At 47.6% G+C, this 45652-nt stretch carries 28 protein-coding genes and 1 tRNA gene (1 of these 29 only partly in view); 21 read left to right on the top strand and 8 right to left on the bottom strand.

Going from position 1 to position 45652, the window contains the following annotated elements:
• The first annotated feature begins 351 nt into the window (after positions 1-351).
• Both F1593_RS04900 and F1593_RS04895 read left to right on the top strand, forming a co-directional pair.
• Complete coding sequence (locus F1593_RS04900) at positions 352-2430, top strand: arginine--tRNA ligase (protein ID WP_149400428.1); 2079 nt, start codon at positions 352-354, stop codon at positions 2428-2430.
• A gap of 150 nt (positions 2431-2580) precedes the next feature.
• A complete protein-coding gene (locus F1593_RS04895) occupies positions 2581-3441 on the top strand; it encodes an LLM class F420-dependent oxidoreductase (protein ID WP_149400427.1) in 861 nt (286 codons plus the stop codon).
• Between the two features lie 207 nt (positions 3442-3648).
• Here F1593_RS04895 and pyrF read toward each other — a convergent pair whose 3' ends face one another.
• The 7 genes from pyrF to F1593_RS04860 form a co-directional block, all read right to left on the bottom strand.
• A complete protein-coding gene (gene pyrF, locus F1593_RS04890; RefSeq protein WP_149400426.1) occupies positions 3649-4512 on the bottom strand; it encodes an orotidine-5'-phosphate decarboxylase in 864 nt (287 codons plus the stop codon).
• Between the two features lie 95 nt (positions 4513-4607).
• A complete protein-coding gene (locus tag F1593_RS04885; protein ID WP_149400425.1) occupies positions 4608-5282 on the bottom strand; it encodes a phosphoribosyltransferase family protein in 675 nt (224 codons plus the stop codon).
• A gap of 81 nt (positions 5283-5363) precedes the next feature.
• On the bottom strand, positions 5364-8570 hold the full coding sequence (gene carB, locus F1593_RS04880; protein WP_149400424.1) for a carbamoyl-phosphate synthase (glutamine-hydrolyzing) large subunit: 3207 nt from the start codon (positions 8568-8570) through the stop codon (positions 5364-5366).
• Positions 8563-9720 carry a glutamine-hydrolyzing carbamoyl-phosphate synthase small subunit gene (carA, locus tag F1593_RS04875; RefSeq protein WP_235932488.1) on the bottom strand — a complete coding sequence of 386 codons (1158 nt, stop codon included), beginning with the start codon at positions 9718-9720 and terminating at the stop codon, positions 8563-8565. Before carA ends, carB begins: the two co-directional genes overlap by 8 nt.
• 164 nt (positions 9721-9884) lie before the next feature.
• Complete coding sequence (gene pyrB / locus F1593_RS04870; protein ID WP_268907014.1) at positions 9885-10838, bottom strand: aspartate carbamoyltransferase; 954 nt, start codon at positions 10836-10838, stop codon at positions 9885-9887.
• Between the two features lie 505 nt (positions 10839-11343).
• Positions 11344-12753: a solute carrier family 23 protein gene (locus F1593_RS04865; RefSeq protein ID WP_149400422.1), complete on the bottom strand. Its 1410-nt coding sequence runs from the start codon at positions 12751-12753 to the stop codon at positions 11344-11346.
• Positions 12754-13451: 698 nt separating this feature from the next.
• Positions 13452-14231: an FKBP-type peptidyl-prolyl cis-trans isomerase gene (locus F1593_RS04860; RefSeq protein WP_216368781.1), complete on the bottom strand. Its 780-nt coding sequence runs from the start codon at positions 14229-14231 to the stop codon at positions 13452-13454.
• Between the two features lie 183 nt (positions 14232-14414).
• On the opposite strand from F1593_RS04860, the gene F1593_RS04855 reads away from it, so the two are divergent.
• From F1593_RS04855 to F1593_RS04805, 11 genes are all read left to right on the top strand, one after another.
• Positions 14415-17018 carry an Eco57I restriction-modification methylase domain-containing protein gene (locus tag F1593_RS04855; protein WP_149400420.1) on the top strand — a complete coding sequence of 868 codons (2604 nt, stop codon included), beginning with the start codon at positions 14415-14417 and terminating at the stop codon, positions 17016-17018.
• Positions 17019-17092: 74 nt separating this feature from the next.
• On the top strand, positions 17093-19528 hold the full coding sequence (locus F1593_RS04850; RefSeq protein ID WP_149400419.1) for an Eco57I restriction-modification methylase domain-containing protein: 2436 nt from the start codon (positions 17093-17095) through the stop codon (positions 19526-19528).
• A 487-nt stretch (positions 19529-20015) separates the two neighbouring features.
• The gene (locus tag F1593_RS04845; RefSeq protein WP_149400418.1) at positions 20016-22739 is read left to right on the top strand and encodes a DUF8815 domain-containing protein; all 2724 of its coding nucleotides are present in this window, start codon (positions 20016-20018) and stop codon (positions 22737-22739) included.
• A gap of 198 nt (positions 22740-22937) precedes the next feature.
• The gene (locus tag F1593_RS04840) at positions 22938-23996 is read left to right on the top strand and encodes a glycosyltransferase family 2 protein (RefSeq protein WP_149400433.1); all 1059 of its coding nucleotides are present in this window, start codon (positions 22938-22940) and stop codon (positions 23994-23996) included.
• 332 nt (positions 23997-24328) lie between these two features.
• Positions 24329-25519, top strand: coding sequence for a glycosyltransferase family 4 protein (locus tag F1593_RS04835; RefSeq protein WP_149400417.1), 1191 nt, complete (start codon positions 24329-24331; stop codon positions 25517-25519).
• A gap of 92 nt (positions 25520-25611) precedes the next feature.
• Positions 25612-26574 (top strand): NAD-dependent epimerase/dehydratase family protein, encoded by a 963-nt coding sequence (locus F1593_RS04830; RefSeq protein WP_216368779.1) that lies wholly within the window; start codon positions 25612-25614, stop codon positions 26572-26574.
• Between the two features lie 97 nt (positions 26575-26671).
• Positions 26672-27763 (top strand): lysylphosphatidylglycerol synthase transmembrane domain-containing protein, encoded by a 1092-nt coding sequence (locus tag F1593_RS04825; RefSeq protein WP_172631864.1) that lies wholly within the window; start codon positions 26672-26674, stop codon positions 27761-27763.
• A 74-nt stretch (positions 27764-27837) separates the two neighbouring features.
• Positions 27838-29079, top strand: a complete 1242-nt coding sequence (locus tag F1593_RS04820) for an efflux RND transporter periplasmic adaptor subunit (protein WP_172631863.1) — start codon at positions 27838-27840, stop codon at positions 29077-29079.
• Between the two features lie 32 nt (positions 29080-29111).
• Entirely contained in the window at positions 29112-30521 is a 1410-nt protein-coding gene (locus F1593_RS04815; protein ID WP_149400413.1) for a tetratricopeptide repeat protein, read from the top strand.
• A gap of 38 nt (positions 30522-30559) precedes the next feature.
• Complete coding sequence (locus F1593_RS04810; protein WP_149400412.1) at positions 30560-33919, top strand: glycosyltransferase family 39 protein; 3360 nt, start codon at positions 30560-30562, stop codon at positions 33917-33919.
• Positions 33920-34184: 265 nt separating this feature from the next.
• Positions 34185-35507 carry a hypothetical protein gene (locus F1593_RS04805; RefSeq protein ID WP_149400411.1) on the top strand — a complete coding sequence of 441 codons (1323 nt, stop codon included), beginning with the start codon at positions 34185-34187 and terminating at the stop codon, positions 35505-35507.
• Between the two features lie 87 nt (positions 35508-35594).
• Here F1593_RS04805 and F1593_RS04800 read toward each other — a convergent pair whose 3' ends face one another.
• Positions 35595-36314, bottom strand: a complete 720-nt coding sequence (locus F1593_RS04800; protein ID WP_149400410.1) for a hypothetical protein — start codon at positions 36312-36314, stop codon at positions 35595-35597.
• A gap of 539 nt (positions 36315-36853) precedes the next feature.
• Here F1593_RS04800 and pgmB point away from each other — a divergent pair.
• From pgmB to F1593_RS04760, 8 genes are all read left to right on the top strand, one after another.
• The gene (gene pgmB, locus F1593_RS04795) at positions 36854-37501 is read left to right on the top strand and encodes a beta-phosphoglucomutase (protein ID WP_149400409.1); all 648 of its coding nucleotides are present in this window, start codon (positions 36854-36856) and stop codon (positions 37499-37501) included.
• Positions 37502-37558: 57 nt separating this feature from the next.
• Complete coding sequence (locus F1593_RS04790) at positions 37559-39775, top strand: glycoside hydrolase family 65 protein (RefSeq protein WP_172631861.1); 2217 nt, start codon at positions 37559-37561, stop codon at positions 39773-39775.
• A 168-nt stretch (positions 39776-39943) separates the two neighbouring features.
• Positions 39944-40017: transfer RNA gene (locus F1593_RS04785), tRNA-Glu, on the top strand.
• A 453-nt stretch (positions 40018-40470) separates the two neighbouring features.
• A complete protein-coding gene (locus tag F1593_RS04780) occupies positions 40471-40854 on the top strand; it encodes a cupredoxin domain-containing protein (RefSeq protein WP_149400407.1) in 384 nt (127 codons plus the stop codon).
• A 237-nt stretch (positions 40855-41091) separates the two neighbouring features.
• Entirely contained in the window at positions 41092-41745 is a 654-nt protein-coding gene (locus tag F1593_RS04775; protein WP_149400406.1) for a hypothetical protein, read from the top strand.
• A 346-nt stretch (positions 41746-42091) separates the two neighbouring features.
• Complete coding sequence (locus F1593_RS04770; RefSeq protein ID WP_149400405.1) at positions 42092-42598, top strand: (2Fe-2S)-binding protein; 507 nt, start codon at positions 42092-42094, stop codon at positions 42596-42598.
• 90 nt (positions 42599-42688) lie between these two features.
• A complete protein-coding gene (locus F1593_RS04765) occupies positions 42689-45025 on the top strand; it encodes a xanthine dehydrogenase family protein molybdopterin-binding subunit (RefSeq protein WP_149400404.1) in 2337 nt (778 codons plus the stop codon).
• Positions 45026-45068: 43 nt separating this feature from the next.
• Positions 45069-45652, top strand: the 5' portion of a protein-coding gene (locus F1593_RS04760) for an FAD binding domain-containing protein (RefSeq protein WP_149400403.1). 283 nt of this gene lie beyond the right edge of the window; only the first 584 of its 867 coding nucleotides appear in the window; its start codon is at positions 45069-45071; the stop codon falls past the right edge of the window.

Below are 45652 nucleotides of genomic sequence, written 5' to 3'. Positions count from 1 at the left end.
CGGGCGGTGTGTCGTGTATCAGCCAGCAATGCTGTCCCATAGTTCAGGACGGCCCACTGTTCAGCGGTTTGTATGCGCTCTTGCTCCATTTTTTCTTCTCTCTCTCTCTTTTCTTCATTTTTCCTTTCTTCTATTCTATCATTTCTTCACTCCAAAAATGTGGGTAACAGACAGCAGAAACTGTTAGCCCGCTTTCATATTGGAGAGTAGAGAGGCATCAGTATCCCATAGATTGATTAAAGGAGAGGATATTCCTGCGGTATACAATGGATGCAGTACCCATCAGCGCTTGACCACAGAGACAACCTACGCTATAGTAATGGGCAACATCCAGGTTGAAGAGAGGGATTGATGACAGTATCTAGTGAGGCACAATTTATGACCGATTCAACGCCGCAAGATATACATACCTATATTACCGGCATCATGCAACAAGCGGTCGCTACCTATCTCGAACAGGAACAGAGCAGTATAGACGCGACACAATTACCAATTGATCTACGACTCTCAGCACAAGCCAGCTTCGGAGATTATTCTATCCCTGTAATGGCCTGGTCTGGCAAACTCAAACGACCACCTTTAAAAATTGCCGAGGCCATGCAAACCATCCTCCAGGCAAACTCACAGGCAGTCATTCAGGAAATCACCGCCACCAAGCCTGGCTATCTCAATTTCCGTTTAAATCGCCCTGTAGTTGGTCAACAGATTATCGATCGTGTGCTTGAGGCGGGCGCTGATTTTGGTCAGCAGACACTCGGCATTGGCACGAAAGTAATTGTTGAGCACACAAATATTAATAGCAACAAAGCAGCTCACGTTGGTCATTTGCGTAACTCATGTATCGGGGATACTGTTGTACGTATGCTGCGCTCTCAGGGCTACCAGGTTGAAGCTGACAATTATATTGATGATTCCGGCGTGCAGGTGGCAGATGTTGTTGTAGGCTTTGAGATGCTGAAAAAAGGTCTGGTAAATATTCCAGGCGGCAATGAGCAGCAAGCCGATGAGTCATTTGACTACTACTGCTCACGTGTCTATACGACCGTCAGCAAAATCTATGACGAAAAAGAAACCGAACAGGGACAGATGACTGCCCACCTGCGCAAAGAAGTGCTCCATGCCATTGAGCATGGAGAAAAGTCAGCCTCGGGCACAAATTATCCAGTGATGGCCGCTGAACTTTCACATAAAATTGTACAGGCACATTTAAAGACCATGTCACGTCTCAATATCTCCTATGATATATTGCCATGGGAATCTGCCATTTTGCATGCAGGTCTCTGGCAACATACTTTCGAGATGCTGAAGTCACGCGGGCTACTTGAAAAGCCCGAAACAGGCCATGCCGCTGGTTGCTGGATTCTGCCGTTTGGCGATGGAGATACCCAGACCAACGAAGGTGACCGCAGTAGCGATAAAATCCTGGTCCGTAGTGATGGCACGGCTACCTATACCGCGAAAGATATTGCGTACCAATTATGGAAATTTGGTCTGGCCGATCAACTTGGTGTAGATTTCCACTTCGTCCCCTGGGGCATCCAATACGATGGACGTAAGCTGTGGACGATGCGCACGCCGCATGATCCTCAGTTACAAATTGTGACCGATGAAGCTCCCACTACGAAATTTGGACATGCCAAACGTGTCATCAATGTGATCGACGTACGCCAGTCCTACCTGCAACAGGTTGTCTATGAAAGCCTGCGCCGACTGGGCTACGAAGAACAGGCCGACAATTCGAAACATCTGGCCTATGAAGTCGTGACGCTTTCAGCTGCTACAGCGGCACAATTGGGCATTGATACTTCCGATGGACGCGAATATTATGCCATGTCGGGGCGCAAAGGTATCGAGATTAAGGCCGATGATCTCATCAATGCAGCTATTGCTCGTATGCAAGAGGTACGTAAACAGGATAATAAAGCTGACCTTCCGCCCGAGACAGCTACCTTGCTGGCTGCTTCTGCGATTCGTTACTTTATGATCCGCTTTAATCTACAACAGATCATTACATTGGATATGGATGACGTACTGCGTCCTAACGGTGATACAGGCGTCTACTTACAGTATGCTTACGCCCGTGCGAATAGCATTCTGCGCCGTCTCCAGGACGCTGGCTATGAGATTCCAGCCAGATTGGAGCAGCTACCAGCACAGTTAGAGCAGAGCGAATGGGATCTGCTACGTCACATCGACGTCTATCCCCGCCGCCTGGCCGAGTATACTGAACAACTCGCTCCATCCCTGCTCGCTTCATATGCCTATGATCTGGCGGCACACTTTAGCGACTTCTATGAGCATACACCACCCATGCTCAAAGAAACTGATGAACAGGTAAAAGCATTTCGCGCCTTCCTGGTGCAGGCTACTACCCAGACTATGGGTAACGTCTTACGCGTACTTGGATTCAAACCATTAGAACGTATCTAAGTTCGCATTTTAAACAAACTCAGGCGAGACTACGATAGTCTCGCCTTTTCTTTTCTCCAATAGATGTATCCTTGCATGTGGTAGATATGTGAGGTAGACTAAAAACAGAATCCGTATAGTACCTACTACATGAAAGAGAGTATTTTTGCGATGTCGCATCTCAGCTTTGGCATTAAAACTGCTCCCCAGTGGACAACCTATGAGGATATGCTGTCTATCTGGCAAGACGCTGACGCGGAACCTACCCTGGAACACGCCTGGCTATTCGATCACTTCTTTCCGCTCTCAGGCGACTTGAATGGTCCCTGCCTGGAGGGTTGGACGGTTCTCTCCGCGCTGGCCGCTGTAACCAAACGGATTCGTCTGGGTTTAATGGTTACCGGCAATACCTATCGCCATCCTGCCGTACTCGCCAACATTGCGGCTACTGTCGATATTATCTCAAAAGGCCGACTTGACTTCGGAATCGGAGCCGGATGGAATGAGGCGGAACATGAAGCTTATGGTATTCCGCTCTACAAGCCTGGCGAGCGCCTGCGACGCCTGGAAGAGGCATGCGAAATTATTAAACGCATGTGGACTGAGGCAGCGCCGACCTTCGAGGGCCGCTATTATCAAATTAAAGACGCGTATTGCGAACCGAAACCAGTACAGAAGCCCTATCCACCTTTTGTCATAGGAGGCGGGGGCGAAAAACTCACCTTACGCATTGTCGCTAAATACGCCAATATCTGGAATATCCCAGGTGGCACGCCTGAAGACTTCAAACATAAAAGCGCCATTCTGGATGAGCATTGTGCCGCCATTGGTCGCAATCCCGCCGAAATTGCCCGTTCGATCCAGATTGTCATCAATCCCAACAATCTTCAGGAGACACGCGAAGCAATACAAAAGCTCATTAACGTCGGGGCAAATCACATCGTGCTTAACCTGCGTCCTCCCTATCCAGCCGGGATCGTACACCGCCTCGTTACAGAAATCGTGGAGCCGCTGACAAACACTAACGCGTAATCTAAAAGGCTACACCAAATACGATAGAAGAGCGAGAAGCAACCTACCCACTTGTTGCCCTCGCTCTTCTGGCGTAGAAGTATACAATATTATTGCTATTTCTTCATTTTCTCTTAAATGACGAATAAAGAGCGAGGACGACATTCTGTAAATAACAAAAGAATGTCGTCCTCGCTCTTTTGCTACCAATATAGAGACGTGCTGGTTTTACGCACGGTGGCTGTTGATTTCGAGATGCAGTGCCTCGGTCGCTTTTCTGGCTGCCTGCGCAAAATCAGCACCCGATGAAGCATAAATAATACCACGCGAGGAGTTGATTATCATTCCCCAGCCACGGCTATCTTTACCAGCCTGGACGGTTGCTGCGACATCACCACCCTGCGCGCCAATACCAGGGATAAGCAGTGGCACGTCACCAACTACTTCACGGACCCTGCGCAGTTCTTCAGGATAGGTGGCTCCTACTACCAGCGCGCAATTGCCATGCTCATTCCAATGCTGCGCAACGTTGCGCGCAACCAGCAGATAGAGTGGCTCCTGAGCCTCTCCAACCAGTAAATTCTGCAACTCGCCAGAGCCAGGATTGGAGGTTTTAGCCAGCACGATCACGCCTTTATCCTTGCGGTTCAGAAATGGTGTCAATGCTTCCTTTCCCAGATAAGGATGTACAGTAATAGCATCCACGTGCATCAGATCAAAAGCGGCAGTGATATACCCATGATTGGTATTGCCAATATCAGCACGTTTAGCATCCAAAATCACCGGGATTTCAGGATAGTGCTCTTTACAATAAGCCACGATCCGCTCTAAAGCACGCATGCCAGCAACACCCAGGGCCTCATAAAAAGCACTGTTTGGCTTATAGGCACAGGCCAGATCATGTGTAGCATCAATGATTTCACGTGCAAAGAAGTACAGCGCCTCTTCTGGCGTACGCCCTTCTTTAACGCTGACTGGTAAGCGCTCATATTCAGGATCTAAACCGACACAGACGAAATTACCACGTTGCCAGCGCTGCTCAAGTTGAGCGCGAAAAGAGGTTGCTAGCTGTAATGGTTGCGCTTTGATCATCAGAATCTTATCTCCTGGCTACTCATAGCGGCAAGGCGTTATTTGTCAGCATCATCGGATCGACAAAGCCACACCTTGCAGCTATGCAACACTATTTAGGATTGCGCCTGAGCTTTCTGACGCGCCAGAAAAGCCCGTCCCTTCCCAAGTACTGTATTCACCGGAACGTCCTGCTGACAGAAAGGACATTCGGTCTCACTATACGTCTGCAGAGACAACTCAATCAGTGAATGAATAGGGACATCACCCACATCTTTAGGCTGTACATTGCCACGATTGCAAAGTGCACTGATCCCAATCATGTTGCCACCATGGCGTCGCACCAGATCCACAACTTGATGAACGGAACCACCGGTGGTAAGAACATCCTCGACAACCAGGATGTTCTTGTCTGCTATATAACGATCATAGCCACGGTTAAAAGCAAACTGCTTATCCAGGCTATCGCTGCCCTTTTCCGCAAAAACGGCCAGCGTCTCTCCAGAAGTACGACGTTGATTGAGATGGGAAGCCACCCACTGTGAAAGGATGACTCCTCCAATCACCGGGCCGACCACAACATCAATTTGATCAGCCTGATAAGGCTGAGCCATCAGTTGTGCCAATCTGGCAATCACTCCCGTATGCAGATAGAGAGCATCTTTGTTCACATAAACTGAACTATGTCGTCCAGAACTGTACACAAAATGGCTATCTTCAACGATCGCGTTCACATTCGCGAATAATTGCATAATCATTGGATCGTTTTTACGCGTTGTACCTTGTTCCATGGGTTACTCCTGGAGATGCGCTACTCTCGCGGACCTCCAACATTCTTTCCATATTGATCTGATCGATGATCACCCGTACCATTACAATGATGTATCTAGATACTCATCCCACGACTTGATGGGAATAGTCGCCAGATCTTTCTCCACCACTGCTTTGATGAAGAGACGTGCTTGCTTTAGTTTTGTGAATAAGTGGATGTTATGATCAACAGCATAGCGGCGCATCGCATAATCATCATCCACGGCTTTCTGCACATGACCCTCAACAATATTAATCGCCAGATCAATCTTGTTATCCGCAAAGTAAGTCAGGACGTTCGGTGATTTTTCTTCATGTATTTTATACAGCATCGTGGTTTCTACACCATGCTCACGCAAAAACTGGCTGGTCTTTTCAGTTGCATAGAGTGGAACATTCAATGAGGCTAATAAGCGAACGCTCGCCAGGAATTTCGCCTTTTTCTCATCTCCACCCAGACTGATGAAGATACCCTTTTTCGGAATGGAACCGCCAGTTGCCAGAATAGCTTTGAGATAGGCCTCTTCGACATCTTCCCCAAAGCAGGCAACCTCTCCAGTCGATGCCATTTCCACACGTAAGACCGGATCAGCACCAGTCAGGCGTGAGAAGGAAAACTGTGGTGCCTTGATGGCGGTAAAGTTCAGCTTTGGTATCTTAACTGCGGGAATATTCTCCTGGAACAGGGCATCGACAAACAGTTCGATGAAATTGACGCCGGTGATCTTCGAGATAAAAGGGAAGGTGCGCGAGGCACGCAGATTGACTTCAATCACATAGACCTGATTATCTTTGGCCAGGAACTGCATGTTGAAGGGACCAGTGATCCGCAAGGCCTGCGCGACCGCACGTCCAACCTTTTCAATTCGGGCCATCGTTTCTTGATTCAAGGTCTGCGGGGGCAAGACAATTGTGGCATCGCCAGAGTGGACACCCGCATTCTCGATATGCTCAGAGATAACGAAGGCTTTGACCTCACCACGTTGCGCGACCGCGTCTAACTCAATCTCCTTTACCTGACGCATAAATTTGGAGACCGTGACGGGATGCTCCGGCGAGACTGCAGCAGCCTCCTGAACATATTGTTCGAGTTGCTGCTGGTCATAACAAACCTTCATAGCGCTACCCGACAGTACATAAGAAGGGCGTACCAGCACCGGGAAGCCAACCCGCTCAGAAAACAATTCTAGATCAGCCAGATCGGTAAAGCTATTCCATTCAGGCTGGCGGATATCCAACGAGTCAAGCAGTGCCGAGAACTTATTGCGATCTTCAGCACGATCAATATCATTGGCATCGGTACCCAATAAGTGGAACCCATACTGCTGCAAGGCACGAGCGCGATTGTTTGGAGTCTGCCCACCGACAGAAACAATCACCCCTGAGGGAGATTCAAACTCGCAGATGTCCGCGATGCGCTCAAATGTCAATTCCTCAAAATAGAGGCGATTTGAGATATCATAATCGGTCGAGACAGTCTCTGGATTACAGTTGATAATGATTGAACGTTTCTGATATTTATGAAGGGCCTTTACAGTACTCACCGAGGTCCAGTCAAATTCGACGGAAGAGCCAATCCGATAGGAGCCAGAGCCGATCACAATTACCCCAACCTCACCCAGGGGCGTGACATCATCATGCTGCCCATTGTAGGTGGTATAGAGATAATTCGTCTCAGACGGAAATTCCGCACCCAGAGTATCAATCTGGAACACGCTGGGCACAACACCCGCCTGCTTACGAATGGCCCGTATCTCTAATTCATCCAGATCCAGAAGCTCACCAATACGCCTGTCTGAAATGCCAGCCTGCTTTAATGTCCTCAAGAAAGGTTCAGTTAAGGTTGAACTGGCCTGCAATTGGGCTTCAAGATCCACCACATGCTTGATACGCTGCAAGAACCAGAGGTCGATGCCGGTGATCTCATGGATCTGCTCAAGGCTATAACCATTGCGCATTGAGAGAGGCAAGGCAAACATACGCTTCGGAGTTGGCGTATATAGATATCGTCCAATCACCTCTTCGACTGATTCGTTGCTTTGAGCAAAGATCTTTTCTGAGGTCGCCCCTTCAAAATCCAGATCCAGCATGCGAATGGCTTTTTGATAGGCCTCTTCAAAGGTACGGCCAATTCCCATCACCTCGCCAACGGACTTCATGCCGGTGCCAATCGTCTCATCAACGCCTTTAAATTTATCCAGATCCCAACGTGGAATTTTTACGACCACATAATCCAGACTGGGCTCGAAGCATGCTCTCGTGACACCTGTAATACGATTCGTAATATCTGTCAAAGCATAACCCAGCGCCAGTTTCGCCGCCACGTAGGCCAGAGGATAGCCGGTGGCCTTACTTGCCAGAGCAGAGCTACGCGACAGACGCGCATTCACTTCGATCACAGAATACTGTGAAGTCTCTGGATTTAAAGCGTACTGTACGTTACACTCGCCCACAATGCCCAGGCTGCGCACGATCTTTACAGCGGCTGAACGCAACATATGATATTCAGCATTGGTCAGAGTCTGGCTGGGCGCAATCACGATAGACTCACCCGTATGGATGCCCAGGGGGTCCATATTTTCCATATTACAGACGGTGATACAGTTGTCGTAGGCATCACGTACCACCTCGTATTCCACCTCTTTATAGTGGTGCAGATATTGCTCGATCAAGACCTGCGGCGCAAAGGCCAGAGCACCATTGACAATATGCTCCAGGTGCGCGCGATCTTTCGCAATGCCAGATCCCTGACCTCCCAGAGCAAAACCTGCGCGCACCATGACAGGAAAGCCAATCTCTTCCCCAATCACCAGTGCATCGGCCAATGTCTCGGCGGTGCGGCTCTGCGGCGTGGGGATCGAAATCTTGCCCAGATGTTCGGCGAACGCCTGTCGATCTTCGGTCAGAATAATCGCTGAAACAGGTGTGCCGAGAATTTGCACGTCATATTTTTCCAGCACACCATTGCGATGCAGAGCAATACCGCAGTTCAGAGCCGTTTGACCACCGAAGGCAAGCAGAATACCATCCGGGCGCTCTTTCGCAATGATCTTTTCGACAAAGAAGGGTGTGACCGGAAGGAAGTAGACCTTATCCGCCATCTCCTTCGATGTCTGAATGGTTGCAATATTGGGATTGACCAGAACGGTCGCAATTCCCTCTTCTTTTAAGGCCTTTAGCGCTTGTGATCCAGAATAGTCAAATTCGCCGGATTGTCCAATTTTCAGTGCACCAGCACCAAGCACCAGAACCTTGCCTGGTTTAGTCATTTTCGCCTCTCACTTTCTCCAGAAAGTAGTCAAAAAGCCAATCGGTATCCTCAGGACCAGGAGCGGCCTCGGGATGAAACTGTACAGAAAAGAAGGGACGCTCATGATGCTTGATCCCTTCATTGCTTCCATCGTTTGCATTGACAAACCAGGGTTCAAAATCTGGTGGTACAGTCCCAACCGCGAAACCGTGATTCTGCGTCGTGATATAGCATCGTTTGGTACCACACATGATTGCTGGCTGATTCTGACTGCGATGGCCGAACTTCAATTTGTAAGTATCCCCTCCCGCTGCCAGCGAGAGAATCTGATGTCCCAGGCAAATACCCATGGTCGGAATATTGCGCTCCATCGCCATACGTACAGTCTCAACAGCTTGAGCCGCCATCTTTGGATTACCCGGCCCGTTTGATATCAGAATACCATCAAAATCAAAAGGTCGCTCCTCTGAAAAAAGATCATAATCCCAGGGTATCGTCACGACATGCACATTTCTGGCGACCAGGCTCCGCACAATATTCTGTTTCGCGCCACAGTCGATCAGGACAATCGTCGTATCGCCCTCGCCATTGTGCCGTACCTCTGTCCCGGAGACACGCGCCACCAGATTCTCAATATTCGGATCGTGGAAAGGAATGTCCTCATCAAACACGATCTTCCCCAGCATCGCACCATGATTGCGAATATGCTGCGTTAATAGACGGGTATCCTTGATCTCCAGGGCTGGTACCCCTTCGCGCTGTAACCATTCTCCCAGGCTCATTTTGCTCTGAGGATGGGAAGGAGTATCCACATAATTGGACACAATCAATCCGGCAATATGAATATGATCATCTTCCCAGAGTGCTTTATCAGGCACACCATAGTTCCCGATAATCGGAAAGGTCATGGTCAAGATCTGCCCGGAAAATGAAGCATCGGTGAGCGCCTCGGGATATCCAACCATACCAGTACAGAACACAACTTCACCGGATATCGCCCCATGATATCCAAATGAAATGCCCTCAAAACGTGTTCCATCTTCTAAGACAAGTGCACCATAAGTAGGCTGATTCGCAATCAACATCGCACGGTGAGCCGCATCTTGTTCAACGGCTATGGGCGACGAGGTTGCCTCAAGCAGGTTGCCAGAGACATTTTTATTGTGCATGTGATCCTCTCAGATTCCAATATTTTTCCAGAAAAATCCGCTCGCTAATTCGACAATCGCGCGCCGATAGGAGCGGCATACATGTGTACTGACTACGTAACTATTACTCTTTATCAATTAAGAAAGATAAAAAAACAGCGCTTCCTTCTTCTCTATACGTTCCACTAGATACGTCCCAATACCAGCGCCAGCAGCGCCATACGTGTATAAAGACCATTTCTAATTTGAGACCGTAAATAAACCGCCCGCTCATCTGCATCAACCGCCGGGTCAACCGATTCTACGCGTGGCAAAGGGTCCATCAGGATCATATCTTTCTTCGCGTAGGTCTTGAGCAATTCAGGGGTCGCAATTACAATTTCGTGTTGTGCCTGCTGATATTCCTCGGCAGAAGAGAAACGTTCTTTTTGAATGCGCGTCCAGTACCAGAAATCACAATCATGCGGGATTTCGCGCTCATTATGTATCTCAATCAACCGTAAACCGCGATCCTGCAAGCTCACAACTTCGTCGCGTGACAGGCTCAACTGATTTGGTGAAAGAATATACATGGTATTGTTGCCGAAGAGCGATAGCCCTCGCAACAATGAATGAATGGTACGGCTATTCAATGCATCACCAGCCATCATGCCGGTTATATTATCCAGGCGACCAAAGCGCTCATAGAGCGTGTACAGGTCCAGCAGCGTTTGTGTAGGATGTTCGTTGTTCCCATCACCTGCATTGATCACGGGCACATCTTCAGCAGCCCTGGCAGCCTGTTTGGCGGCACCAGAAATGCGATGCCGTAGAATAATAGCGTTTGAGTACGCCTCGATAACTCGAATAGTATCCTCAAAGGTTTCGCCTTTTGTGACCGAAGACACCGCTTCAGGATTCTGCATTTCTAATGTCTGTCCCCCCAGACGCTTGACGGCAGCGGCAAAGGAACTGAAGGTGCGACTTGAGGGCTCAAAAAAGAGCAGGGCAACTAGCAACCCTTCTAAGATGCGAGAAGGCTCATTATTCACCGCGATCTGCTTCATTTTTCCTGTAACATTGAACAGAATACTGAGATCATCTACGGAAAATTGATCCAAAGAAACGATATCCTTGCCCTGAAAACAACCATGAATCATCGGGACCTCAGGCTGCGGACGAGACGTAACTTGGTACATAAAACCTCCCACGATCAGTTACAACAACAGGTTGACAGGTCATCCTTTTCTTCCTGCTCATTCAACAATGCCTTGTGAATGCTTAACAGAAGAAAAAACGATCCTTCTACTATCGAATCATGCACGCGCAAAAAAATTCCTCACCCCCTGAAATAAAAGGAATGAGGAAAAATAGTTCTTCTAAAGAAACATTACCGGGACCTTCATGGAAATGGAATAGACGAAATATCTTTTGCTGTGCAATGTTGATATCTCGTAGCCTTTTACCCATGATGATGCCGTGTCCTTTGTATGAAATTTATTGGGAACCAATTCAAATTGTTACGAGTATACTCTACACAAATTATCTCTGTCAAGTTATTTTCACTATGTTTATTCTTTTCCCTATGGAGATAACCACCATATGCACTATGCTAAAGAGCAAGGTATTGATCTCCATAGGGGCAAAGAAGTCTATAAACGCACGCTAGAGTCGTGCATCGGACTCAGCAGTAGGATCGACCCCAACAGCAGCATCGGCCGCTGTAGCCTCTTCAGGTAAGGCTGTGCGCTCTCGTAATATCTGATAGAGTACAATCGCTGAAAAGGTCGCTACGCCAATGCCATCAAAGGTGATATTCCCAAATTTGACAACAATGCCCCCCACCATACCAGATCCAATGATCACTGACACGCCAGCGGTCAACAGATTGCGGCTCTTCGAAAAATCAACTTTATTTTCAACCCAGATACGGGCACCAGAGATCGCAATCAAACCAAAGAGGACAATCGACAGTCCCCCAAAGACACCAGTGGGAATTGTACTGATAATCGCACCAAATTTGGGACAAAAACCCAGCAAAATCGCAACCGCGCTGGCAACCACAAAGATAAGCGTCGAATAGATCCGCGTTACCGCCATCACACCAATATTTTCAGCATAGGTCGTCACACCAGTACCACCACCTGAGCCTGCAACCACGGTGGCAACCGCATCACCCAGAAAGGCTCGTCCTAGATATTTATCTAAATTACGGTCAGTCATCGAAGAAACCGCCCGCACATGCCCAATATTCTCAGCGATCAGGATGATGACCACCGGAGCGATTAGGGTCATGGCGCTCCCTGTGAATTTTGGCGTCTCGAAATGCGGCAAACCAATCCAGGCTGCAGCGCTCACTTTAGAGAAATCGAAATGCGGCCCGATGCCAACCAGCGAAAGAATAAGATTGACGACATAGCCAATAATACCGCCAATCAAAATGGATAAGCGACGTAGAGAGCCTGGAGCATAGACAGCGACCATTGCTACCGCGATCACAGTCACAGCCGCCATCCAGCCCGCAAAGGCACTGCCAGTCGCCTGCCCAATCGCAGCACCAGCCAGATTTAAACCTATAGAAGCGACCACCGCACCTGTGACAACCGGTGGCATGAGTACTTCAACCCATTTTGAACCTACCAGTATGACAATAATTGCCACAATCGCATAAATAATACCGACGGTAACAATACCTCCCAGAGCTACTGGAATATTAGGATTCAATCCGCCTGCTGTTGCGTGATATCCTGTCGCAGCTACCACTACGCCAATAAAGGCAAAACTTGATCCAAGGTAGCTTGGCACACGCCCACCCACGATCAAAAAGAAAATCAAGGTGCCGATACCAGAGAAAAAAATGGCAGTATTAGGATCAAAACCCATTGCCAGGGGCGCAAAGACGGTCGAGCCAAACATTGCCAGTACGTGTTGTAATCCCACCAGGATAGTTGGACCCCAGGGCAGACGCTCATCAGGACCAACAATACCACTGGTCTTCACCTTCCACTGCGGAAAATATGACTTCGACCTCTGCTCCTCAGCTACAACCCTATGATTGTTCTTTAATACACCCATCAAACGTTCCTCTCATCACTGTCTCAAAATAATTGCAGGGCTATGGGACAAAAAAAAACTCATCCAGCAGAGGGATGAGAGATAAAACCACGTCGTGCCACCAACTGCAATGCCTCCACTCCGCCTTTTGTGGGACGGGCGGCATAAGCGATGTGCTGCAGCTGTATGCATACTCATTCTGTCCAATACACAGAAACATAAATACAGGAAACCTTTCGTTAACACGACGTAGGGCTAGAATATGGCGGAAACTTGTGAAAGTATACGTGCTCCCTATCTAAAAGTCAAGCTTTACAAAAGCCACTATGGATATATTAGCTATATATACACTACAATCAATTCCATATATGCTAAAACAAGCTCAACCATGTAGTGCTTCTATCTCATCGCCTAATGAGATTCTATATTGAGCAACCGCACAGGCAACACCAGCAATCGTAACCTCGATGGCCGATGCAGCACGCTCAACAGAAACAAATACACGCCCATCACGCTGAATTTCAAATCCTTAGCTGGATTCCCTTTATGGGGCTCAAGTGAAAAGGCTTTCGTCGTGATAAACAGTAAATGACCAATATCCGCTTTCTCTTGTTTATCCAAAATAGCATAAGAGGACAGCACTGACAGCTTCCGTTGTAGTAGATACCACCAAACGGTCACTATTCGTACTGTCCTTATCTACAAAGAACCGTGTTAAATTAATTTTGTGCTCCAGAAGCAGCACTGGCGGCAGCGGTCGCTGTTGCGGCAGCAGCATCGCCAAAGCCCACCGCGGTTACATCAAAAATAAGAGTAGAGTTTTTGGGGATGACAATTTTCCCGCTTTGGTCCTTCTCATCATTGGCGCCATAACCCAGAGTAGGTGGAATAATTAAACGGCGCGTCTCACCAATTTTCATCCCAACCAGTCCTTCATCCCAACCTTTAATGACTTGAGAGAGGCCAAGCGAGACAGGAAAGGTTGAACCACCATGATCATAACTACTATCAAATTTCTTGCCGGTGCTCTGAACCCAACCGGTATATTCAACCGAGACGATACTGGTCGATGATACGGTCGCGCCATTACCCGGCTTGACTACAATGTACTGTAGGCCATCCGCCAGTTTGGTTGGCGTGATTGAAACAGCGGGAGGCGTAGCGGGTCCAGTGGGATTTTCCTTGATAAGTTGTTGGACGGTAGCCGTTGCCTGAGCAGCGGCAGCTACGCTTGTTTGTGTAGCCTGGATGACAACCTCATTTGCAGTAGCGGTCGCATTCACGTTGTCTTGCAGCGCATGATCCTCACTTTGACGTGCTGCTATCAAAACATAAGTCAAAGCAGCAATCAGAATGATAGCTGCAACCACCCCACTGAGGATCAGTCGGAAGCGGCGTTGACGACGTGTCTGTCGTTCCAGGCGCTCTTGCTTGCGTTGACCAGGACGGCCTCCACGTTCAGGTGGAGGATTCTTTTGATTTTTGATCGTCTGCGTCACGAAACTTTTTTCTCCTATGGATAGCTGTGGATAGCTGGCTTTATTATAGCAAGTCGAGGTTATCATTATTTTGAGCTTCTGGCAAGAGGAGATAAAAAGGAGAAAAGCTCAATGATTGCTTTACCTTGACATTCTTGCTACAATAGACTCAGCTACAGTACTACTCGAATCAGGAGTATACAGGTGACCAGGTCGTCTCATACTCACTATTTTCCATTCAGCGCGGAACAGCAGAGTAAAAGATTCTACCATCACTATAAGTCTGAACATTCGCTACTGCTCAGTCAATTTCATGGTGCCACAGAAGGTGCTGATTACTATGCCTATACGACATTGTTGCTCTCCCGCCTCATCTTCCTGTTTTTCCTCCAGGCGCGTGGATGGCTAGATAATGATAAGCACTATCTCTCCCATCACCTGCAATCTATGCAACAAAGTCTCGATCCGAACTGCTTTTATCGTGAATGTTTACTGCCACTCTTTTGTGCCTTGTATGAAGGCAACAAGCTTATAGAAGACCAGAGTTCACCACTCGGTTCTCTCCCAATGCTAGCACTTCCACTATTTCAACCTGTCGCGCTAGAACTGCGCCATCCACAATTGGTACTCTCGAATACCACATTTCGGCACCTGTTTGTACTCCTTGATTCACAGCAATGGCAACTCGATACACAGACGCTCCCTGGACAAGATACGCTCCAACCATCTGTTCTCGCTTACATCTTTGAGCATCAGAGCGATCAGAAGCAAACAGGGACGTATTATACACAAGAGGACATCGCTACCTATATTGCCAATGCGACAATCCTGCCACGTCTCTTTGCGATGGTAGCTGAAGAGCTGCTGGACGCGCCAGATATGCATGCTTCATACTGGCACTTATTAAGCGATAATCCTGACCGCTATATTCACGCCGCGTTACGACAGGAAACCTATCTCCCAGAAGAGACAGCGCGTGAATATACTCTGCGCCAGCGGCGTTATCATACACTCCTGGCCCAATTGCAATCTGGTTCTGTCCATTGTATAGCTGATTTTATCACCTATAACCTCGATCTGCAACGTTTTACGTTAGATATCCTCATGACCAGCCAACAACTTGATTTTCTACTGATATTTTTTAAGATGCTTGAAAGGATAACTGTGCTTGATCCTACATGTGGATCAGGAGCCTTTTTAGTGGCGGCAATGGAGATCCTACGCTCTCTCTACATGCTCTGTATTGAACGTATCGAGATCTTTCTGGCAGAGGCTTCTTTGCCAGCTATGACAACGATGAGCGAGCATGAAATTTCATCCCAACAACGACAGGCAAACCATCAGCAAAACGTTGCGAATGAGACACAGCTAGCCTGTCAGGCAATGATCGCGCGGATAAATCGGTATGTTACTCGCCAATACTTTATTCTCCATACCATTATTACCCACAATCTCTATGGGGTTGATCTGTCAGCAGAGGCTATTATCCATTGTCAGCTACGCCTCTATATGGCTCTGCTTGCTTCTGTAGAATACAGCAAGGATATTCTCCCCTTTTCACACCTACATTTTAATATTTATGAAGGGAATGCGCTGGTCAGAACGGCAGAGCAAGCACAAGCGACAAGTGAGGAACAGGCTCTTTTCCAATGGCAGCACACATTTACAGCGGTCTTTCAAAAGGGGGGCTTTGATGTCATTATTGGTAATCCTCCCTATCTTGAATACAGCAAGATCAAACAGATCTATCTGATTCAAGGCTACGAGGAGAAGAGTTGTGGCAATATTTACGCGGCTATCGTTGAACGTTCACTTACACTTTGTCAGGACAACACAGGCTACCTGGGGCTTATTGTGCCAATAAGCCTGTGTAGTAGCCAGCGTTTTGAACCGTTACGCCAGCAACTCCTGAATGCCACCTCACAGCTCTGGCTGGCAAACTTTGAGATCTTCCCCAGCCGCCTCTTTGAAGGGGCTTTCCAACGCATTTCAATCATTCTGGCTCAACATCGAGCTCCCAACCCACAAAAACAACCATCCAAACATGCACTCTATGTTACCAGAACACATCGCTGGTATAGTGCGGAACGTATCCATCTTCTGCCATTGCTCTATTACACACAGATCCAGGCGGTAATGCACGCCCCATTTGTTTTTCCTAAGGTAGCAGCTCCCTGTCAAGAGACTTTACTGCTCAAGCTAGTTCACAATCCCGAACAAACAAATATAGGAAATGTCATCGCTCGACAGCCAACCGCACACTTTATCTATTATCAGGAAGCTACTAATTATTGGACGAAAGCAATTTGCCATGTTCCCTTTTATAAAAAAAATGGAGTGATCATGCCTCCTCCTCATGGACGGTTTCTCTTCTTGCATGATCAACAAACAGCACAAACACTGATGGCACTCTTAAACAGTTCTCTCTTCTACGTCTGGTTCACAACCTATTCAGATGGGTTTCATCTTTCACATGCACTGGTCAAAAACTTTCCACTGCCGATAGATCTTCTCCATTCAGTAGAGTTATCTCAACTTGCAATCCAATTAGAAAGCGATATGCTTCGTCATGCACGCATTAGTACCCGCAATAGAAAGGAGAAGGCACAGACAGGCATAGAACCAGGACACCAGATCGAAATCACTGAGTATCACATACACTATTCCAAAGCGATTCTCGATCAAATCGATGAGATATTGGCACGTTATTATACTTTCACGCAAGAGGAACTAGATTTCATTATTCATTATGATAGTAAACACCGCATAGAACGACAACAGCGAAGAGAACAATCATGCAACAAATAAACTTGACTACTTTACAAATAAAAGGATAAACAGTATTATAAGCGAAAAATAGTTACGTCAAATGAGGCATAGACATGCTTACTACTGGATATTATTCATCTTTTCAGAATATTGAGCAGATCATTAAGCATTTCTATGATCGTTTTAAAGTGGAACGGACAACCTTTCAGAATCATTTTCAACTCCAGGACAGTTCACTCTCACGACAAGAACAGGAGCAACTGGCCTCTCTGCTGCTGAACCGTCTGATGTTTATCTACTTCCTCCAGACACGCGGCTTTTTGGATGGTGATCGTCACTATCTTAACCATCACCTCCAACGCACATGTCATGAAATTGGGCGGGATATGTTTTATTGCTCATTTCTGCCATTGCTCTTCCAAAAAGGATTAGGCATGCCCACCCATCCACCCCATATCGTGGCGCGACTTGGCAAGGTTCCCTATCTGGGCAGTAACCTCTTTACGCTGCGCGAGTTTGAATATCGTGAGCCTGCACTGCTCATTCCAGATGCAGCCTTTAAACGTCTTTTTACTTTCTTCGACCACTATCACTGGCATCTCGATGAACCACTCAGCAGGGAAAAAGGCAGCATTACACCCGATATTCTGGGCTACATTTTTGAACAATATGTCAATCAGCAACAGATGGGAGCTTACTACACGCGTGAAGATACCACCGCTTATATCGCCAACAATACCATCATTCCTTATTTCTTTGATGTGCTGGCCCAGAAAATCCCAACGACGTTTGCAGATGAAAGTCCCATCTGGCAATTACTCCAGAACACGCCAGAACGCTATATTCCTGAGGTCATAGCCAGCCCGCACTATCTACCTGATGAAACCCCACGTGAATATCTACAACGCCGCAACAGATATACCACAATACGAGAATGCCTCAGCACAGGACAGGTAAAACAAATTGACGATTTTATTTCGTATAATCTACATATTACGTGCTTTGCTCGCGATGTCATCTATTCGTTCTCCGACCCCGCATTATTACTGGCCTGTTATCAACAACTAACCAGCATAACCATTCTCGATCCCACCTGTGGATCAGGTGCCTTCTTGCTTGCCGCGCTTCGTACCCTGTTCCCTTTGTATGAAGCCTGCCTCGAACAACTGCAAAAACATGACGCCATGAACACTCTGCTCCCCCGACTATCTCAATGGCCTTATAGCATTTTAAAAACAATTATTACCAACAACCTTTATGGTATTGATATTATGGAAGAGGCAACTGAAATCTGTAAGCTCCACCTCTTCCTCAAACTACTGGCACAAGTCGAAACGATTGAAGACATTGAGCCATTACCTGATATTGATCATAATATTCACACAGGCAACACACTCATCGAATATATCCAGCAACCACAGGATATCTATCCAACTTCTTCCCATTTAGAGGCACCATCCCTACAGGAACACTGGCAGCAAGCATTCACAGATATATTAGCCGGTGGAGGTTTTGCTGTAATTATTGGGAACCCTCCATATGTCGAATATACCGAACAAACCTTCCCCTATTCGCTCAATCATTTTCATACCCGTGTCTGTGCTAATCTCTATACCTGTATTGTCGAGAGAAGTCAACAATTGCTCTCACCACAAGGACGCCATGGTATGATCCTGCCACTCGCGGCCTTTGCGACAAAAAACATGCAACCATTTCTGGAAATATTTCGCAACTGGTTCCCGGTCAGCTGGATCTCCTTTTATCACTTTCGCCCCTCTATGCTTTTCTCCGGCGGGAAGGTTGCCAGTATTCCAACTGCCATCTATCTTACGAAATCCCACGGACAGGAACAACGCTTTAGCACCCACTTGATCAAATGGGCGCAGGAACAACGTCCATTGCTCTTTGCACGCTTAAGTTATCATCAGATTAGCGCTCCGCGAGATCCTCTTAATCGTCATTACTACCCCAAAATTAGTCAACAGTGTGAGAATTTGATTTTAAGTAAAGTCCTGCAACATCAACCAATCAGCGCCTATCTCTCACGCATCCCCAATCACAATACAATGTATTATCGTACTGCGGGCGGACTTTACTGGAAAGTTTTTGTCAATTTCCCCTGGCCGTACCATACAACCTCAAATAAACAGTGTTTCTTTCGCGAAGGATATGAACGCGATGTCTTTGTCGCACTCTACAATAGTTCCCTCTTCTGGTGGTACTACACCATCACCTTTGATAGCTTTAACCTTAAAGATTACATGCTCTTTGGCTTCAGGTTCACCTATCCAGATAATCCATCCATCGTTCAACAACTCCAACACTATAGCCAACAACTGATGGAAGATTATTGCCGCTATGCCAAACATTTGAAACGAGGGCAAACAGGCAGCTACACCATCTATGCCAGGAAATCTAAAACGATTATTGATGCCATCGATACCATCCTGGCGCAACACTACGGCTTCACACCAGAAGAGTTAGACTTTATCCTCAACTATGACATCAAGTATCGCATGGGTCTCCTGCCAAATACCGATCTGCTCTGAGCAGCAAAATACTCTCTAGAGAACGGCTATCTTTTGGCAAGACAATGGGATCGATTTCGTTCCGCTTAAAGCGCTGCGCTTTCCGAGACGCTCCATGTATCCCGAAGCATCAACAGTTCCCCAGATGAGAGTCTGCGCTATGGCAGACCTGCGCCCACAAGCATGCTCAACAATCCCCAATCAGATAAAACAGCCAGACGACGCCGCTGATAACCATAAAATTTTTCAAACAGCAAGCTACCTCTTCCATTGCATGGTACTAGACAAAAGCGCGCCAAAAATTTACTATTATACTATGCATTGGAATGTCTATCATTTTGCCTCATGCATATTCAAAGTGTAACAGGAAATATCAAATATACTTATTGTGGTGATATTTACAGGCAAAGGATGTCACGAACGTTGGCTTTCTTTGATCGTATCAAAACAAAACGTTATTGCATCCCTTTAGAAACAACTTGAAGCAGTGGGAAAGGGCCATAGAAACATGCGAATCAGCCAGCGCGATTGGCTCCTGACACCAATCACACGCCAGAAGGCAGCTCTCTTTAGCGTTGTGGGCATTAGCATGGTAGCCCTCCTGCTTTTGACACTGCATTATTGTATGGCCCCTGCTCTGCTGCCCAGAAGCTCAAATAATGCCAATAACCTGACCATCGCCGTTGATGCAGGCTTTGACAATACCTATCGTTCAGGTTACTGGACGCCAGTGCATGTGACCATAAATAATAGTGGCCCGGCATTTCAAGGCACTCTCGCTGTCCAGACATTCTCCGGAGGCAGCATGGCACAACATATAGATGCTCTCTCTCCCTGGAGTTTCAATCAATCTATTGCTCTGGCACAAGGTACACAAAAGCAATATACTCTCTATGCACCTCGGTATAGTGGCAATCTGCTCACACGCGGCTTTCTCGCGACAATCAGCGACGAGAATGGGAAAACAATCAACCAGCAGGTCAGTCGTCAGGGTTACGAAGTTCAGGCTGGTGATACCCTCGTAGGTATCCTTTCAGACGACACAGCTCTTTCAGCGCAACTCACCAAAATCACGCTGATTAATCAATCCACATCAGTCAATGTAACCCATCTTGATGCTCGCACAATGCCTACGCTAGAAGCAGTCCTCGAAAATTTTGATGTGATAGTGCTCGACAACTTTGCAACGAATACATTAAATATACAGCAGTTAGAAACTTTGCAAACATGGGTCAACCGTGGAGGTATTTTGCTCGAAGTAGGTGGTTTAAGCTGGCAACGGACATTTACAGGATTACCCTCAACACTTCTCCCTGTCACCATGCAAGGACTGAGCCTTTTGCCAGCGCAAACACATTTACTCTCTTTTAACGGCGACTTCTCTGCCACCAGTACCAGTGATATTCCACCACTGCAACCAACTATCAGTACAGCAACCATCCATCAGCAAAGTGCGTTCTCAAACAGCAAAACGATTGTCAGCGAAAATAACATTCCCCTCATCGTACAAGGTCATCAGGGCGCGGGAAGTATCGTCTATCTCGCATTTGATCCTGCCGCGCTTCCCCTGGATACCTGGTCTGTATCTCCTTCCTTATGGCAAGCGCTACTCCAGCGTACGCTAAGCGATAGATTATTGATTGCCAGTGGCGCACAAAACTATGACGGTGGTCCCGGCCAGATTTTGACCCGTGGTGGGATCGTTAATTTTCTTCTTCCCGACATGTCTTCAGGAACTTTCCAATTATTTCTCCTCTTGATCGGCTACCTGCTCTGCCTGGGACCGATTCGTCTCTGGATGGTGCGTAAACACCATCAGGCTCGTTTCTGGCACTGGCGCGTGATCCTCAGCAGCATATTGATTTTTTCATTACTTTCCTATGGCGTTGCCTACTATCAAAAAAACAGAGCCGTGAATAGTAATAGTGTTTCCTTGATTCAAATTAATCAGAATGGCAATGCAGCACATATCACCACTTATCTGGGCATCCTGTCTCCTAACCAGGGCAATGTTCAACTACAAATCCCTGGCACCAATCTCACAGAACCTATTGATGGACAGTATCTTACCTCAAATACAACCCTACCAGCACAATCCATGAATAGCATAGCAGCCAGGATTACATATACGAACAAGACAACCGATGTTGTTATGAACAATAGCCATCTCTGGTCAATGGACCCGATGTTCTCTGAACAGGATCTGCAATTGCAGGGTAATCTGACTGGCCATCTTACCTTACGTGACAATCACGTTCTTGGCGTGATTCATAACAACCTGCACACAACATTGAGTGATACCTATGTACTCTTTCCACATACAGCCATTCCGCTCGGCCACTTTGCTATCAACCAAACCCGCAGTTTTGATATTCAACTGAAAAGTACCATCCCGGCGCTGGAACAAACGCTGGCGGAACAGATTGCCAGGCAAACTGGTTTACCAGGACAATACTTTCCCTATCAACAAAAAAAACAGCCTGCCACACCACTTCAGCAACATGTTGCGCTACTATCGGCGTTGAGTGGTGTCGGCTACAACTATGCTGCCTGTGAAGGTTCTTGTTTGACGCATGCCATTGCCAATAAGGGCAATATTTACGTCACAGGAGGACAAATTCCTGATCCCAACATGAAAAATGATTATGATCCACTTCTCATTCCTGGAGCGCAGGCTACTTTGATCGGATGGGCCGATAGCCCCTTAAATGGACAACAAGAGCCAACCATTAACAATCTCACGCCACATGGGCAACACATCAATTTTCTACAGATGCCTCTCTCCATGGATTTCACAGGCTTGATGACGATCCCACAGGATGTGGTTGTGGGAAATATTATTGGCATTAACAGTTATGATGCAGGTGCTATTTTGCCCGGAGCATATACTCTTTCGACAGGAAATGTACGCTTTGAGCTACCATTGCCAGCCACCTCGCACATCTCTATACGAAGTATCACCATCACCATCCCCAATCTGATCACCCATCCAGCAGGCCCGGGGTCCAGTACGACCGCTCGTGGGGGCAATATACGGGCCAAAATTTATAACTGGCAAAGCCAGAAGTGGGAAGGAATGCCACTGGCGAGTGATGATACCTTTACTACCCAGCAGCCAGAGACCTATACCGGGCTATATGGACGTATCTTAATGCAGATTAGCAGCAAAACGTCAACCGCCATTTACTTTGGGAAACCACTCCTCAGTATTAGTGGCAACGCATTGCCCTGATACTGACAAACCGATACCTCACCAACCCAACGGCTGACAGTTGCAGCATTCACACTATCTGTGCCGCCACCTCAACGACTAACGACTAAAGTATCCCTGCTGAGATGACGATTGATTCGTATACAGAGATTTATCAATGTGGCACCATGTCCTACCTTGCTTGTGGAAATATGTGTGAAGGAGACAAGTGTGAAAAAAATGAACGAGAGACGCTCAAAGTACCTCTCCATCATCGTCCCCGTTTACAATGAAGAAGAGAGTATTCCATACCTGCATGAACGCCTGGAACATATCTTAAGCCAGCAATCCTTTACCTACGAAATCATCTATATTGATGACGGCAGTAGTGACAGTACATTCAAACAACTCAATCAACTGGTTGAACACGATGAACATGTACGCATCGTGCGTTTTCGTCGTAATTTCGGACAAACAGCTGCCATGGCGGCAGGGGTAGCCTACAGTCAGGGAGAAATCCTTGTCTTTATGGATGGCGATCTCCAAAATGATCCAATTGATATCCCACGCCTGATTGAGAAGATTGAAGAAGGATATGATGTGGTCAGCGGTTGGCGTAAAGATCGCCAGGATGCGCAATGGAGCCGCAAATTCCCATCCCAGCTCGCCAATCAATTGATCTCGCAAGTCACCGGGGTTCATCTGCACGATTATGGCTGTACCCTCAAAGCCTATCGGCATGAGGTGTTCCGTCATATTCATCTCTATGGAGAGATGCACCGCTTCATTCCAGCCTACGCAGCCCTGGCGGGTGCCAGGATTACTGAACTTGCAGTTACACATCATGCACGTCAATTCGGTAAATCCAAATATGGCATTTCTCGCGTTGTACGCGTGCTCCTCGATCTCACAACCTTAAAATTCCTGGGAAGCTTTGGAAAGAAACCACTCTATGCGTTTGGTATCCCTGGCCTGACCTCTTTGGGATTAGGAATCAGCACAGGGCTGTATGCTTTGGGACGAACAGTGCTCCCGTCACAGCAACATCGTCAACGTTCACCGTTGTTTCCTACAGCCCTGCTCTTTACAAGCTTTGGTCTGCTCAGCATCTTCTCTGGTCTGATCGCCGAACTGCTCACACGTACCTACCATGAAACGCAGGATAAGCCCATCTATGTTGTGAAACAGATACACCCTGATCAAGGTAAAACAATGCCACTTATTGAACAACAAACGCACAACCAGGAACAAACCAAAACGCAGAAGAATGGTCAGAAGGAAATTGCTTCTAGCCATTAAACTACTACATTCCATAGGTCAGCGCAGTACAACAAACACACAAACCTGATCACTGATAGAAAGAGACGCCCTTACAAAGTGTTTAATTCCCATGCTCACCACGATCTCTGTGCATGAGTTTTCGTACCTACGGTGCTCAAAAGGGTTTCGTCAGCGCCCACCTGTGGGTGAGCCACAAAAACCCGATGGGAGTGGGAATCAAACACTTTGTTAGCTCGACTTTGTACATTTTTAGGCTTTTGAGCCTGAGAAAAAGGGTGAGTGCGACGCATTTTCGAGCTCACGTTTTCAAGTTGTACAAAGTCGAGGTTAGACAATGAGAGGATTAAGCAGTGAAAATCTTAATGATTGCCCCTCAACCATTTTTAGAAGAACGCGGAGCACCATTTGCTATCTACCATCATATTAAAGCGCTTTTATACATGGGTCACACGGTTGATCTCGTCACCTATCACATTGGGAAACCAGTTGATCTACCAGGGCTCCGTATTCTGCGTATCCCAGCTATTCCTGGTCTCCATCAAGTAAAAGTTGGACCTTCGATGGCGAAATTCCCATTAGATCTTCTTGTCTTTCTGTTCGCCCTCTGGCGTCTCTGTATCAGTCGCTATGACTGCCTGCACACGCATGAAGAGGCTGGAGCAATGGGAATTCTCTTAAGCGCGCTGTTTGGACGCAAGCATCTCTACTATATGCACTCTGACCTCTCACAGCAGATTGTAAGCTCTGAATTTACGCATAATCCCTGGCTGATTCGTATTGTCGAGATTGTACAGAAGTGGATTGTACAAAAAGCACATGCGGTCATCGCCATCTGTCCCGATATTGAAGGAACCGCACGCAGTATGACTTCAAAAACGCCCATTTATATGATCGAAAACTCTGCCGTTGATGAGAGCTTACCCGCTCCATCCCAGGCAGAAATCGCGTTGACACGCCAGGAACTCGGTCTGGGAACAGGACCAGTTCTGGTTTATACCGGCACCTTAGAAACATACCAGGGAATCGAGCGCCTGATCCGTAGTATTCCCGCCGTACACAAAATGTTTCCAGATGCGACCTATGTGCTGGTCGGAGGTCAAAATGCTCAGATTGAGCGCCTGTATGCACAGGCGAAGGAGCTTGGTGTTCACCATGTTATCCGCTTTGTTGGACAACATCCCCTGGCGGAAATGCCAAAGTATATGGCCCTGGCAGATATATTGCTCAGTCCACGTAGTAAAGGGACCAACACACCTTTAAAACTATATACCTATCTCCACTCAGGAAAACCAATTCTGGCAACAGAGATTTATTCACAAACACAGGTTCTCTCACCGGATATCGCGCTGCTAGTTCCCCCAACTGCTGAAGGGCTATCACAGGGGGCAATCGAGTTGCTCAGTGATCCCCAGCAGGCTAAAGTATTGGGAGAAAAAGGACGACTATTCGCAGAAGAGCACTATAGCTGGCGGGTGTTTCTCAAGAAAAGCATGGCTGTCCAGGAAGAATTTGCTGCCAACTTGCAACTTACAGCCGCCTAGCTCATGACATTCAACCGGATATACTGAAAAGAGACAAGCATCTGATGTACGAGCTACATCTAGTCATCGCTTAAAAACGGAGGAAGAATATCATGCGCTGTTTAGTTACGGGTGCCGCAGGTTTCGTTGGCTCTCATCTGACCGAGCGTTTACTGGCAGATGGACATGAAGTTTGTGGAATTGACGCCTTCATCGACTATTATGATCGCGCAATCAAAGAAAAGAATCTGCAAGGTCCACGTTCATGGGATACATTTACATTCATTGAAGGTAATCTCATCCATCTTCCTCTAGCAAAACTGCTTGAAGGGGTAGATTGGATTTTCCATCAGGCAGCACAGGCCGGGGTGCGCGCCAGTTGGGGTGAGGAGTTTGCTCGCTATACAGAATGCAATGTTCTGGCGACCCAGCGCCTGCTGGAAACCGCACTTCAGGTAGGCAATATCAAACGTATTGTCTACGCGTCTTCATCTTCTGTCTATGGCGATGCCATGACCTTTCCAATTGTGGAAGATAGTCAACTGCGGCCATTTTCTCCTTATGGGGTAACCAAGCTAGCTGCAGAAAATCTCTGCAGCCTCTATTATCATAATTTTCAGGTTCCTACAGTCTCACTACGTTACTTTACCGTCTATGGTCCACGTCAACGGCCAGATATGGCCTTTCATAAATTTTGTAAAGCCATCCTGGAACATGAGCCCATTCGAATTTTTGATGATGGTTTTCAAACACGAGATTTTACCTTCATTTCAGATGTGGTAGAAGCGAACATTCGTGCGGCGACCTCGGAGGAGGCAATTGGCAAGGTCATGAATATCGCAGGGGGATCGCGGGTCACGTTGAGAAGTGTCATCGATATGTTGGCAGAGGTGAGTAGTAGCAAGCTACAGGTTGCGTTTGAAGCCAAACAACATGGAGATGTGCGCCATACCTACGCTGACACCAGACGAGCACAACAATACCTGAATTACCATCCCTTAATTACACTCCAGCAAGGGCTCGCTGAAGAATTCGAATACACACAATCAATCTATCAGCTCATGCAACCTGCTTAGCACCAACACATACAACGATAAAAAAATGCCTGGTGGAGCATATAAAGCGGTTTCTGAGCCATTTATATGCTCCATCACATACAAATGCGGAGGTGTGATGAGCATTCCACTATCAGAAAAACCCATTTCTGAAAGCGATCTACAGCAACCGGAGACACCAAAGTCAATGGATGAGCGGCAGCCTCCTCCCATTGAGAAACCACGCACACGTTGGCCCAAATTTGCCTTACGCCTGCTCTGCACAATACTGCTGCTGGCCTTTCTCTTTCACTCTTTCTCCTGGTCAAACGTGCTACAGAAATTGCAACACATTGACGATGGAGAAGTAATAGTCGCGGTGATTGTTGGGATAATTGGGGTCGTCCTGAGTGCCTATCAATGGCAAAGCTTATTGGATGGAGAACGTATCCGTATGGATCTCAGACGCCTCATCAATCTTTACTTTATTGGCATCTCATTTAACCATTTTTTACCAACCGGGATGGGAGGTGATGTCGTCAAGGCCTACTATGTAGGACGCGAGGCACACAATACAGTCGGCTCCGCCAGCGCGGTGATCATGAGTCGCGTGACCGGCTTTGCAGGCATGTTGCTCCTCACTATTCCCACGCTGATCATCTGGCATACGCTGTTTTCGACCTGGATCATGATCACCTTTGGCATTGCCTGCCTGATCATGTGTAGCGCACTGGTCTGTGTTTACTTTATGGCAGCGCTATTGCCAGGATTTATCAAAGGAAAATGGGCCACCTATCGCAGTGTGAAATCAGTCCTGGCAATCGGCCTGACATTACGTGAAAGTCTCAAACATCCAAAAGCACTGTGTATAGCGATAGCATTCGGTTTCCTTTTTCATGTCAGTGCTGCACTTAACTATTATGGATTTGCGACCCTTTTGCATATGCACATTCCACTGCCATTTTACCTGATAGCGGTTCCATTGGTTTCACTTATTGCCTTTCTACCCACAACCATTAATGGATATGGCTTGCGCGAAAATGCATTTATCGGCATCTTCGCAAGCATGCATGTTGATATAGCAACCGCAACAGCGCTCATCCTGCTTATGGATGCCCAGGGCATTTTCTTCGGCGTTGTAGGAGGCATCCTGTACTTACTCAGACATGAGAAGAAAACGACGGAGATACCAGACAATCACACAGTATCCATGCAGAAACAAGTGGCTTGAGCAATGTATACGGCAGATCATTGACTTCATAGCCCCGACAGGGAATGAACTTATTGAGCAATGGAGAAAATACTATGGATGAAAGACGATCGTCAGTATTGCCTGACTATCCAGAATCTCCCTCTGAGCACAAGCCACAGCCAAAAAAGGAGCCAGGTTCGGAAAAGGAGATAACCACAGACAATAAACATGCTGAGTGTGAATATCAAGCAACAAATGAAGCATTGTTGTTACCCCCACGTGCTCATAAGTCAACCAGAAACAAACAGAACCAGACCTGGCGCTCCCGCTCATCTACTATTGCCCTGGCCCTGACCCTGACCGTCTTACTGGGGGTTGTCATCTATACACTCTGGTATTCTATGCTAGCGACACAACAGATCACCGCATTTCGTGTGGGCATGCAACACACCGTCGTAGATACAGTGGGAGGCGGCGGCCTTGTGGCGGCTAAACAAACGTTTAACGTTCAATTTCCGCTCCCTGAGCATGTCCTGACCATCATGGCTCAGCCAGGGGATCATGTGAAGATCAATCAGCCATTGATTCGGCTTGACGCAACACAACTTAATGCCCAGGTACAACAAGCGTTCAATGATGCGGCTGCGGCACAGGCTTACCTGAACTCGGTATCCAGTGGAGCGATTAATCCAGTAACGGTAGCTGCGGCACAGAACGCCTATCAGGTCGCCAATAACCATTATCACGCACTCGTTGCCCAGACCAACAGCCCTACACTACGGAATGGGAATCTGATCTCACCAGTCAATGGTGTCGTTGTGAACGTACTCATCAATCCTGGCGAGGTATTCGGAGCCAACGAAATACTGATGACATTGATGGATCAATCCTCGGTCATCGTGCACACACAATTACCACTTGCCAATTTACAACAAATCCATCTTGGAGCACCGGCGCAGATTACCCCATCAGCCTTACCAAACATCAACCTCAAAGGTACCGTTACAGGCATTATTCCACAAGTGAATCCGCAAACCGATACATTCCAGGTAGATGTGACAGTGGCACAGCCACAACAAATACTCCTCTCAGGCATGAGTGCGTTCGTCCGTGTCCAGAGTCAACAAGATGCTTTCGTGATACCACGGATCGCAGTCCTTAATCCCGATACCGAATCGACCGTCTTCGTGATACACAATGGGCGAGCCTATATGCAGCAGGTACATATCGCTGGCTCAGCACCAGATATCATCTATGTCGATAGTGGATTGTCGCTTAACGATCAAATCGTTGTCCTACCTTTGAATCGCCTGCACAATGGACAACAGGTCACGATTAATACCGTTGAGCGATAAAGCGGGAGAAGGTGGAGAAGGTGGAGAAAAACATGCTTACATTACGCCAGCCCTGGTCCGCTCACAGGAGTTGGGCACCATATCGAGTAATTCTCCCAGCTATCACAGGATGTATGATGCTCATCGCCAGCATACTTCCCTGGTTCAATGATCCAGGTGGTACAAAGCTGACGGCATGGCAGTTGCCAGTCGATCTCGGCTGGCAACTACGCTTCGGATTCCTCAACTATGGGCTACTTTGCACATGTTGTACGCTTACCATCTTTACGATCAGCTGGCAAGCATGGCAAATATTCCATGCACAACAGAGTGCTGATCCTACGCAGCTTCTGGCTACAGCACATATTGACATGAAACAGCGTTATCGACAGGCCTATCTCCTCTGTCTGCTGCCATCTGCGCTGTTTCTGTTTCAATTTCTTGTGGCCGATATGGGAATGATGGCTGAGGTCGCACGCAATCAAATTCAACTTGAACTGGCGCGCTCCCACTTTGGCTATGCCACAATGCCTGAATTTATGCCCATACTCCCATTTACGTTGCATCCTTTGCACCTGTCAGATCGCATTGCAATTCTGTTTGATCAGATAGGCCTGGGATTCTTTATGCCACTATTCAGCCTTCTTGCATTATGGCTGACGCGTGCATTCTGGTCACATTCTACCCAGCAAACAGGATGGGTACAACCGCCTCTGAGTCGCCAGCACCACCTGCTCACCTATGGCCTGGCACTGCTGGGCATACTTATACTGGGACGTCCCTCACTAGCACTGCTCAGCCACTACCAGGCGGTACATGCGCTGGATGCAGGGAATTACAGCAAAGCCCTGCAATGGCTGGATCAAGCTCGCCTGCTTAATCCAACACTGGACGCGCTCCCTGATTATCATAGCGAACGCGGCCAGGCTCAATACTTTCTACATCCACAACACCCGGGCATCGAGAGCGAGACATATCTCGGTGCATACTACCTGACGCAAAACGACATCTACACATCCTATCAAACATTGCAGAACGCCTGGCATGCTTATCCACACACGCCCTGGCTCAGGGATGAGTTAAGTATTGCCCTGGCCCAACTGGCTGAAATGAATAAGCCACTCAACGGTCCCAGCCAGGCACGTCTCGTTAATGATGAACCAGCATTACCCTGGCTTGATGAACTTATTAACATCGATAGCAGCAATGTCTATGCCCAATTTACGACAGGGCGAATTCTCTGCGAACTTCATGCCTATGGTAGTTGTGAAGCGCATATGCGTGTGGTTCTCAATCTGCAACAAAGCCCTGAACTACGGTCGGCTGCCTATACGTATATTGCTATCAGCAGATTCGGCTTAGGAGATACGATTAATGCGCGCGAGTATCTGTATAAAGCACAGGATTTCGATCCCTCCTATCGAAACAACACCGCTCGCCAGTATATGTCGGGAATGCGTTAATACCTGACGTGATTGCCTGCAAGATACGGAGAAAGGTAATGAGCGTAACATCTTCAAACAGTGAGGAAATGATACTCTCTCCGCACAAGAAGCTGCAGATACAAGCGAGACAGCGGGTGAAACATCGTCTCTCCCGCTTTGTCATGTGGCTCTGTCTCTTCTTTGCCTGTGCTGGAACGAGTTGGTTTGCGATCCAGTACTTCTTAATCCCACAGCAACAAACCTATATCCCTCAATGGACGAATGCACTCTGGATACAACCTGTAGATATCGCATCACCAGTTGCTTACTATCGCTATAACACAAACTTCGATGCCCTACCTGATAACGCGTATATTATGCTTACCGCCAATCAAGTGTTTCGCGTCTACGTAAATGGCATTTCTATTGGGACAAATGGAACAGAATTTGTCCGCGGAGAGGCACCACGAGCGTATATATATGACATTGACTCAGTCTTACGCCATGGCAATAATGCCATTGGCATCCGGGTCGTGGATGTGGATAAACAACAGCCGCAATTACGCGCCAGCATTGGTGTAAACTGGGGAACAGTCAGTCGCTCCCTGGGCTCCAATGCAAGCTGGCAGGCGACTGGACAAACCATTCTGGCACATCCTCGTGGAACACTCACGCCCTACGCCTGGACATTGCCCACTTTTGATACAACCCAATGGCAGTCAGCACAAATCACCCCTCCAGTTACCAGCGGTGCGCCCCTGCTCACGGTCAATCCTGCTGTCTATAGCTACCCCATGCCAGGCCACTGGCTTGGTTCCAATGGCAGTCAGGATGGTTACTTCGTGTGCCAGGTCAATCTGCCCACACAGACCCAACAGGCATTACTACGCCTGGTCGCGACCGGTACCGCAGATGTGTTTATCAACGATCACGAGTTCATGCAATGGAATGGACAAGCACCAGTGCCCAATCTGGACGTGGCGACATTTTTGGATGATACAGGTGATGCCGTTCCCTACCGCAATGGTCTGTTGACCGGGGTATATGATGTCACCCCTTACCTGCATACAGGCAATAACGTCATCGCAATCCATGTCCAATCCCCGGGTACGAGCACGGCTAAAGTAGGACTCGATAATCTGAAAAGCGCTATGTCTATGGATCTCCTTGCCAGCCATGGCTCCAGTGTCACAAATCTCATGGCAGATGATAAAAACTGGCATGTATCCAATCAAGCTACCCCACGCTGGACGCAGGGAAACAATACAGCTACCTGGATGTTACCAATCGCTGTGCAACGTCCTGGGGCCAGCAAAACCTATTACTTGCCAGACAATACGACTCCACGCAACATTCAGATCATACCACCGATGCTGATCACCGAGATGGTTGTCTATAGCTGTGCCGCGGTATTAGCTCTCTGGCTGTTTACAGCGCTGTTTATACTACGCCGCCTGGTAGCAAATCGAAACAGTACCCTGGAAGCAGCTAGCCTGATCTTCTTACCAGCCCTCACCATGGAAACGCTCCTGATCGTATTAGATCGTGAATCACTCTTACAACAACCATTTCCCTATACCAGCTTCTGGGCACTTCTCCTGATAACCGTGGTAATTTGTAGCATAGGAATACTCTGGTTGCAGACACGCAGAACGCACCAGCAAATGGAGCACCGCAACGAACCAGGTGACACGTATCCGGGAGAGGGCGGTCAAATTGGGATAGCCGCCGATAGAGAGACTGAATCACGTCTGTTTCTATGGATAGAACCACATTTACCCCACGCCTGGCTCAAGCAAAACTGGAGTCGACGACTCCTGCTCTGGTTATGCCAGAACTGGGGCATTATCCCTATCATAGCGTTGGCTATTCCAATGGCCTGTTACAATATCGGCTATGAACCCTTCTGGCAGGATGAACTGTCCAGTTACAACGCCGCCAGAAACGTTATGATGCACGGTTTTCCCGCCTTCCCATCTGGTTTCGTCTATCCTAAAGGAGAACTCTATTCGTACCTGTTAGCGGGCCTGATGTTCATCTTTGGCACCTCAGGCCAGGTTGTACCCCGCCTGATCAGCACCGCAGAATACCTGATCAGTATTCCACTGCTCTATATAGTCGCAGGTAAACTCTTCAAGCGTAAAATCGCCTGGCTGGCAACTGCCATGCTTGCCTTCTCTCCCTATGCCTTGATCTGGTCACGTCAGACGCGCATGTACGAGCAAGCTCAGTTCATGGTAATCATTGTTGTCTATACCCTTTATCGTGCGATACAATTGCGTGAGCGTAAAGGTCCAGTCTACCTGGCATTGTTGTGTATGGTACTTGCCTACTTTAGCCACGAAGAAAACTTTATTATCCTGCCAGCTGCCCTGGTGTGCGCCTTGCTTTACACACGCGAAGGACGATATGGTATTCCATCCATTTTGCGCAAAAAGCATTGGTGGGTACCAGCGCTCATAGCCTGTACATTGATCATCAGCCAGTTATTAGTCGTCTTCTGGTCACATCCACCGACCTTTGCAACCGATCAAAGTCGACAACCTCAGATTGAACCCGGCTTTGACAACCTTCCCTATTACATTGGCATACTCTTTCAAATCAGAACACTCAAAGATGGCATCGCACCCTGGAATCTTACACAACCCTGGCTGATTATCAATTCCTTACTGACGGTATCAGGCTGTATCCTGGCCTTCTTGCGCAAAGATCGGCGAGCTCGCTATTGCGCTTCATTCCTGTTGATCGCCAGCGCAACCCTGATTATGATTTTTACCATGCAGGCAGATCGCTACTATTATCCATTACTGCCCATCTACTATATGCTGGGAGCCTATGCCTTTTGGAGTGTGCTGGATCTGATCTGGCGTTTCGCACGCCCTCATCTTAGCAGTAATCAGAGGGGAAGCTATGCGCGCCCACCTCTGCTCATACGCATAGTATTAGTCAGCATGGTGGCGATACTGGGGGTCAACGTACTGATCTTTCCGGCCCTACCGCTGAGCAATTACAACCTGTTTATCAGTCGGGCGCTCGGCCTGAGTTACCGTCATCACTTCGCCGATTATGACAATGTAGGACTGTATATGCAAAGGCATCTCAAAAATGGGGATGTCATTGTCACTGTCGCACCAGCGGTTTCGATACAATATTATGTCGGGCACGTTGATTACTACTTCTCCATTGATCGTGCCCTCTTTCTGATCGAGAACAACAAAAAGGTGATTGAAACCACCTCAGGGGCACATCCACTGCTCAACCAGCAAGAGTTCCAGAACGTCCTTGCCGCGCATAACCGCATCTGGTTGATAACCGATAACGGCGGCTATCAAGCAGGCGCCACAAAAAATAGACGTTTTACCTTTCCCCCTCCTGATTTTCGCATGGTATATGAAGGTTATGGATCAGCCATTTACTTTCGGAGTGGCAATGGTTAGTACACTCATGTATAAACGCTCACCTGCGCAAGGCGTGACGGTTTAAACGAGAATGGAGGTCGGTTGTTCCGGCCTCCATTCTCACTACAAAAAGAACCGCTCCACAACAGGCAACTTTGTCCTGAAGGAGATTAGTTCACTAAAATTCAAATTATGGGTGTCGATATGTATAGATGTGAATAGAAATTCCTGAACGCCTTATCTGAAAAATCCTTAGCTTAGAAGCAATGGCATTTGCATAGCGGAAGAGAAAGTAGGTAATCGTATGCAGCAAACCACTCCTATGGCAGAGTTGCCAGCTGCCAATTTTTCACCATCCGAAACAGAGCATTTGTTCCCGGAAGTGGAATGCATCATCCCGGAACTGCAAACTGTGTCTTCCTCACAGGCCAAACAGATGGCAGGTCAGATCTGGGCATATCGTCTCTTGTGGGTAACGTTCTTTTTCTTTTTTGCCTCAACCGGGGCTGGAAAGCTCTGGGACCGTTTCTGGCATGCGACCGTACGTTTCGATACCTTCTGGTCACCACCCCATTTCTTTGTGTTTGTGATGACCGCCACATCAGGATTGCTGGTGGCGACAATCGCGTTTACCCCTCAACTGCGCGCCTGGTATGGCCCTGGCATACGCTTCCCGTTTATTCCCTTCAAGGTGCCTGGTTCGCTGGTTGTGCTCGGTGGTGGACTGGTCGCGCTGACCATTACGATTATGTTTGACAATTTCTGGCATTCAACCTATGGCCTGGATGAGACACAGTGGTCCGTACCGCACTGCATGTTGGGATGGTCATGGTTCACGATCATTATCGGATTTATCGCAGCTCGGCTGGCCTTCCAGAACTACCGTCCAGTTAATTGGATCACCCATCTGGTCATGGCATTACTGCTGCTTGAGTTCCTCTGTCCGGCTATCTTAGGACCATTTTACCTGATGTATTCACCCCATCTCGTCAATGCACTCAAGAATATTCCCATTGTCACGACCGAGCCATCGGCGCAACATATGTATCGCATTTATGAACACTTTGGCCTGACGCGCCAGACTCATCCACTGTATATTCCGTTTGCAGCACTCTTTGCGGGTACAGCACTGGCCTTGTTACGCCGCTTAAATATGCGTAAACGTGTTTTCCTGCTTGCTCCCTTGCTCTGGTCAGTCTTATTGATGGGACGAGACTGGTATACCCTCTACTTTCTGCATTATGATGGTATCAGAAAAATCACTGAGATCGGACCGATTCTGCTCAAGGAACCGTCACTCTGGATGCCTATTCCAATTCTTATCGCCAGCGTACTTTATGTGCTTCTAAGACACACTAGCTTTCAAGACAATCGTATCCTGATAGTGACTGGTATCGTCTTTGGTATCTGCACATTTGCCATCTGGCACACAGCTCCCTGGATGTTGCTACTGGCACTCCCAGCTGGCGCGACGCTGCCGCTTGGTGCCTGGCTGGGCAATTTCCTCTATGACATCATAGAGAAGCCCCGCCTGGAAACTCTGATGCGCTTCCTGCTTGCGACCTGCGCCCAGATCCCCGCCGTCCTGGGTATTGTGGATCTGTTTATGCGCCGTGCGACACCATAAAAGCTCATCAAAAAACAGAAAAGCTAGAAAAAAGCAGCAGCGTGTCTATGGTACTGACACACTGCTGCTCGCATCGTAGTTATCTCTTTATTTTCCAGCTGGTTTGGCATATAAGCCAGTCTGTGACATATAGATATCATAGGTATGACCATCAGCAGGCTCTAAGACCGCACCACCATAAGCGGCATCGACAAAAGGCGAGGTCCACGCTTGCTTGTAGACTGATTTAAAGAAGTCTCCCGCTCCACCATTTAACTCAACAACTGTATGTTTGGAATTAGCCTCTAAAGCAGGATCGCTATACGTTCCCTCCAGGCGGGTAAGCTTGAAGCTGGAGTGGATGCCAAAAATGTTCATCCATGAAGGGAATTTCAGTACATTGCATTGTAATTCCCACATATCCCCATTCATCAGATCTGTCTGGCTTGAAGTTGGTTTACCTTGCGTATCCAACAAAGTCAATTTAACACTCATCTGCGGGGCCGCATTGGTAAAACTGGTGGCCTCTATCTGGGCTACCTTGATGTCGCTGGTCAGGCCCAGATAACTCTGGATCGCAAACGTTAACCATAACAGACTGATGGAGAGCACCAATAATAAGATACCACCAGTACCCCGTTTCCAACGCAGTTCACGATGGTGCTTACGCCAGCGTCGATAGCGTTGCCCATATTCATCTTCAAAAATCTCCATCTCTCTCCGCCTTTTGAACAGGCCCATTAAAGATGAAATGAGCAGGCCAACCCCAATTACTGCAATGATGAACAACAGCAATTGCGGCCATCCAATCTGTACCGGTGTAGTCATAGAAAAAATCTCCAGCCTTTCGAATTGTTATTTCAAATGAGTTCTATAAAATGAGTTCCAACAGCTCTAGAATATCACTTCTGAATACTATACGATCAAAACATTTCTTTCAATTCAAGAAATGCTCATAGGAAAAACCGCCTTGATCCATAAAATATCGCTCACCCTTATCGCGAGGTAAGAAGTCAAGGTTCTAAAAAGATAAACGCAATCATACGCAAAATCTCATATCAGGCCGGGCAATTCGTTTCCTCAAGAAACATTTCAGCATAATTCGCAAACTTCAAACCATTTTGTATATTTGTTGTATAATAGTATTCTGGAACACATAAAAATCCTGCTCACGTTACGTGTTTCGTTGTCATCTTTTCCTGCTGTTCAACGTTTACAAATTAGGGGGTCCATAGCCTCTAGCTGGTCGTGTCGTCCAGCCATATATGCGGGATCACCCTCACGGAAGCGCTATTTCTGACAATCGTTCATACGTATATCGAGTCTGTCATAAATCTGTGTTTTTATCATAGCGAGAGGAAATTGATATGTCACAAGTAAAAGCGATTCTCTTCGATCTGGATGGAGTATTAACGGATACTTCCGAATATCATTATCGAGCCTGGAAACAGCTAGCCGATGAAGAGAAAATTCCATTTACCCGCGAGGAAAATGATATCCATCTCCGTGGCGTAGGACGCCGCGAGTCATTGATGTATATTATCCGCGATCATCAGTATTCTGAAGATCAGATTCAAGATATGATGAAGCGCAAAAATGATTACTATAATGAGTTGATCAAAACGATGACTCCCAATGAGGTTGTCCCGGGCGGTCGCGAACTGTTGCAAGAGATTCGCCAGGCAGGCATTAAATCGGCCGTGGCTTCAGCCAGCAAAAATTGCCACATTGTCCTGGAACGCCTCCAGATTGTTGATCTTTTCGATGGCATTGCCGATGGCACATGCATCGTGAATAGTAAACCTGCCCCGGATATCTTTATCTTCGCCGCTGGACTGGTACAAACGCCGGCTGTCGATTGTATGGGTATCGAGGATGCGGATGCTGGCATTGATGCGATTAAAACAGCTGGCATGTATGCCCTTGGTATTGGTCCTAAAGAGCGTTTTCACCGGGCTGATAGAGTCATACCGGATATGAAAAATGTACACTTAAAAGACCTATTAGCAAATTAGCCGGTGCCTGATGCAGGTATTTTTAGATACAAAAATGCAAGACATGGAGGATGCGTAGTGGATAATCTCTGGCAGATTAGTGAGGAGTCATTCGACCCCAATCTAAAGCACATACATAGTCAGGAGACTGTTTTTACGGTTGGGAACGGTTATTTCTGCACGCGGGGCACCTTTGACGAAGGGTATCCCCACGAGTCTGCAGCAACTTTACTCTTCGGAGTGTTCGATAATGTTCCTATCGCCAAAGAGGAACTGGCGAATGCTCCTGACTGGGTCGGCCTCAAACTTGTCGTGAATGGGGAACGCTTTCGACTGGATAAAGGAAAACTGTTAGCCTATACACGCACACTCGATGTGCAAACAGGTCTACTCACCCGTCACGTCTTATGGGAAAGTACAAGCGGCATACGCCTGCAAGTGGTCAGTGAGCGCTTTGCCAGTCTGGCAGATGAACACCTTGGCATCATACGCTACCGTGTGACCATCGAAGAATCCCCCAATCAACAGCCGGTTGAAGTGAACTTGCGTGCCAGCTTTAATATCGCGGTCGGTAACTATGACCTGATGCACTGGGCAACTCAGGACCAGGGCCATACGCAGAATCTACTCTGGTTACGGAGTGAGACAAAACATACCAAAGTTTCTCTTGCGCAGACCATGAGTTTTAATACAGATGATGCACAGGCAAAAAAAGAGTTTGCCGATTCCGATGTCGCCCCAAGTATCCGTCTTAACAGTACACTGGCCCCAGGAGCAACATTAACCGCTGAAAAAGTAGTGGTAATGTATACTTCACGCGATGGGGATGAGCCACTTCAGACAGCACTCAATCATCATCAAAAAATATTGGGATCTGCAGCTGAGGCAACAACCAACTCTCCACATCATGTGTTTGTCTACAACTATCAATATGATCGCCAGATCGAAGCCTGGCAAAAATACTGGCAACAAGCGGATGTTATTATCGAGGGGGACGATACAGCCCAGATCGGCATACGCTACAACATCTATCAACTTCGTATCAGTACATCGGAGCATGATAGCCGTTATAGCATTGCGGCAAAAGGATTGACAGGGTTTGGCTATCGCGGACACATTTTCCATGATACCGAGATCTTTATGCTACCGTTCTTCACCTATGTGCTACCAGACATCGCACGCAATCTCTTACTCTATCGCTATAAACTTTTGCCAGCCGCACGTCAAAAAGCCAGGAGCAATGGCTACGCAGGAGCCCAGTATCCCTGGGAAAGCACACTCAATGGCGAAGAAACAACACCGTCATCGATTGTGCATCCAGAAACGGGCGAGGTCATTCCGGTACTGAATGGCTTCCTTGAACTACACATTACCTCTAGCATCGCTCATGCGGTATGGGAGTACTGGCAGGTCACAGGCGATGATAAGTTTATGCGCGAATATGGCGTTGAACTCCTGCTCAGTACAGCCATGTTCTGGGATAGTCGGGCTGAGAAGGATGAACAAGAGCATCAATACGAGATAAAGAATGTCATTGGACCCGATGAATGGCATGAACATGTTATTAACAATGCCCATACCAACATGATGGCACGAAACAACCTGCAAACTGCTCTGGCTGCTCTCCACTGGCTCGAAAATACCGCACCGACGGTCGCAACTACGTTGATTGAACAGCTTGATCTCAACAAGCAGCGTCTTGCACATATGCAAGATGTACAGGAACATCTGAAGATTCCACAAGATAAAGAGACAAAACTATTTGAACAGTTTGAAGGTTTCTTCAAACTCCCCACATTGGATCTAGAGAAATATAAAGGGCGAAAAGATTCCTATCAGGGTATTCTGGGTGTCGAAGAGATACAAAAGTATCAAATCGTCAAGCAGGCTGATACGTTAATGATGTTGACCATGCTGCGCCAGGAGTTCGATCTTCATACAAAGCAAGTTAATTGGGATTATTACTTCCCGATTACCGATCACGACTACGGATCTTCATTAACCCCTGCACTCCATGCCATTTTGGGAAGCGAGTTAGGACATACCGAGGAATCCTATCACATGTTCATGAAGGGTGCGCTGGTAGACCTGGAGAATCTGCGCGGCAATACACCCGAAGGCATACATGCGGCCTGTGCAGGAGCCGTCTGGCAAGCCGTCGTCTTTGGCTTTGCTGGTCTACGCGTCACATCAGATGGCTATACGACGAACCCACATTGGCCTGCGAATTGGCAGCGTGTTGCATTCCAGTTTAAACAGAAAGGCACATCGGTCAGCATTGACCTGCACCGTTAACCGACTCTACATTGGCTAGAAAGGTAGAGGGAAAGGCGAGAAAAACACTACCCTTCCCTCTGACCATTCCCTGATTGCCAGCTACTGCCCCTTGACAGAAAAACAAAGACGGGTTATTATAGACCGCGTGGTAAGCACTCCCAAAGCACAAAGTGCTGAAACATCTGAGGCGCATTCGTCTAGCGGTCCAGGACATCGCCCTCTCAAGGCGGAGATCACGGGTTCGAATCCCGTATGCGCTATCCAATAAAAGCAGTCCAGAGATTTTGTTTCTCTGGACTGCTTTTTTGTTGCCTCTCATCCCATCACCCACGTACCCGTCCTTACTTATCTTCACGCTATCCCATTTCCACACAGTAAGCAAAAAGAGTAACCTGTTACTGCTGGCTCTTTGTCAAAAGAACAAATTTTTGCTATAGATATGAATAAGATATCTAGAAATAGACACAGCCAGAGGTGGAACAAGAATAGTAGAAACTCTTAAGAAGAAGAGAATACCGATTTTGTATCGCGGCAAGTAAGGCCATCCGTTATCCATGCATGCAGGCAGTAAGAAATTGAATAAAACGGCAGCCGATTTCTTTGCCATATTCGCGACATTTTGCTATAGTAGGAGTGTCCAAAAAAAGACAACCCTGTCATTATCACAATCACAGAGCAATCACATAATTCTCAAGGAGGCATCCACATCCATTATGAATAGAAAGATCCTATTTGGTCTTTTAGCTCTTACCCTTATGACCATTTTACTCTCAGCATGCCGCGTTATCGATGCGGATACAATACCCAAAAATCCAGCCGCACATATGGGCTCAGCTCAATTCCTGCTACCAGAAATAGATATTCAAAAGGGTCAAAAACTCGATCTCGTCGATGATGTAGCCGTACCACACACCATTAAAAATGGTACCTGGAATAGTTCAACCCCGGATACCACTCAGGAAGCGGGCGCGCCCAGTGTTAACCTGAATTTCACTGGTGGTGACCGATCAACAATTGGACCATTCAACCAGGCAGGCACATTTAAGATTTACTGCACCATCCACGGCGGTATGAAGCTTACTATTGTGGTCAAATAAATCCGATTTTCCCCTTTATCTATTCTATGTAGAGAGTACCGATCTGTAACATCTATCTGCACTCTCTGCATAGAATAGAGCTTTATTCATCTTCCAGAGATACTTCACAAATTGTTAGCCTGACTGGCAAGAATCATAGTACTTTCTTGGCAGATAGTGCACAAATATACGGCCCCAAACACATGATATGCTATACTACCCAGCAGTATTGTAATTCAAGAGGGTAATAGTAGGCATATGCAACATAACATAAAAAAACATAAAAAGAATACTTCTTCCGTTTCTCTCTCTTTAAAATGTGGAGCTATTCTCCTTCTTTTAACACTCAGCATCATTGTTGTGGCCTGTGGATCAAATACCACCACCATGGCTACCACAGATACTGCACCTAAATCGACAGCCACCATCAGTTTTAATAAAGCACATCTTTCTCCCACCCCGACCTTAGCACCGCAATTTTGTGGTGCCTGGATTACTAATGAGTCGCCAGCTTACAGTGGTGGTGGGGTAATCCCTATTTACGGCAATTTTGGCAACAACGTTAATGGTAATTTCAGCGGCATTCCTGGTGCAACGGTGACATTCAATGTTGCCTGGGGAGATTACTCATCATCACCCTATCCTGCAACAACGTCGTCTGATGGACTGGCAGTAGCTTACATCCCAATGGGAGGGCATGCGGGGGCGATTAATCATCTGTCCCTGGTCACTGCAACCTTCCAGTCAGGTGATAAATCGTGTTCAGTTGGAAGCGACCGACCAGCTTCATTCGTCCTGGTTACAGGTGCACCCTCAACTCCAACAAAAACATTCAATCCTGGAAATACAGGCGCAACTCCAACAAAAACATTCAATCCTGGAAATGGGTTTGGACGTGGCAATAAACATTAAACTGAACAAATAATACCGGCCAAAACGAAAGAAAGACAACCTGCATTGTTCGATGCAGGTTGTCTTTCTTTCGTTGACAAGCGAACCATACGTGTGCTACGTTCTTGATGTTAACAAGATCCTTCAAATCCTTCCTCCTTTGACTTTGCTCTGAGGAGAAAGGGATCAACAAATTTAGAGCAACCAGGTACACTAAAGCTAAGTACACCGTGTACAGATATTTTCTCAACCGCTTACTATGGTATCTGTTTGAACCAGTCACACAATATCTGGCATGAGGATAGCGTAGTTCTTTGCCTATGGGCCGGGGAAGGGCTTACTGTTAGCAGAAGTAAAGGTATGAACAATGGCAACGAAGCGTTCAATTACTATCACTGTGAATGGGCAACAACATCAATCGGAGATTGAGCCTAGAATGCTGCTGGTACATTATCTGCGAGAAATTTTAGATCTGACGGGAACACACATTGGTTGCAACACCTCTCAATGTGGTGCCTGCGTCGTTCTGCTGAATGGAGAGGCTGTGAAAGCCTGTACAGTACTGGCGATGCAAGCACATGGTTGTGAGATAACCACGATTGAAGGTCTGGCTCCTGCGGGTGAGCTCCATCCTATTCAAACAGGCTTCTGGGAAAAACATGGCCTGCAATGCGGCTTCTGCACACCTGGCATGATTATGTCCTCATATCAACTGCTTAAAGATAATCCCCATCCTACAGAGGATGAGATCTGCAAGGGACTGGAAGGCAATATTTGCCGTTGCACCGGCTACCAAAATATTGTACGAGCCGTTCAGGATGCAGCGGAGCATATGAGTACAGAGACATCTATACCAGTGTCAACCCAAAATTAGTACCCTGATCCTGCGCGCAAGGATGCTCAAACCAGTGTTGTATCAACCTTTGTTTCGTTTCTCAGCGCTTGAGAAAGGATAAATACACTCATGGGTATTGCAGCTATGCTTGGTGCGCCAATTAAAAGGCGTGAGGACCCACGTTTGATTACCGGTCAGGCTACCTACGTTGATGATATGAAGCTCCTGGGTATGTTGCATATGACCGTGCTCCGCAGTACCTACGGTCACGCACAAATCTCCAGTATCAATACCGATGCAGCCAGTCAATTGCCGGGTGTGGTCGCAGTCATTACTGCTCAAGATTTGAAAAATAAGGTTGGCAATATACCAGTTGCCGCTCCCCTCCCTCCCCACATTACCAGAGGTATGGGACGCCGTCTCCCGCTGGCAGATGGCAAAGTACGCTTTTATGGCGATCCAGTTGCCATTGTAGTAGCTGAGAATCGCTATGTCGCTCGCGACGCCCTGGATCTCATCGAGATTGATTATGAGCCCCTCCCGGTCGTTAGCGACGTTGAGAAAGCGATGCAGCCAGATGCGCCCTTGCTTTATCCAGAATTTGGCACAAATGTAGCGGTTTCAATGCATCCATCCAGCGAAGCAATCGACAACATCTTCGCCGAAACGATTGCCAATGGTGGGGTTATCATCAAAGAACGCATCGTCAATCAAAGACTGGCACCTTCTGCCATGGAGACACGTGGTGTCATCGCTGAGTTCCGCAAATCGGACTCTACGCTCAACCTGTGGAGTTCCTCGCAGATTCCTCATCTCTTACGCAACTATCTGGCGGAACAGCTCGGCCTGTTGCAACATCAGGTCCGGGTGATTGTACCAGAGGTCGGTGGCGGTTTTGGCAGCAAGCTCAATATCTATCCCGAAGAGGCGCTGGCGGCTTTTGCAGCTATGCAGACCGGACGTCCGGTCAAATGGATAGAAGATCGCGATGAGAATCTTGCCGCTACCATTCATGGCCGCGATCAGGTAAACTATGTAGAGGCTGCTGCCACAAAAGAGGGCAGGGTTACAGCATTAAAATTCCATGTCATCTCAGACCTCGGCTCATATCTCCAATTTTTCACCGACGTGATCGCCATTGCCTTCACTCTACCAATGCTGAGTGGCAGCTATGCTGTCCCTCATGTCTATAGTCGTTGTGATATTGTCTTCACCAATAAGGCCCCTACCGATGCTTATCGAGGCGCAGGAAGGCCCGAAGCAACCTATATGGTAGAGCGTGCACTGGATCTGATTGCACGTGCTGTCAAACGCGATCCCGCTGAGGTACGCCTGCTCAACTTTGTACAACCAGAACAATTTCCCCATACGATGGCGACGGGCGCACTCTATGATAGTGGCAACTATGCGGCAGCACTGGAAAAGGCGTTGGATCTGATTGAATACGATAAACTGCGCGCGGAACAGCACCAAAAACGAGCCCGGGGAAAATTGGTAGGGATTGGCATTTCCTCCTATGTCGAGATATGTGGTATTGGACCCAAGGGGGTCGCACCGTTTGGACTCTACGAAAGCGCACGGGTACGTATTGAACAAACAGGCACCGTGATAGTTTATACAGGCACATCACCACATGGGCAGGGAGAGGAAACAACATTCGCCCAGCTTATCTCCAACGAGTTTGGCATTCCCATCGAGGATGTATTAATCTTGCATGGCGATACGAATTCAACACCGGAGGGACGTGGGACCTATGGCAGTCGTACCACGGCGGTAGGTGGGACGGCAGTCTATCAGGGCTCGCTGCGCCTGAAAGAGAAGATGAAGACGATTGCAGCGGCCATGCTTGAGGCGAATCCTTCAGATGTGTCGCTGGAGGATGGCAAATTTTCAGTGGCGGGAACACCTCAGAAATCAGTCTCTTTCGCACAGGTGGCAGCGGCGGCCAATACCTCGAATACCTTGCCAATGGATATTGAACCCGGCCTGGAAACGACCGTCTTTTTTGAACCCGAAGCATGTACCTTTCCCTTCGGTACCCATATCTGCGCCGTTGAAGTTGATCCAGATACTGGTGAGGTCGAGATTACACGCTATATCGCAGTTGACGATTGTGGCAAGCAGATCAATCCTCTCCTGGTCGCAGGCCAGATCCATGGAGGGATAGTACAAGGGATTGGACAGGCACTGTATGAAGAGGTGGTTTATAATGAGGAAGGCCAGCTCCTGACAACTACCTTTATGGATTATGCCATGCCTATCGCTCCCTACTTGCCAGCATTGGAACTTGAGCATACAGTGACGCCAACGCTGGTCAATCCGTTGGGAGTAAAAGGAGTAGGTGAAGCTGGCACTATTGGCTCTACGCCCGCTGTAGTGGCAGCTGTGGCCGATGCCCTGGGTGTTGCGCATATCGATATGCCCCTCAAAGCTGAAAAATTGTGGAGAATCATCCATCACCAATAAACCGCTTTGCACGCGGGACAGAAGCAGAAAAGAGGAATGCAGCATGTCTGTACCAGCAGTCTTTGATTATCATCCGGTCCAATCGGTGGACGAGGCGATTGCGCTCTTGCAGCTATACGGTGACGAGGCAAAAATATTGGCAGGCGGGCATAGCCTGCTGCCAGCCATGAAGTTGCGTCTGACTCAACCCGAACATCTTATCGATATTGGACCCATTCCCAACCTGGCTTATATTCGGAAAGAAAAAGATGCCATCGTGCTGGGCACGCTAACCCGCTACAAACAGATTGAGCAATCAGAAATCCTGCATAAATACTATCCCATCTTGCCTGAAGGCACCGCCCTGATTGGGGATCAACAGGTACGCAATCGCGGTACCATCGGCGGAAGTGTGGCCCATTCAGATCCCGCTGGCGATATGCCTGGCATTGTGCTAGCCCTGAAAGCACAATTGGTTGTCCAGGGAGCCAATGGAACGCGTACCATTGCTGCCGATGACTTTTTTGTGGATACTTTTCTGACCGCTCTGGAACAGGATGAAATTGTCACAGCAATCCGTCTGCCTCTTCCAGCACCTCATACAGGCTCAGCCTATGCGAAGATCTCCAATAAAGCCTCTCATTATGC

Source organism: Dictyobacter arantiisoli, assembly GCF_008326305.1.
Lineage (GTDB): Bacteria > Chloroflexota > Ktedonobacteria > Ktedonobacterales > Ktedonobacteraceae > Dictyobacter > Dictyobacter arantiisoli.
This window is presented reverse-complemented; position numbering and strand designations above follow the sequence as displayed.

Coding starts and splice junctions, on each gene's coding strand:
- F1593_RS04900 (WP_149400428.1), top strand. CDS start 352: ATGACAGTATCTAGTGAGGCACAATTTATGACCGATTCAACGCCGCAA.
- F1593_RS04895 (WP_149400427.1), top strand. CDS start 2,581: ATGTCGCATCTCAGCTTTGGCATTAAAACTGCTCCCCAGTGGACAACC.
- pyrF (WP_149400426.1), bottom strand. CDS start 4,512: ATGATCAAAGCGCAACCATTACAGCTAGCAACCTCTTTTCGCGCTCAA.
- F1593_RS04885 (WP_149400425.1), bottom strand. CDS start 5,282: ATGGAACAAGGTACAACGCGTAAAAACGATCCAATGATTATGCAATTA.
- carB (WP_149400424.1), bottom strand. CDS start 8,570: ATGACTAAACCAGGCAAGGTTCTGGTGCTTGGTGCTGGTGCACTGAAA.
- carA (WP_235932488.1), bottom strand. CDS start 9,720: ATGCACAATAAAAATGTCTCTGGCAACCTGCTTGAGGCAACCTCGTCG.
- pyrB (WP_268907014.1), bottom strand. CDS start 10,838: ATGATTCATGGTTGTTTTCAGGGCAAGGATATCGTTTCTTTGGATCAA.
- F1593_RS04865 (WP_149400422.1), bottom strand. CDS start 12,753: ATGGGTGTATTAAAGAACAATCATAGGGTTGTAGCTGAGGAGCAGAGG.
- F1593_RS04850 (WP_149400419.1), top strand. CDS start 17,093: ATGCTTACTACTGGATATTATTCATCTTTTCAGAATATTGAGCAGATC.
- F1593_RS04845 (WP_149400418.1), top strand. CDS start 20,016: ATGCGAATCAGCCAGCGCGATTGGCTCCTGACACCAATCACACGCCAG.
- F1593_RS04840 (WP_149400433.1), top strand. CDS start 22,938: ATGAACGAGAGACGCTCAAAGTACCTCTCCATCATCGTCCCCGTTTAC.
- F1593_RS04830 (WP_216368779.1), top strand. CDS start 25,612: ATGCGCTGTTTAGTTACGGGTGCCGCAGGTTTCGTTGGCTCTCATCTG.
- F1593_RS04825 (WP_172631864.1), top strand. CDS start 26,672: ATGAGCATTCCACTATCAGAAAAACCCATTTCTGAAAGCGATCTACAG.
- F1593_RS04820 (WP_172631863.1), top strand. CDS start 27,838: ATGGATGAAAGACGATCGTCAGTATTGCCTGACTATCCAGAATCTCCC.
- F1593_RS04815 (WP_149400413.1), top strand. CDS start 29,112: ATGCTTACATTACGCCAGCCCTGGTCCGCTCACAGGAGTTGGGCACCA.
- F1593_RS04810 (WP_149400412.1), top strand. CDS start 30,560: ATGAGCGTAACATCTTCAAACAGTGAGGAAATGATACTCTCTCCGCAC.
- F1593_RS04805 (WP_149400411.1), top strand. CDS start 34,185: ATGCAGCAAACCACTCCTATGGCAGAGTTGCCAGCTGCCAATTTTTCA.
- F1593_RS04800 (WP_149400410.1), bottom strand. CDS start 36,314: ATGACTACACCGGTACAGATTGGATGGCCGCAATTGCTGTTGTTCATC.
- pgmB (WP_149400409.1), top strand. CDS start 36,854: ATGTCACAAGTAAAAGCGATTCTCTTCGATCTGGATGGAGTATTAACG.
- F1593_RS04780 (WP_149400407.1), top strand. CDS start 40,471: ATGAATAGAAAGATCCTATTTGGTCTTTTAGCTCTTACCCTTATGACC.
- F1593_RS04775 (WP_149400406.1), top strand. CDS start 41,092: ATGCAACATAACATAAAAAAACATAAAAAGAATACTTCTTCCGTTTCT.
- F1593_RS04770 (WP_149400405.1), top strand. CDS start 42,092: ATGGCAACGAAGCGTTCAATTACTATCACTGTGAATGGGCAACAACAT.
- F1593_RS04765 (WP_149400404.1), top strand. CDS start 42,689: ATGGGTATTGCAGCTATGCTTGGTGCGCCAATTAAAAGGCGTGAGGAC.